At 39.9% G+C, this 56,472-nt stretch carries 45 protein-coding genes; 26 read left to right on the top strand and 19 right to left on the bottom strand.

Features of this window, described 5'->3' with window-relative positions:
- Window positions 1-1,866: response regulator (locus AC559H_RS14940; RefSeq protein WP_237746367.1), on the top strand; the 1,866-nt coding region annotated here is incomplete at its 5' end.
- On the opposite strand, the gene AC559H_RS14935 is transcribed toward AC559H_RS14940, so the two are convergent.
- Window positions 1,843-3,816, bottom strand: a complete 1,974-nt coding sequence (locus AC559H_RS14935) for a serine/threonine-protein kinase (RefSeq protein ID WP_081694805.1) — start codon at window positions 3,814-3,816, stop codon at window positions 1,843-1,845. The genes AC559H_RS14940 and AC559H_RS14935 overlap by 24 nt on opposite strands.
- A gap of 187 nt (window positions 3,817-4,003) precedes the next feature.
- On the opposite strand from AC559H_RS14935, the gene AC559H_RS14930 reads away from it, so the two are divergent.
- The 4 genes from AC559H_RS14930 (at window position 4,004) to AC559H_RS14915 (ending at window position 6,789) form a co-directional block, all read left to right on the top strand.
- On the top strand, window positions 4,004-4,996 hold the full coding sequence (locus AC559H_RS14930) for a ribose-phosphate pyrophosphokinase (protein ID WP_026785484.1): 993 nt from the start codon (window positions 4,004-4,006) through the stop codon (window positions 4,994-4,996).
- Between the two features lie 120 nt (window positions 4,997-5,116).
- Window positions 5,117-5,539, top strand: a complete 423-nt coding sequence (locus AC559H_RS14925) for a hypothetical protein (protein WP_036833223.1) — start codon at window positions 5,117-5,119, stop codon at window positions 5,537-5,539.
- 82 nt (window positions 5,540-5,621) lie between these two features.
- On the top strand, window positions 5,622-6,557 hold the full coding sequence (locus tag AC559H_RS14920; protein ID WP_026795888.1) for an NAD-dependent epimerase/dehydratase family protein: 936 nt from the start codon (window positions 5,622-5,624) through the stop codon (window positions 6,555-6,557).
- A complete protein-coding gene (locus tag AC559H_RS14915) occupies window positions 6,535-6,789 on the top strand; it encodes a tetratricopeptide repeat protein (protein WP_036833213.1) in 255 nt (84 codons plus the stop codon). The genes AC559H_RS14920 and AC559H_RS14915 overlap by 23 nt, the downstream gene beginning before the upstream one ends.
- Window positions 6,790-6,804: 15 nt before the next feature.
- On the opposite strand, the gene rsfS is transcribed toward AC559H_RS14915, so the two are convergent.
- Window positions 6,805-7,221: a ribosome silencing factor gene (gene rsfS, locus AC559H_RS14910; RefSeq protein ID WP_026795887.1), complete on the bottom strand. Its 417-nt coding sequence runs from the start codon at window positions 7,219-7,221 to the stop codon at window positions 6,805-6,807.
- Window positions 7,222-7,681: 460 nt separating this feature from the next.
- Between rsfS and rimI the strand changes: the two genes are divergently transcribed.
- The 3 genes from rimI (at window position 7,682) to AC559H_RS14895 (ending at window position 11,961) form a co-directional block, all read left to right on the top strand.
- Window positions 7,682-8,299: a ribosomal protein S18-alanine N-acetyltransferase gene (rimI, locus tag AC559H_RS14905; protein WP_026785488.1), complete on the top strand. Its 618-nt coding sequence runs from the start codon at window positions 7,682-7,684 to the stop codon at window positions 8,297-8,299.
- Between the two features lie 285 nt (window positions 8,300-8,584).
- Complete coding sequence (locus AC559H_RS14900; RefSeq protein ID WP_026795886.1) at window positions 8,585-9,058, top strand: transposase; 474 nt, start codon at window positions 8,585-8,587, stop codon at window positions 9,056-9,058.
- Between the two features lie 425 nt (window positions 9,059-9,483).
- A complete protein-coding gene (locus AC559H_RS14895) occupies window positions 9,484-11,961 on the top strand; it encodes an ATP-dependent Clp protease ATP-binding subunit (RefSeq protein WP_026795885.1) in 2,478 nt (825 codons plus the stop codon).
- A 121-nt stretch (window positions 11,962-12,082) separates the two neighbouring features.
- On the opposite strand, the gene AC559H_RS14890 is transcribed toward AC559H_RS14895, so the two are convergent.
- Window positions 12,083-12,526 carry a retroviral-like aspartic protease family protein gene (locus AC559H_RS14890; RefSeq protein WP_026795884.1) on the bottom strand — a complete coding sequence of 148 codons (444 nt, stop codon included), beginning with the start codon at window positions 12,524-12,526 and terminating at the stop codon, window positions 12,083-12,085.
- A 293-nt stretch (window positions 12,527-12,819) separates the two neighbouring features.
- Between AC559H_RS14890 and AC559H_RS14885 the strand changes: the two genes are divergently transcribed.
- The 5 genes from AC559H_RS14885 to AC559H_RS14865 all read left to right on the top strand — a co-directional run bounded on the left by AC559H_RS14885 (window position 12,820) and on the right by AC559H_RS14865 (window position 18,298).
- Window positions 12,820-14,424, top strand: a complete 1,605-nt coding sequence (locus AC559H_RS14885) for a type I restriction-modification system subunit M (RefSeq protein ID WP_237745594.1) — start codon at window positions 12,820-12,822, stop codon at window positions 14,422-14,424.
- On the top strand, window positions 14,417-15,133 hold the full coding sequence (locus AC559H_RS14880; protein WP_026795882.1) for a restriction endonuclease subunit S: 717 nt from the start codon (window positions 14,417-14,419) through the stop codon (window positions 15,131-15,133). Before AC559H_RS14885 ends, AC559H_RS14880 begins: the two co-directional genes overlap by 8 nt.
- A complete protein-coding gene (locus AC559H_RS14875) occupies window positions 15,130-16,416 on the top strand; it encodes a BstXI family restriction endonuclease (RefSeq protein ID WP_237745593.1) in 1,287 nt (428 codons plus the stop codon). Before AC559H_RS14880 ends, AC559H_RS14875 begins: the two co-directional genes overlap by 4 nt.
- A 114-nt stretch (window positions 16,417-16,530) precedes the next feature.
- A complete protein-coding gene (locus AC559H_RS14870) occupies window positions 16,531-17,085 on the top strand; it encodes a Uma2 family endonuclease (RefSeq protein WP_026795880.1) in 555 nt (184 codons plus the stop codon).
- A gap of 130 nt (window positions 17,086-17,215) precedes the next feature.
- A complete protein-coding gene (locus AC559H_RS14865; protein WP_026795879.1) occupies window positions 17,216-18,298 on the top strand; it encodes an ATP-dependent 6-phosphofructokinase in 1,083 nt (360 codons plus the stop codon).
- Window positions 18,299-18,422: 124 nt separating this feature from the next.
- Here AC559H_RS14865 and AC559H_RS14860 read toward each other — a convergent pair whose 3' ends face one another.
- Window positions 18,423-19,571 (bottom strand): calcium/sodium antiporter, encoded by a 1,149-nt coding sequence (locus tag AC559H_RS14860; protein ID WP_237746366.1) that lies wholly within the window; start codon window positions 19,569-19,571, stop codon window positions 18,423-18,425.
- A gap of 129 nt (window positions 19,572-19,700) precedes the next feature.
- Here AC559H_RS14860 and AC559H_RS14855 point away from each other — a divergent pair, with 129 nt between their 5' ends.
- On the top strand, window positions 19,701-20,252 hold the full coding sequence (locus AC559H_RS14855) for a DUF1269 domain-containing protein (protein ID WP_026785496.1): 552 nt from the start codon (window positions 19,701-19,703) through the stop codon (window positions 20,250-20,252).
- 33 nt (window positions 20,253-20,285) lie between these two features.
- Here the strand turns inward: AC559H_RS14855 and AC559H_RS14850 are convergent, their stop codons facing one another.
- Window positions 20,286-20,903, bottom strand: coding sequence for a TVP38/TMEM64 family protein (locus AC559H_RS14850; protein WP_026785497.1), 618 nt, complete (start codon window positions 20,901-20,903; stop codon window positions 20,286-20,288).
- Window positions 20,904-21,030: 127 nt separating this feature from the next.
- Entirely contained in the window at window positions 21,031-22,017 is a 987-nt protein-coding gene (gene arsS, locus AC559H_RS14845; RefSeq protein ID WP_026798535.1) for an arsenosugar biosynthesis radical SAM (seleno)protein ArsS, read from the bottom strand.
- Between the two features lie 95 nt (window positions 22,018-22,112).
- Between arsS and AC559H_RS14840 the strand changes: the two genes are divergently transcribed.
- Window positions 22,113-23,483, top strand: a complete 1,371-nt coding sequence (locus AC559H_RS14840) for an ion transporter (RefSeq protein ID WP_043939076.1) — start codon at window positions 22,113-22,115, stop codon at window positions 23,481-23,483.
- 62 nt (window positions 23,484-23,545) lie between these two features.
- Here AC559H_RS14840 and AC559H_RS14835 read toward each other — a convergent pair whose 3' ends face one another.
- The gene (locus AC559H_RS14835; RefSeq protein WP_026795873.1) at window positions 23,546-23,830 is read right to left on the bottom strand and encodes a hypothetical protein; all 285 of its coding nucleotides are present in this window, start codon (window positions 23,828-23,830) and stop codon (window positions 23,546-23,548) included.
- A gap of 78 nt (window positions 23,831-23,908) precedes the next feature.
- On the opposite strand from AC559H_RS14835, the gene dusB reads away from it, so the two are divergent.
- On the top strand, window positions 23,909-24,916 hold the full coding sequence (gene dusB / locus AC559H_RS14830) for a tRNA dihydrouridine synthase DusB (RefSeq protein ID WP_026795872.1): 1,008 nt from the start codon (window positions 23,909-23,911) through the stop codon (window positions 24,914-24,916).
- A 79-nt stretch (window positions 24,917-24,995) separates the two neighbouring features.
- Here the strand turns inward: dusB and AC559H_RS14825 are convergent, their stop codons facing one another.
- The gene (locus AC559H_RS14825) at window positions 24,996-27,260 is read right to left on the bottom strand and encodes a CHASE2 domain-containing protein (protein WP_026795871.1); all 2,265 of its coding nucleotides are present in this window, start codon (window positions 27,258-27,260) and stop codon (window positions 24,996-24,998) included.
- A gap of 33 nt (window positions 27,261-27,293) precedes the next feature.
- Complete coding sequence (locus AC559H_RS14820) at window positions 27,294-28,073, bottom strand: DUF928 domain-containing protein (protein WP_158442086.1); 780 nt, start codon at window positions 28,071-28,073, stop codon at window positions 27,294-27,296.
- 367 nt (window positions 28,074-28,440) lie between these two features.
- Here AC559H_RS14820 and AC559H_RS14815 point away from each other — a divergent pair, with 367 nt between their 5' ends.
- The gene (locus AC559H_RS14815; protein ID WP_026785504.1) at window positions 28,441-28,686 is read left to right on the top strand and encodes a type II toxin-antitoxin system RelN family antitoxin; all 246 of its coding nucleotides are present in this window, start codon (window positions 28,441-28,443) and stop codon (window positions 28,684-28,686) included.
- Window positions 28,687-28,726: 40 nt separating this feature from the next.
- Here the strand turns inward: AC559H_RS14815 and AC559H_RS14810 are convergent, their stop codons facing one another.
- The gene (locus AC559H_RS14810) at window positions 28,727-29,935 is read right to left on the bottom strand and encodes an RNA-guided endonuclease InsQ/TnpB family protein (protein ID WP_026795869.1); all 1,209 of its coding nucleotides are present in this window, start codon (window positions 29,933-29,935) and stop codon (window positions 28,727-28,729) included.
- A 181-nt stretch (window positions 29,936-30,116) separates the two neighbouring features.
- On the opposite strand from AC559H_RS14810, the gene AC559H_RS14805 reads away from it, so the two are divergent.
- Window positions 30,117-30,437, top strand: coding sequence for an addiction module antitoxin (locus AC559H_RS14805; RefSeq protein ID WP_051319709.1), 321 nt, complete (start codon window positions 30,117-30,119; stop codon window positions 30,435-30,437).
- A gap of 60 nt (window positions 30,438-30,497) precedes the next feature.
- On the opposite strand, the gene AC559H_RS14800 is transcribed toward AC559H_RS14805, so the two are convergent.
- The gene (locus tag AC559H_RS14800) at window positions 30,498-33,227 is read right to left on the bottom strand and encodes a CHAT domain-containing tetratricopeptide repeat protein (protein ID WP_237745592.1); all 2,730 of its coding nucleotides are present in this window, start codon (window positions 33,225-33,227) and stop codon (window positions 30,498-30,500) included.
- A 294-nt stretch (window positions 33,228-33,521) separates the two neighbouring features.
- On the opposite strand from AC559H_RS14800, the gene AC559H_RS14795 reads away from it, so the two are divergent.
- From AC559H_RS14795 to AC559H_RS14780, 4 genes are all read left to right on the top strand, one after another.
- On the top strand, window positions 33,522-34,946 hold the full coding sequence (locus tag AC559H_RS14795) for an MBOAT family O-acyltransferase (RefSeq protein ID WP_026795867.1): 1,425 nt from the start codon (window positions 33,522-33,524) through the stop codon (window positions 34,944-34,946).
- 6 nt (window positions 34,947-34,952) lie between these two features.
- A complete protein-coding gene (locus tag AC559H_RS14790; protein WP_071782742.1) occupies window positions 34,953-36,029 on the top strand; it encodes an SGNH/GDSL hydrolase family protein in 1,077 nt (358 codons plus the stop codon).
- 55 nt (window positions 36,030-36,084) lie between these two features.
- Window positions 36,085-36,276, top strand: a complete 192-nt coding sequence (locus tag AC559H_RS14785; protein ID WP_026795866.1) for a hypothetical protein — start codon at window positions 36,085-36,087, stop codon at window positions 36,274-36,276.
- Window positions 36,277-36,369: 93 nt separating this feature from the next.
- On the top strand, window positions 36,370-38,244 hold the full coding sequence (locus tag AC559H_RS14780) for a tetratricopeptide repeat protein (RefSeq protein ID WP_026795865.1): 1,875 nt from the start codon (window positions 36,370-36,372) through the stop codon (window positions 38,242-38,244).
- A 504-nt stretch (window positions 38,245-38,748) separates the two neighbouring features.
- Here the strand turns inward: AC559H_RS14780 and AC559H_RS14775 are convergent.
- Both AC559H_RS14775 and AC559H_RS14770 read right to left on the bottom strand, forming a co-directional pair.
- Window positions 38,749-39,843, bottom strand: a complete 1,095-nt coding sequence (locus AC559H_RS14775; protein WP_026795864.1) for a CAP domain-containing protein — start codon at window positions 39,841-39,843, stop codon at window positions 38,749-38,751.
- A gap of 149 nt (window positions 39,844-39,992) precedes the next feature.
- The gene (locus AC559H_RS14770) at window positions 39,993-40,763 is read right to left on the bottom strand and encodes a Uma2 family endonuclease (protein ID WP_026795863.1); all 771 of its coding nucleotides are present in this window, start codon (window positions 40,761-40,763) and stop codon (window positions 39,993-39,995) included.
- 552 nt (window positions 40,764-41,315) lie between these two features.
- Between AC559H_RS14770 and patR the strand changes: the two genes are divergently transcribed.
- The 3 genes from patR to AC559H_RS14755 all read left to right on the top strand — a co-directional run bounded on the left by patR (window position 41,316) and on the right by AC559H_RS14755 (window position 45,638).
- Window positions 41,316-42,371, top strand: a complete 1,056-nt coding sequence (gene patR, locus AC559H_RS14765) for a heterocyst master regulator PatR (protein WP_026795862.1) — start codon at window positions 41,316-41,318, stop codon at window positions 42,369-42,371.
- A gap of 170 nt (window positions 42,372-42,541) precedes the next feature.
- Window positions 42,542-44,569, top strand: a complete 2,028-nt coding sequence (dnaK, locus tag AC559H_RS14760) for a molecular chaperone DnaK (protein ID WP_026785512.1) — start codon at window positions 42,542-42,544, stop codon at window positions 44,567-44,569.
- Between the two features lie 79 nt (window positions 44,570-44,648).
- A complete protein-coding gene (locus AC559H_RS14755; RefSeq protein ID WP_026795861.1) occupies window positions 44,649-45,638 on the top strand; it encodes a DnaJ C-terminal domain-containing protein in 990 nt (329 codons plus the stop codon).
- 6 nt (window positions 45,639-45,644) lie between these two features.
- On the opposite strand, the gene fbp is transcribed toward AC559H_RS14755, so the two are convergent.
- The 5 genes from fbp to AC559H_RS14730 all read right to left on the bottom strand — a co-directional run bounded on the left by fbp (window position 45,645) and on the right by AC559H_RS14730 (window position 54,008).
- Entirely contained in the window at window positions 45,645-46,721 is a 1,077-nt protein-coding gene (gene fbp, locus AC559H_RS14750; RefSeq protein ID WP_026785514.1) for a class 1 fructose-bisphosphatase, read from the bottom strand.
- Between the two features lie 33 nt (window positions 46,722-46,754).
- Window positions 46,755-47,885, bottom strand: coding sequence for a fatty acid desaturase (locus tag AC559H_RS14745; RefSeq protein ID WP_237745628.1), 1,131 nt, complete (start codon window positions 47,883-47,885; stop codon window positions 46,755-46,757).
- A gap of 36 nt (window positions 47,886-47,921) precedes the next feature.
- On the bottom strand, window positions 47,922-48,284 hold the full coding sequence (locus AC559H_RS14740) for a rhodanese-like domain-containing protein (protein ID WP_026785516.1): 363 nt from the start codon (window positions 48,282-48,284) through the stop codon (window positions 47,922-47,924).
- Between the two features lie 167 nt (window positions 48,285-48,451).
- Window positions 48,452-52,762 carry a hypothetical protein gene (locus AC559H_RS14735; RefSeq protein ID WP_026795859.1) on the bottom strand — a complete coding sequence of 1,437 codons (4,311 nt, stop codon included), beginning with the start codon at window positions 52,760-52,762 and terminating at the stop codon, window positions 48,452-48,454.
- Between the two features lie 514 nt (window positions 52,763-53,276).
- A complete protein-coding gene (locus AC559H_RS14730; RefSeq protein ID WP_026798534.1) occupies window positions 53,277-54,008 on the bottom strand; it encodes a WD40/YVTN/BNR-like repeat-containing protein in 732 nt (243 codons plus the stop codon).
- A 93-nt stretch (window positions 54,009-54,101) separates the two neighbouring features.
- Between AC559H_RS14730 and AC559H_RS14725 the strand changes: the two genes are divergently transcribed.
- Entirely contained in the window at window positions 54,102-54,764 is a 663-nt protein-coding gene (locus AC559H_RS14725; RefSeq protein ID WP_026793975.1) for an IS5/IS1182 family transposase, read from the top strand.
- Between the two features lie 99 nt (window positions 54,765-54,863).
- Here the strand turns inward: AC559H_RS14725 and crtD are convergent, their stop codons facing one another.
- On the bottom strand, window positions 54,864-56,384 hold the full coding sequence (gene crtD / locus AC559H_RS14720) for a C-3',4' desaturase CrtD (protein WP_026795857.1): 1,521 nt from the start codon (window positions 56,382-56,384) through the stop codon (window positions 54,864-54,866).
- Window positions 56,385-56,472 lie beyond the last annotated feature (88 nt).

The raw sequence follows: 56,472 nt of genomic DNA, 5'->3' as shown, positions 1-56,472 counted from the left end.
CCCCCCATTACCAAGAGGGAGCCGGGGGGGTATTCCCCAGGATTAGAAATATCTGACCCCCCCTCTGTCCCCCCCTTACCAAGAGGGGGAGGAATAGAAAAAGAATTAGATACAGAAAATCAGGAAGATTCCCCTTTTCCAAGGAAGTTTGAACAAGAGATGGAACCCATAGAGACACTACCACATCCAGTTCCCATCCCGACTCCTGACAAGCAGCAAGCTCAAGCCGCATTGCAGGAAGTATTGCAACAGGTATGGGGCCAATTTAAACAAAGTTGGGAAGCACGGATGGCGCTATTCGAGCAAGCGATCGCCCAACTCACTACCGGAACTCTGGATCAGGAACTACAAGCCTCTGTTAAAGCAGAAACTCATCGCTTAATTGGCTCACTGGGTTCCTTGGGCGTACCGAAAGGTTCAGAGGTAGCGCGACAGATCGAACAGTTGCTCAAATTAGAGCCTTTGGGTAAATATCAGGCTCGGCAGCTTGAAGAATTGGTGATCCGTCTCAAGCAAGCTGTGGAAGATAAACCATCTACAACGGCGACAACTCCCAATTTCAAGATTGGGTCAGGTCGGTTGCTGGTTGTCGATGATGATGTCCTGTTGACTGAACAGATCAAACTGGAAGCGAACGCTTGGGGTTTTCATGTGGAAGTGGTAACAGACCTGACAACGGCAAAAAGATCAATTTCGTCTCATTTACCTGATATTATCGTTTTAGACCTCGCCTTTTCCCACAGCCAGGAAAACGGGCTGACCCTACTGGCGGAACTGGCACAACAAGCTCCCAGCATTCCCGTATTAGTCCTGACAGCAAAGAATGAATTAAGAGATCGGGTAGAAGTAGCGCGTTTGGGCGGAAATATCTTTTTAGAAAAACCGATTAGCCCGGAAGCAATTGTCAAAGCGGCGACTCAGGAACTCAACCGCACCCAGAAACCAGAAGCCAAAATTCTAATTGTAGATGACGATCTCTACATACTGGCAGTTTTATATAATCTGCTGACACCTTGGGGCTTTCAGGTCGAAACCTTGGCAGACCCCAACCAATTTTGGCAAACCTTAGCCACCATTGTACCTGACCTGCTGATTTTAGATATAGAGATGCCTGGTTTTAGTGGGATTGAACTCTGTCAGGTGGTTCGCAGCGATCCGCGCTGGAGTGATTTACCTGTGCTGTTTCTCTCCGGTCATCAAGATCCTGGAATTGTACATCAGGTGTTTGCTGTCGGTGCAGATGATTACGTCCAGAAACCGATTGTTGGGCCAGAACTGATGGCTCGTATCCTAAACCGCCTAGAACGAATCCGAACTCTACACCGATTTGCCGACATTGATGAACTAACAGGGACTGCGACTCGGCGCAAATCCATCTTAGAACTAGAGAAATTAATACATCTGGCAGAGTGCCAAAATCAGCCTTTATGTTTTATGATTCTGGACTTAGACCACTTTAAGCACATCAACGATCAACACGGCCACGAAACAGGAGATAGAGTTCTTGAGCTTTTTGGAAGATACTTAAAGCAATTTTTTCGACCTAAAGATATCGTAGCTCGTTGGGGTGGCGAGGAATTTGTTTTAGGTCTATATGGTATAACCCAAGAGCAGGGGGCAAAGCGACTGACTAACTTTCTGGAAACCTGGTGTCAGCAGGAGTTTACTGGTGCGAATTACGAGACATTTCGGGTTACTTTTAGCGCGGGAGTTGTTGAGTATTCTCGGAATTGTACTAAATTGCAGGAACTTTATGTAGCAGCCGATGCCGCCCTATACCAAGCTAAGGCAATGGGACGAAATCGAGTATTGATATCGGGTCAGGTAGGTTTAGATTCAGTTTCACTGAACGGGACTCGGTGCTAGGGTTCCTTCCTTGGCAGGTTCCGTGGTGGGACTTGGTTCTAAGGTTGGTTCCGGGGTAGGTTCGGGTGCGCGAATCGGAGTAGGTTCGGGTGTGGGTTGTGGAGTGGGTTGGGGTGTGGGTTGTGGAGTAGGTTCGGGTGTGGGTTGTGGAGTAGGTTGGGGTGTGGGTTGGGGTGTGGGTTGGGGTGTGGGTTGGGGTGCTGGTGCAAAAGTTGGTTGAGGTATCGGTTCAGGTTCAGCAGAGGGAATGGGTTCAGGTATCGGTTCAGGTTCAGCAGAGGGAATGGGTTCAGGTACGGGTTCCGGGGGAATAATCGGGGTACGGGTATTAATTAAAGTCAGTTTTAACTCATAGTTGCTTTCGGGTAGTCCAGGAATATTCAGAATCACCGTATAATCCCCGCTTAAAGGGAGAGTTCCCTGCCATGAAGATACCGATGTGGGTTGATTAATTGTTTGTCCATCTGGGCCAACCAACGTTAATAACACTCCATCTCCACTGACAGACGCATAAAACTGTTGTCCCGCTTCCGCAGAAACCACATAATTAATAGCTTGATTCGCCTTGAGATTACCCTCAACCACCTTGGCATCCCCAACGGCTAAATTTAGGCGTTCTGTGGAGGATGTTGGCACTCCTGGAGTCGGTATCGGAAGCGGGGATGGTAAAGTCGGAGGCGGTGTCAAATTTGGTAATGGTATTCCAGGTAAGGGAATAGACGGACTCGCGCTGGGCGGATTCACCTGGGAAGACTTATCATCAGGGGAACGATCATTGGCTTTAAGCAATCCTTTTACCAAAGCCCAGGAACCCCAAGCCGCTAAACAAGCGACCAAAACACCCACCACGATTATCGTTGCGGGTTTTTCCCAGATAGGTTGAGATCCCAAAACATCAGGGTCAGGAAGTTGGGGATTGTTGGGAACCACAGGACTATGATTATTCTGGGCTGGCTGTTGTACCTGTGGAGTTACTAACGGCCGTCCTACCGCCAGGGTGGGAAGTTGAGAAAAATCCGGGTTAGAAGTTTGGGGAGTCGGTACAGGAGTCGGACGCGGCTGATTTTGCTGTGTCGGGGGAAAATTTAACGGCTGATTTAGGGTTTGTAGGGCTTGTTCAACTTCTGGGGCCGATTGATAGCGATCGCTCGGTTGCCGACTTAACATTTTATCAATAATTTGAGCGAAATTAGAACTAACCTGAGTATAGGGTCGCCAATTCCAAGATAAAGTCGTTTGATCTAATAAATATTGAGGTTCTTGCCCAGTTAATAAAACAATTGCCGTCACCGCTAAAGCATATAAATCACTACTGGGAAACGCCTGTCCCGTTTGAATTTGTTCAAAAGGTGCATAACCTAATTTTCCCACCCGAGTCGCCGGAGGTAAGGTTAAATCAGGGGTATTAATTCGGGTAGCTAATTCAATCACCACCCCAAAATCAATTAATATCGGGAGTTGATCTTGATAACGTAAAATAATATTATCAGGAGAAATATCTCGATGAATAATTCCTAAATTATGAATATGAGCTAAAATCGGCAACATTTGCCTTAAAAACAGCACAATTTCTGCCTCTGTAAAGGTTTTGGGAAAACCCGAAGTGGTATTTTTTCGCTCCATTAATAGGGCGTGATAAGTTTTGCCCTCCACATAATCTTGAACTAAAAATAACCGTTGGTTTTCTTCAAAAACCGCTCCAAATTGTGGGATTTGAGCATGACGAATTTGGTAGAGAATTTGCGCTTCCCTGCGGAATAGTTCTTGGGACTTTTGTAGGGCGTAGGTTCCGGTTTGGACAGGAATAAATTCCTTCAGGGCGCAGCGCTCGTTAAACCTTCCTTGATCTTCAGCTAAATAGGTACGACCAAAACCCCCCTGACCTAAAATGCTAATCAAGCGGTAACGGTTTTGCAGAATTGTTCCAACGGGAATAGCAGTTTGAGTCATGCGTAAATGGAGATGAGTATTGGGGAAAACCACTAATAAAAAAAATTAATGCCTTATATTATAGGGCTTAGGCACAGTCCTAACGGTTAAAACTGATTACTGACTACCGATTATGGATTACCGATTACTGATAAATTCATGATAAAATTGTCACAAATGAACTGTGAATGAACTGTGAGGGTTCGCTGTGATCCGTTCTGCTATATTACCCCTTCCTTACTCTGAGCCATTGGTTGCTGATCATGGTCGGTTACGACTATTTTCGGGGTCGGCAAATATTCCTCTTTCCCTAGAGGTAAGCCGTTATCTGGGAATTGACTTAGGGCCAATGGTTCGTAAGCGATTCGCTGATGGAGAAATTTACATCCAGATTCAAGAGTCCATTCGAGGCTGTGATGTTTATTTAATTCAACCCTGCTGCTATCCGGTCAATGACAACCTAATGGAGTTATTGATCATGATTGACGCCTGTAAACGGGCTTCTGCTCGTCAAATTACAGCCGTTATCCCTTATTACGGATATGCTAGAGCCGATCGCAAAACCGCAGGTCGTGAGTCAATCACCGCAAAATTAGTGGCCAACTTGATTACTGAAGCGGGTGCTAGTCGGATTCTGGCCATGGATTTACACTCAGCCCAGATTCAAGGGTATTTCGACATTCCGGTTGATCATGTCTATGGTTCTCCGGTAATTTTGGATTACCTGATCAGCAAACAGTTACCCGATCTCGTGGTTGTTTCCCCTGATGTCGGTGGAGTCGCCCGGGCTAGAGCTTTTGCTAAAAAACTCAATGACGCCCCCCTAGCGATTATTGATAAACGCCGTCAAGCCCATAATGTCGCCGAAGTTCTGAATGTAATTGGTGATGTTAAGGGTAAAACCGCCGTTTTAGTCGATGACATGATTGACACGGCTGGAACGATTTGTGAAGGCGCTCGTTTACTCCGTCGAGAAGGAGCGCGTCAAGTCTACGCCTGCGCCACCCATGCGGTCTTCTCTCCCCCTGCCATCGAACGTCTATCGAGTGGGTTACTTGAGGAAGTCATTGTGACTAATACAATTCCGATCGTACCTGAGAAACAGTTTGAACAGTTAAAAGTTTTATCTGTTGCTAATTTGGTCGGTGAAACGATTTGGCGGATACATGAAGATAGCTCTGTGAGCAGTATGTTCCGTTAATTAAGTATCCGCATGATCAGTAATCAGTGATCAGTAATCAGTGATCAGTTATGCTCGGTGAAATCCATGATCAAATTCCCTAATCCTTTCCATCCTTTTTTGTTAACAGGTTGTTTCGGTATGGGGATTATTTTTTTATCCCTGTCCTCCGTTCAAGCTCAAGATCCAATTGATATTCCAGTACCCGTAATTCAGGGAACTCCCGCCCAAACCTATACCCCTGGGGCTTGGCAACCCGTAGCCAGAATTAATCCTAATCAACCGATAACTGTTACCATTACGAATCAAACCGGATATAATTTAGAAACGGGATTAACTACCGGAAAAACGAATACTCAAATTGCTCCAGGGGGCCAATTTACAATTAATAATGTTCCGGTTAATTCTGATATTGTCATTAATTCTATCGCTAGATCCGCCGTTCTGGATTATAGAATTGATGTGCAAAATAATCAGGTTAATGTCACCGTAAAAACGGCGGCTGGTGTTGCCGGAGATAATGCAATTAATATTCAAAATACCGGGGCTATTTATATTTATTAATTGTTGGTTTTAGACCGGAATTTTTTTCGTAGTGAGGCGTTCACGCCTCTATGGAATTATTGAAATTTTTTAGGAGATAAAAATGCGAATTTTAATCATGGGTGGAACCCGATTTATCGGGGTTTATTTAACTAAAATATTAGTTAAACAAGGGCATGAAGTCGTTCTATTTAATCGTGGTAAAAAACCTGCACCCGTTGAAGGAATTAAACAAATTCATGGCGATCGCACCGATGCTAACCAAATTCAAGAAAAACTTGCTAACGAACAATTTGATGCCATTTTTGATAATAATGGACGAGAACTAAATGATACAAAACCCCTCGCAGATTTATTTAAAGATCGGGTACAACATTTTATTTATATGAGTTCGGCGGGAGTGTATTTAAAATCCGATCAAATGCCCCATATTGAAGGGGATGCAACTGACCCGAAAAGTCGTCATTTAGGTAAATACGAAACCGAGAGTTATTTGCAAGCCCAAAATTTACCCTGGACATCAATTCGCCCTACCTATATTTATGGGCCATTAAATTATAATCCCTTAGAATCGTGGTTTTTTGATCGGATTGTGGCGGGTCGTCCAATTCCGATTCCGGGGAATGGATTTCACCTTACCCAGTTAGGTCATGTCAAGGATTTAGCCACCGCAATGGCCGCGGTTTTAGGGAATCAAAACGCTATTGGTCAGGTATATAATATCTCAGGAGAACGTTATGTTACCTTCGATGGTTTAGCTAAGGCCTGTGCTATGGCTGCGGGGAAATCATTGGATACAATTCAACTGATTCATTACGATCCTAAACAGTTTGATTTTGGCAAACGTAAAGCATTTCCGATGCGAGTTCAACACTTTTTTGCTGATGTGCATAAAGCTATCCAAGATTTAAACTGGAAACCCGAATTTGATTTAATTTCCGGTTTAAAAGATGCCTTTGAAAATGATTATTTAGCCCGAGGTTTAGATCAAACAGAAGTTGATTTTTCAACGGATGATGAAATTATCGCTAATCGTTAAAACAAGACAGGGTAAAAGAAGCTATCGAGGGAACTCTTTGTACCGTCGCGGTAATGCTTTAGGGAACTTAAAGCATTACCAAGAGGCTATTTCTTCATATCAAAAAGCCTTACAATATCGTCCAGATTATCCAGCAGCAAAGGAAGCGAAAGAAAAGGTAGAAAAAGAAATTCAAGCATTGAATAGTCAAATAAATCCTACGAGTCAGACGGATGATGCTTCTTCTCAATAGGATTTTAGAGTTTAATTAATCCGATTGCCAATTGACTCGCTCGGCGTGACCCCAGAATGCCTCTAATTTATAGAAATCCCGTCCTTCAGGTAACAAAATATGGACAATCACATCACCATAATCCATTAAAACCCAGTTGCCCTCGCTTTGGCCTTCGACTCTCAGGGGAAGTCGTTCTAATTCTATTTCTACTTGGTCTGAAATCGCTTGAGAAATTCCCCGGAGTTGAGCTTGGGAAAAACCGGTTACAATTACAAAATAATCCGCTAAATAAGAGACTTCTGACACACACAGAACCAGAATATTATCTGCTTTCCGGTCATCTGCGGCTCGGGCTGCGACTAGGGCAGTTTCCCGACTGGTATGCTCATCAACATTAGCGCCAGATATCATTTGCTTAGAAGCATATTGGGTTTGGGTATGATCAACCATTCAGTTTTTTTTCCTCATAAATCAAGGGTAACAATCAAATCAAGATATAGCAATCCTAAATAGGTTCTAATATTGGCTCCTTGCTGTGCCTGGGTTTCAGGCCCATTTATTCCTATAACTCAAATAGGATTGCTATATAGTGATTATTGTAATCATTATTTTCGATTTTGGAAGATTCAGTTTTAGGAAAAAACCCAATAGGAGTCGGTTGACACTCTCAGGTCTAAAGACACGCTCGTTTTCAATCTCTCAAATATCTTTATACGGTGACTAATTGGGCAGTAGTTTACTATGGGCAAAGGGTTTTAAATCTTAATTTAAAAAAAATATTTGAGTTAATGGAATATTCAGATCTTGTTATCCGTTTTAATCCAAGTATGAAATTACTATTCGATCATAATCTCTAGTTATTCAATGCGTTACAATAGAATAGAAGGTTAGTTAGAAGATGTTCGTTTAAATGGGAAAACAATATTTAGAACTAAAACCGTTAACAGAAAATCAACTTTCTGCTGTGGTGGAACTCGATCAACGGTGTTTAGGGGGACTTTGGACAAAAGACGGTTATCAACGGGAAATAGATAGTCCGAATAGTGATTTAATTATCTGGAAACCGGAACAAGAAATAGGGAATAGTGAACATAAAAAAGAAGAGTTTCAATTACCTAAAATAGAATTAAATCATGGAGGAAATTCAGGGAATGAATTAATCGGAATTGGTTGTTTGTGGGCAATATTAGAGGAAGCTCATATTACTATTTTAGCGATTGATCCAGAATATCAAGGCAAAGGTTTAGGTCAGGCGTTATTATTTCAATTATTAGTATCGGCTTGGAAACGTAAACTAGAACGAGCCACCCTAGAGGTGAAAGTTTCTAATCAACCTGCGATTAATTTATATAAGAAATTTGGCTTTAAAGAAGCAGGACGTCGTAAAGGATATTATCAAGATACCGGAGAAGATGCCCTAATTTTGTGGCGAGGGGATCTCCATCATCCTCATTTTCCCCAAATTCTGTATCACTGGTATCAAGAAATTTGTTTAAAGTTAACCACGGAGCTTACAAACCCGATCTAAGCTACTACGGTTCTGAAATCATCGGAAATTTGGATAGAAACCCCGTCCTTTTAGGACGGCTTTATATTTAGAGGTTTTCGCTATATACTAGATAAATAGTGAAACGCCTGAGAAGATGTACGCCACTCAAAAGAACCAACTTAGACGACTTAGCCAGCAGGAATTTAACGCCCTGACTGTTTTGTGTCGTTTGAGCAAGAATCTTTTTAATGTGGCTTTGTATGAATGTAGGCAGTATTTCTTTACTCAAAGAAAGCGACTGACCTATGAATCTAACTACCATATTTGCAAGTCGAAACATCTGTTGATTCCGAAAAAGCGATAGCTATTGACTTGGGGGTTAATAATCTGGCGGCTTGTTTTGACACTGATGGGCATCAATTTTTGATTGATGGCAAAAGACTTAAAAGCATTAATCACTGGTATAACAAGCGTAACGCCAAACTTCAATCTGCCAAAGACAAGCAAGGAATAAAAGGGATCACAAATAAACAGGCACGACTTAATCAAAAGGTGAGCAAGAGGAATCTTACTCCTCTAAAGCTAGTTTTTATGATCAAGATCAGATCCCTGTTTACAATGCCGATAATCCCAGTCAACAGAAGTTTTCTGGTAGAAGGATTAACAGAGGATTGTATAAAACAAAGGATAGACATTTGGTTTCTGCCGATATTAATGGTAGTGCCAATATTTTGGTTAAAAGTAAGCACAGACTTGATTTTGAGCGAGTGTCTAGCGGGTTTTTGGCTAACCCTTTAAGGATTTACGTCTCTTAAGAATCCCCGCCGTTTTACGGCGCGGGAGTGTCAATGTGCTAGAATCCATCAATAAATCAATTAAAATCGAAAGTAATCCTTAGCCTCAACACAGTTGAGGCTATTAGAGAGACAACCTCTATACAGAATCAAAATTAAATTTAGGGTAGGCTGTACCTATTGAAATCTTGATCCCTGTGGGTAGTTCACAGAACTCTCTAGGGCAAGTTGTAGGTCAACGCCAATGGGGAAAACAATTCCGATTGGAAGCAAAACCTGACAACGCCGACCTAGAAACGGATTCAGCGAGAAATTAAAGTCCAAAAATGAACCCTTTCGTTTTTGAGTCAACTTTTTAATTTTTCCGAAGTTAGAAGTCTCACGCTAAAATTAGCGTAACGGGTAAGCAACAGGTGATGGGAATTAGCCATGTTTGAACGCTTCACAGAAAAAGCCATTAAAGTCATCATGTTAGCCCAGGAGGAAGCACGTCGCCTGGGGCATAACTTCGTGGGAACTGAACAGATCCTCCTGGGTCTGATCGGCGAAGGGACAGGCGTTGCAGCCAAAGTCCTGAAATCAATGGGAGTCAATCTCAAAGATGCCAGGATCGAGGTGGAAAAAATCATTGGTCGAGGTTCGGGGTTTGTCGCCGTCGAAATTCCTTTTACCCCTCGCGCCAAAAGAGTCCTAGAACTGTCCTTGGAAGAAGCCCGGCAACTGGGACATAACTATATTGGCACGGAACACCTACTTCTCGGTCTGATCCGGGAAGGGGAAGGCGTCGCCGCCAGAGTCTTAGAAAATCTTGGGGTTGACCTCTCGAAAGTTCGGACTCAAGTAATTCGGATGTTGGGTGAAACGGCTGAAGTTGCCGCCGGAGGTAGTAGCAGTCGCACCAAGACCCCAACTTTAGATGAGTTTGGATCAAATTTAACCCAAATGGCCGCCGAAGGTAAACTCGATCCGGTGGTCGGTCGTCAAAAAGAAATCGAACGGGTGATCCAAATTCTCGGTCGGCGTACCAAAAATAACCCAGTGTTAATTGGGGAACCGGGTGTTGGTAAAACTGCGATCGCCGAAGGCTTGGCCCAACGCATTGCTACGAACGATATTCCCGATATTTTAGAAGATAAACGGGTTGTCACCTTAGATATTGGGTTACTGGTCGCCGGAACCAAATATCGCGGGGAATTTGAAGAACGGTTGAAAAAAATCATGGATGAAATCCGCACTGCGGGTAACGTCATCCTGGTTATAGATGAAGTCCACACCCTGATCGGGGCGGGGGCGGCCGAAGGTGCGATCGATGCGGCTAATATCCTCAAACCCGCCTTAGCCCGGGGCGAGTTGCAGTGCATCGGGGCGACGACCTTAGATGAATACCGCAAACACATTGAACGGGATGCGGCCCTCGAACGTCGGTTCCAACCCGTGATGGTGGGTGAACCTTCGGTTTCCGAAACCATTGAAATTCTGTTTGGGTTGCGCGAACGTTATGAGCAACACCATAAACTGAAAATTTCCAATGAGGCCCTCGAAGCGGCGGCTAAACTGTCGGATCGTTATATTAGCGATCGCTATTTACCCGATAAAGCTATTGACTTAATGGATGAAGCGGGTTCCCGGGTGCGTTTAATCAATTCCCAACTGCCTCCGGCGGCCAAAGAATTGGACAAAGAACTGCGCCAAGTTCTTAAAGAAAAAGACGAAGCGGTGCGTTCCCAAGACTTTGATCGGGCGGGAGAATTGCGCGATCGGGAAATGGAAATTAAGGCTCAAATTCGGACTATTAGTCAAACCAAGAAAGCCGAAACAACCCGCAGCGAAGACGATAGCCCCGTTGTCACCGAAGAAGACATCGCCCAAATTGTGGCTAGTTGGACAGGAGTTCCGGTGAACAAACTCACCGAGTCTGAGTCCGAGAAACTGCTGAATATGGAAGGAACCCTGCACCAACGTTTAATTGGTCAGGATGAAGCCGTTAAAGCCGTTTCCCGTGCCATTCGTCGCGCCCGGGTCGGTCTGAAGAACCCCAACCGACCGATCGCTAGTTTTATCTTCTCTGGGCCGACTGGGGTGGGTAAAACCGAATTAACCAAGGCCTTAGCAGCCTATTTCTTCGGGTCAGAAGAAGCGATGGTGCGCTTGGATATGTCGGAATACATGGAGCGTCACACGGTTTCCAAGTTAATTGGGTCGCCTCCAGGTTATGTCGGATACAACGAAGGCGGACAACTCACCGAAGCGGTGCGTCGGCGTCCCTATACGGTGGTGCTATTTGATGAAATCGAAAAAGCCCACCCTGATGTCTTCAATATGTTGCTGCAAATCTTAGAAGATGGTCGTTTGACCGATGCTAAAGGTCGGACGGTGGACTTCAAGAATACCTTGATCATTATGACGTCTAATATTGGATCGAAGGTGATCGAAAAAGGTGGCGGTGGTTTAGGGTTCGAGTTCTCGGAAAACCAAAACGATGCCCAATATAACCGTATCCGCAACTTGGTTAATGAAGAACTCAAACAATATTTCCGTCCTGAGTTCCTCAACCGTTTGGATGAAATTATTGTCTTCCGTCAGTTGAATAAGGAAGAAGTCAAGGAAATTGCCGTGATCCTGTTAAAAGAAGTCTTCGGACGCTTGCTCGAAAAAGGCATTACCTTGGAAGTGACGGACAAGTTCAAAGAGCGGTTAGTGGAAGAAGGCTACAACCCCAGCTACGGGGCGCGTCCTCTGCGTCGGGCTATTATGCGGTTACTCGAAGATAGTTTAGCAGAAGAAATTCTGTCTGGACGGATCAAAGAAGGAGATACTGCTGTTGTCGATGTGGATGAAAACGCTCAAGTGGTGGTTACCCAAAGTACCACCAGTCGGGAATTGTTACCCCAAGGCGCCGAGTCTTAATTCGGTTTAATTATATCCTTTCTTTAACCCCTCACCTAACAATTGAGGGGCTTTTTTTGTTGTTGGGCTTTAGCCCCATCTTCGATGTTAGGACGTTCTTAATTGCTTCCTCCTTCTTCTGCTACAAAATCGTTAAATAAGTTTCTGTTGGACTGATGGGTAACGCCTTTAAGGTTTGATTTTGTAAGTCGATTTCTAACCCCAAAGATTCTAAAGGTATGACTCCTAAAAGAGCATCTTTACCTCCTGGTAATTCTAAGCACTCGAAGGTTCCTTCCCTCTCAAACATTGATATTTTGGCATCTTGGAAAATTCGGGCTTTACCAATACCCATGGCGGTGGCTACGTCCACTTCTTTTAGGAGTTTTAGTCCCAATTTGGCGATCGCATCTTGTGGTAAACATAGGGTAGTTGCACCCGTGTCTACTAATACATTTTTGAGGGTAATTGAGCGAATTTGATCTAGTAAAATTGTCCCATCTTCTGCTCTAATTTGGTCGGCGCGGTTAGTAATTGTTAGAGTGGCGAAAACTTTTCCCATTTCATTGTTGCTTTGAATTTGCATATTTGTCTCCTACTTAAGAGTTGGAGTTATTGCGTCTTTTAATTGTAACTTCTTTTAAAGGCGATCGCGTAGGATCAAGAAACCGGGTTAGGGGTCAACGGCTGTTGACCCAATTATGCGCGTAATTAGGTAGGCTCTATAAAACCTCCCTATGTAAACGATTGTAAATCCTTCTAACGCTCTCTCATGGCTGATCTAAGGCTTTTTTAAATATTGTTAAATGGAAAAGTTTGATCCCGCCTACCTACTTACCTGCTATAACTTTATCAAGAAAGGTTTAGAGTGCAAAAAAGGTGGTTTCAGTGGTTCGTACCAGAAAAAGCATTAATCGGCAGCATAGTAAGGGGGGAATTTTAGGATTTGAGGAGAAACTATGGGTGGCGGCTGACAAATTGCGTGGCCAAATGGATTCTGCTGAGTATAAGCATATTGTACTGGGGCTAATCTTTCTAAAATACATTTCAGATGGTTTTGAAGAACATTATCATCAGTTAGAATTGTGGACAGCGACTCCATCTAATAATTTGTATGTTAGTGAGCAACGAGGACGCTATCAAGTTTTAGAAGATAAACAGCAGTATTTAACTAAACATTTATTCTGGGTTCCCAAAGAAGCTCGCTGGTCGTATATAAAAGCTAACTCTAAAAATTCTGAGATTGGTAAAATTATTGATTCAGCAATGCTCTTAATTGAGCAAGAAAATCCATCGTTAAAAAATATTTTACCCCAAGATTATTCTCGTTCTTCCCTTGATCAACGACGTTTGGGTGAGCTAGTTGAATTAGTTGATACCATTAGTTTAGGTGATGAAGAAAGTCGTTCCAGAGATATTTTAGGAAGAGTTTATGAGTATTTTTTAGGTCGATTTGCTTGTGCTGAAGCTAAAGGCGGTGAATTTTATACACCACAATCAGTGGTAAAACTTTTAGTTGAAATGATTCAGCCTTATAAGGGGTGTGTTTATGACCCATGCTGTGGTTCAGGTGGAATGTTTGTCCAATCTGAAAAATTTGTAGAAGCTCATGGAGGTCAATCTCAGGATCTTTCAATATATGGTCAAGAATCTAATCCGACGACTTGGCGTTTGTGCAAAATGAATTTAGCCTTGCGAAGAATCCAAGCAAATATAGGTTTGCATCACGCAGATACTTTTCATAATGATTTACATCCCAATCTTAAAGCTGATTACATTTTAGCTAATCCCCCATTTAATATGAGCGATTGGGGGGGTGAACATCTGAGAGAAGATCCCCGTTGGCAATACGGTACTCCTCCGATTAATAATGCTAACTTTGCCTGGGTACAACAGATCGTTTCTCATCTTGATCCCAATGGAGTAGCAGGTTTCGTGTTGTCTAATGGAGCCTTAAATCACAGTCAAGGAGATGCTACAATCCGAGAGGCTTTAATAGAAGCTGATTTAATAGATTGTATTGTTGCTTTACCAAATCAGCTTTTTTATACAACACAAATTGCTGCTAGTTTATGGTTTATTGCAAGCAATAAAAAAGACTCAAAATTTCGTAATCGTAGAGGTCAAACACTGTTTATTTATGCCCATTCTTTTGGTAAAATGGTTGATAGAACCCACTGCATTCTTACAGATGGTGAAATATCAAGAATTGCTAAAACTTATCAGGATTGGCGTAGTCAAGAAAATTTTCTTGATTATAGGGACATCCCAGGTTTTTGTAAATCTGCAACCTTAGAAGATATTCGTTCACATAAAATGTCATTAATTCCTGGAAGATATGTCGGCTTTGACGAGGAATTAACCAAACATTGGGATATTGAGCGACTTCAATCAGAGCTTGCTGATGTAGAAGCTCGTCTGAATGAAATCACAAAAGCGTCTAATTCTGCTTTTAAAGTTCTTAAGGAATTGTTACATGGCTGAACCTCTTCTAAAATGCCCTAGTCATTGGCTGCATACTACTCTGGAACCAAACCTAGAAAGTGAATTAATAACCCATGTTGATAGCGGAGGCACACCTAGCACTAAGAATGAAGAAAATTGGGATGGTGAAACTCCTTGGTTAACTCCAAAAGAAATAACCAATTTTATAGATACAATCTATGTTTCTGACACCGAAAGAAAAATTACACCGAAAGGACTAACGAGTAGTGCAGCAAAACTGTTACCAACGGGGACAGTAATGTTAACAAAACGCGCTCCGGTTGGTGCTGTTGCTATCAATGCAGTTCCCATGTCAACTAATCAAGGGTTTCTGAATTTTCAGTGTGGTTCTAAACTGCGACCTCTTTACTTAGCTTATTGGTTTAAAGCCAATAAAGTCTACTTGAATATGATCGCTAATGGCTCAACTTATCCAGAATTATATAAATCTGATTTGTTTGAGTTACATATTGCAGTTCCTACTTTAGAAGAGCAAGACGCTATTCTGAGTGTTATTAGTGCTATACAATATGTTTCACTGCTTGGGCTTCCCCTTGAGCAGTCTATGACTACGCCTGAGAAGATGATCAGAATGCAGGAACAAAACCGTAGATTGCGTATTATTCGAGATGCTATCTTGCCAAAACTTCTATCGGGTGAGTTAGATGTTTCAACAGTTTCCGCTAGATTTACAGAGGTTTTAATATGATTTTATCGAGTCTGCCAAAACTTTGTGGTACTGATGGCTGTCGCTTATTTTCAGGACATTCAGGAGAACACAATTCTTATCCAACCTCAGCTTGGAGTTTCATGCAGAAGAAGGATAAAAATAAATTAGATAAAGCTGGGTTTGCGACTCCTCGCGGTGGAGCTAAAGGAGCATATCAAAATCACGTTGTTCGTAGTAATCGAGTGATAATACCCTATGAACGATTGTCAATTGTTCCTTTTCAGGAATACAAAGACGGATATGTGATTCGCCTCTATCCAGAACAATATTTTGCATCTCCTGGTGTTACAAAACAAAGCTTTATAACAGGAAAAGATTCCTGGATTGTTGTTGGACAGAATGCTTTTGTTTTATACAGAACACATCGAGGATTTGAAAGTTTGCCTCCTTTAGAAACTTGGAACGTTTGTGCTCTCGAAAAAGATGGTTTACCCTCGAAAAAACGAGGTAGAGGTATTCTGGATTTGGGTCATTATGTTTTACGGATTCCAAAGTCGGACGGTAAGGAGAAGCGAATAGAAGGATCTCCCCAAGGAATGTTTGCTCCAGAGTATGCCGATCAGGAAACGAATTATCTCTGTAAATGTGTATTAGCTTGGTTAATCACCCAAACTGTAGGCAGTCCTTATGTGACTACCCAAGCAAAACATCTACAAGCAATACTACATCAAGAAAATTTACTTGATGTGTCTAATTATGAGTACAAAGGCGTAATCAGGCATGGTTTATCAGCTTGCCCCTTGTGCCTTCGCTTCATACGATATCAAGAGCTTCATGCCTCAGCAACATACGAGGATGATCTGAGTTTTGGAAATGCTGCTGGACAGGTTGAGGGAGCTATCCGCTCAACAATTGTAAATCTATTTCATATTGAGCCACTTGTATACGATCAGATCACACATATTCCTTCTAATGTTGCTTGGGGACACCATTCTTGTAATACTCGTTTAGGACAGAGGCGATGTCGCTCACTCGCCGAACTCATTGAATTAGATTTGAAAGTTGGCATCATCACACCCGAAGGCATTGAAACCTTTGGCTGGATTAGTAAAGATGATGAGATTATTCGCTCTACCTTGGGATCAGTTTGGATACGAATTAGTGAAAATAAGGCAGAAGATGCTCCTCCTCAGCAAGCCGATTTGCTGGTTGGTAATCCTCCTTTCGTAGTTGATCCTGTAAGTGGTGCGGGGGAAATGCTCACTCTAATAGAGGATGAAAATATAGAAGATGAAGAAGATGAATATGACGAGGAGTTGTAAATTACAAAAACACCGAGAGGCTTACTCTGAAACCCTGCAAATAAAGATTAGTTTAACAAGCGATCGCACTTTAATCCGCTATCTTATAAATACCCACTCCTATTGTTGATGAAGATGACTATATCGATCGCAAAATGGAAATTAGACGACTATCACCGCATTGTCGAAATGGGTCTACTCGACGAGCGCCCCGTTGAACTACTACATGGAGAAATTGTTCAAATGTCCCCAGAAGGAGAACCCCACGCCTATTTCAGCACTGAAGCAGGTGATTATCTTAGCCGTTTACTGGGAAATCGGGCCCTAGTTCGTCACGCTAAACCCATTACCCTCCCTAACGACTCCGAACCCGAACCTGATATCGCCATTGTGGAACGTTTGGGGCGGGAATATCTCAGTCATCATCCCTATCCTGAGAATATTTTCTGGGTGATAGAATACTCCAACTCCAGCTTAGAAAAAGACTCAACTGTTAAATATCAGATCTACGCTGAAGCGGGAATCTCCGAATATTGGTTAGTTAACCTACAACGTCGGGAACTAATTATTTATCGTGATCCCAGGGATAGCGAATATGGCTCCAAAATCACCTTAACAGAAGGTGAAGTTACACCCCTAGCATTTCCAGATATCCAGATTCCCATTGAAGCCATGATTTCAGCAGATTGATCCGCGTATATCCGGTTATTCTGCCTGCCGATTCCTGATTAAAATATTAAAGATGAGCAAAGATTTGTCAATCATTTGCCAATCGGATGTAATCTAAAATTTGCATCTGTAAATCCAGAATTCGCCAAACATGGTAGAACACAAACGCATTGGTATTTTAACCAGTGGGGGAGACTGTGCAGGTTTAAACGCAGCAATTCGGGCTGTGGTTTATCGGGCGGCAGGAATCTTGGGGTGGGAGGTCTTCGGTATTCGAGAAGCCACCCAAGGGTTAATGACTCGTCCTGTTAACAGTGTTCCTCTGACTATTGATAAAGTTGATAATATTCTCACCGCCGGGGGGACAATTTTGGGAACCACCAATAAGGGTGATCCCTTTGCCTTTCCGATGCCGGATGGAAGTTTGTTGGATCGCTCCCAAGAGATTATCGAAGGCTATAATCTCTTAGGACTGAATGCTTTAATTGGTATCGGTGGAGATGGCAGTTTAGCGATTTTGCGACGCATTGCCCAACAGGGAAATATCAACTTAATTGGGATTCCTAAAACCATTGATAATGATGTGGGTAGCACGGATTTATCTATTGGGTTTAGTACCGCCGTTGATATCGCTACTGAGGCTTTAGATCGCCTACATTTTACCGCCGCTAGTCATAGCCGCGTGATGATTTTAGAAGTCATGGGCCGAGATGCGGGACATATTGCCCTCCATGCGGGAATTGCTGGCGGTGCAGATATTATTTTAATTCCTGAACTTCCCTACAGTTTGGATAGCATTTGTCAGCATATTGCAGAACGACAAAAACAAGGGAAAAACTATTGTTTAGTTGTTGTTGCAGAGGCGGTTAAAACGGAAACGGGAGAACCTGTGACGATGATTAATCGTATGGGACAAGCTCGTTTAGGGGGTATTGGACAATATCTGGCTGATGAAATTTGCGATCGCAGTGGCGCAGAAACGCGAGTTACTGTTCTCGGTCATATTCAACGGGGGGGAACTCCTTCACCAATTGATCGGATTATTGCTTCTGCTTTTGGAGTGGCGGCGGTGGATTTGATTCTTGAGGAGAATTATGATCGGGTTGTCGTTTGGCGAGATCGGAATGTATCGAGTATTCCGATTTTGGATGCGATCGCTCAATATCGGGCTGTTAATGCTGATGATATTTTAGTAGAAACAGCCCAAAGTATGGGGATTTGTTTAGGGAATTAATTCTGTTGTAAAGACGTGCTCTAGCGCGTCTTTATCTTCTTAAGTTAAGATCCAATAATCAGGCTGTTTTATTTGTTTACAGATAATAATCTCTCCCCTAGCAGAAAAGGGGAGTTAGGTATGCTTAAGAGTTTAAACGTTTGCGTTTGGTTTGATAGCTGCGGACTGTGGTGACAATTAAAGTAATAATTGTAATTGGAATTACAAAACCGATCATCACCAAATTAAACATGGGAAGTTGAGAATGTTTTGAAGAATCGAGAATTAAATAGGTAGCGTAGGCAAAATAATAGGCTAAGAAAAGTATACCTTCCCAACGGTCAATAGATTTGCCCGTATAAAAAATCGGGAAACAGGAAATTGCCACTGCAATCATAACTGGAATATCAAAATTTAAAGCCGCAGTAGAAACATTGATTCCGGCTGGGGAAACAGCAGAGGAGAGTCCTAAAACTGCCAGGATATTAAAAATATTGCTACCGATGACATTACCCACAGCAATATCCCGTTCTCCTTTAATCGTAGCCACAACAGAACTGGCTAATTCTGGCAGGGAAGTTCCTGCGGCTACAATAGTTAATCCGATGACTAATTCACTGACTCCAATGGCTCTAGCGATGGAAATTGAACTTTCAACTAGCCAATTAGATCCTTGAACAAGCAAGACTAATCCGACAATAATTAAGCCAATATTAATGATCCAGTTTTTTGGAGTATTTTCAATCTTACTCCGGGATTCATTTTCGTTTGATTCATCATTTTTTTGTTTCTTGGCTTCATAAATTAAAAACAGAGTATAAACAATTGCCCCAATAAATAAAATCGTTCCATCAACCCGACTAATTGTACCATCACTGCCAAACATTAAGGTCAAAACAGACACCCCAATCATAATCGGAACATCTAACCGAATTAACTGATTAGCTACCATTAAAGGAGCAATTAAAGCCGAAATTCCTAATATGATTAACACATTAAAAATATTACTCCCGACAACATTTCCCAAAGCGATATCCGCTTGACCTGCAAAAGCTGATTGAATACTAACTGACATTTCTGGAGAACTGGTTCCGTAAGCAACAATTGTTAGTCCCACAAGTAAGGAAGGAATTCCCAAAATTGAAGCAATGGTTGAAGCTCCACGGACTAATAGTTCCGCGCCCAAAACCAGTAAGACTAAACCCGCTATCAGTAACAAAATCACGCTCAAGCTCATAGAATAAAAATCCTTAACCGTTAAAGTTTGGTCTTTTTGTTTACAATGAAATATCACAACTCCTTTTGTTAATTTATCATGGTTTTAATCGACTTTGTTATTGGGGTTGTGGTAAGGTGGAGGGAATTAGGATTGCGATCCGTATAGACCTAATTTGTGTAAACCATAAATTTTGAGGAATAAAACATGACTTATTCGGAAGATTTAACAACTTTAGTTGTTGTTGCTTACCCTGAGCAAGAAAAAGCCAAAGAAGTTCTAAAAGAACTCAAGGAATTGCAAATAAAAGGGATTATTTCTATTGTCAATGCTGCGGTCATGGTCAAGAATGAAAAAGGGAAAGTTGCCATTAGTGAAACCGGAGATACCGACGCTAAAGGTGGCGCAATTATTGGCGGAATTACGGCGGGATTAATTGCCCTATTCAACCCGATTGGAGCATTAGGAATAATTGCCTTAACCGCAGGTGGGGCGGGAGTTGGAGCCTTAATTACTCATTTTATTGATTTGGGATTTCCTCAAGAAGATCTGAAAGAACTTTCTGAATCTTTAACCCCTGGAAGTTCGGCTATTATTGCCTTAGTTGAGCATACTTGGGTCGATAAATTAACAGAAACTTTAGATGAGTATGCCGGAAAATTGTATAAACGTTCAATTAAATCGGATATTGCTTCTCAACTGGAAACAACAGCAAAAACAGTCAATACTGAAGTGGAATCTACACCCCCAGAAGCCTAATTAATCTAAGTAAAAATAGGTGGAAGTTTCCACCTATTTAATTTTTTGATTTAGAGCATTTTGGGCAATTTTAGTGATATAAATTGTAACAATTATCGTGGCAATTAAACCAATTCCATATAATAACCATTCTACCGAGGTACGCGATCGCTCTCCCGTCCCTAACTGAGCTAAACTTCCGATTAAAGATCCCACATAAACATATAAAATTGTACCGGGTAACATCCCAATCCAAGAGGCTAAAAAATAATCTTTTAAAGAAACATTCGTTAGTCCAAAAGCATAATTAAGTAAATTAAATGGAAATATTGGAGAAAGACGAGTTAAACCCACAATTTTCCATCCCTCTTGACCCACCGCTTGATCAATAGCTTTAAATTGCTCGTGATTTTCTAGTTTCTTAGCAACCCAATCCCTGGCAAAATATCGTCCAATTAAAAAAGCAAAGGTAGCTCCAATTACTGAACCAATAGAAACATAAATTGAACCCCAAAATACCCCAAAAACAACTCCCGCACCCAAGGTTAATAGAGAACCAGGGACAAATAATATTGTAGCTAAATTGTATATAATAATAAATGCTGCTGGCCCCCAAAAGCCCAAATTTGCCACCCAATCTAAGAGATTTTTTAATAAGTCTTGAACGCCCATTTTATTCTCCCAAGTATTAAAATTATAGCCCTGAGCAGGTTAGTTTTGAGAACTTCTTTATCTTCTTTGTGTTTTTGTGTCTTTGTGGTTAAATTTGGCTTGATCCTTGTCAAGATCACCTATAATTTTAAACTAAAGATCCTCCACAACTAGAACCACATCCGGCGGTACATCCATAACAATAGGAAGCTGTTTTTACCGTTTCAATTAAATCTAAATTATTAGCATTTAATAAATCACTTACCGTTAAGATATTTCCTGAAGCATTGCGGGCGGGAATATTTTCCATTTGGTTAAAATCACAATCATAAATATAGCCTTGATAATCAATAGATAATTGATGACGACACATTAAATTAGATACAGTTTCGGGATTATAATTAGATTCTAAAAATTCTAAATAGGAAGATTCTAATTTTTTCTGCTGTAAATAAGACTTTGTGCGCCCGATGGGTAAATTTGTAATCGTTAATAGTTGATTAAAATGAATATCCAAATCTTTTTTTAAATAATCTTTATACGCTTGTTCAAGTTGAGATTGTTCGGGCGGTAAGGTGAACTTTTCGGAGGTTGGTAGGGCGGGATTATAAACTAAGTCTAAGATTAATTCCGGTGTTTTACCATAGCCCAAACGGTTTAACCATTGAATAGCTTGAATTGAATCCTGATATACTCCTTTCCCTCGCATTTTATCTACATTATTTTCTAAATAACAAGGCAAAGATGCAACAATTCTTAATTGATTATCTGCACAATATTCGGGGATATCTTCATAACCTGGGACAAAATAAAGGGTTAAATTAGACCTAACAATTACTTGTTTTTTGCTTTTTCTTGCTGCTTCTACTAAAGGTTTAAATCCATAATTCATTTCTGGTGCCCCTCCGGTTAAATCTACCGTTTGAATTTGGGGAAACCGATTAATTAATTCAATTAATTGTAAACTAATCTCAGGGTTCAGTTCTTCGGTACGTTTTGGCCCAGCTTCGACATGACAATGGTTACAAGCTAGATTACAGCGTTTTCCTAAATTAATTTGTAATATTGTAATCGGTTGTTTTGTGAGGGGAAAACCGAGTTTTTGTGAAAACGAGGTCAGCGTTGTTTGAATCATGAGTTAAATTTGGATTAACTGTAATATTTAGCTTGTGCTAATTTTAGCATAAAAATAGCGATATAATTTTATTAAAGATTAAATTTATTATTTCAATGTTATCTTTCCTGTCTCGTATCCCGTCTTTACACCCGGAATCAAAATCCTTGACTGTTTGGGAAGCCTTACTGGTTTTTGTCACCCTATATAATTGTTTTGTTATTCCCTTTCGTATGGCGTTTCATGCCATAATTTTTGATTTTTGGTTTCTAATAGATTGTCTAGCAGATTTTATTTTAATTGCAGATATTTTTTTGAGATTTCATGTTGGCTATATTGATGAGGGAGAAGTCATTAAAGATAAACAAAAAATCAGCTATTATTATCGAAATACGGATTTTAAATCTAATATATTAGCGAGTTTACCGATAGATATTTTGATATATTTATTTTTACCAAATACCTCTCTAATTTTAATAAGTTTAGCTAGAATACCTAGATTTTTAAGGTTTCCTCAATGTTTCTTGATATTTAGAAAATGGGATAATAATGTTTATTTTAATTCTGCCGTTATTCGGATGATTGAATTATTAATTATTGTATTTCTAATTGACCATTGGATAGCCTGTTTGTGGTTTTTTATTGGGAATATAACTGGACAATCAGGAAAATCTTGGCTACAAATTAATGATCTGTATTTAGAAAATACAACAACACAATATTTACATTCCTTATATTGGTCAATCACAACTTTAACAACCGTAGGTTATGGTGATATTACGCCTAAAAATAATATCGAACTTATCTTTACATTTACAGTGATGTTTTTGGGTGTATCACTGTATGCTTTCATCATTGGGAATGTAGCAGCAATAATTTCTAATTTAGATGCAAGTAAAAACCGATTTCGAGATAAATTAGGTCAAGTTCAATCCTATATGTGGGAAAGAAAAATCCCCCGCTCTTTACAAAAAAATGTCTTAGACTATTACCAATATATGTGGGAATATAATCGAGATATATCCCTAGATTTTGAATTATTAGATGAACTTCCTCACTCTATTAAAACACAAATCTATTGCTATCTCTATCAAGAACTATTAGAAAAAGTTCCTATTTTCCAGGACGCTGAACCCTGTTTTATTGAAGATTTAGTAATTAAATTAAAACCGAGAATTTTACCCCCTAATGACTATGTAATTCGAGAAGAACAAATTGGCCATGAAATGTACTTTGTCAAACGAGGACAATTACAAGCCTTTTCTGAAAAAACCGGAAAAGTTTATACCGTCATGGTGGCGGGTTCATTTTTTGGTGAAATTGCCTTACTTTATGATAGTCGTCGCACAGCTTCGGTGAAAACCTTAACTTATTGTGAGTTATTTGTTTTATATAAAGAAGACTTTAATAAAGTTTTAGAAAATTATCCACAATTTTCAGAAAAAGTTAAAGAAATTGCCGAAAAACGATATCAAGTTAGAGATTAATTATCCTAAATTAATCCAGTGATTAGCCCGAAATTAGAGAAAAAATGCTAATCACTGATGATTTATCTATTAATCGGCTGTTCCAATTGTGCTGGACGACCAGTAATATTAAATCTCTGCATCAAATACAAAACTCCCGCCGCCATAAACACCCCAAAAACCAACCCAATAACCGTTAAAACAATAAACGAACGTTGAATAATTTCTAAGGTTCTAGGGTCATGTTTTTTGGCTTCAACATCTTCAATTTCTTCAGAAACTTCACTCGGTTCGGGTTGGGGAAAGTGCAATTTATTCGCGTTGCCATTTTGATGAAACGGGTCAGGATTATTTGAGGGAAAATTCATAATAAAATCCAAAATGATTTAAACCGTTAACTCATTCTATTATAGAGATACTCGGACTTACTTTGTTCCCTTTTAACCATGATTGTTCTTTCCCCAGAATTGAAACAACGTTTATCCACACCCCTAAAAATTGGTACTGTAGAAGTCAACAGTCGTGTCCTCCAATCCCCCCTATCCGGTGTCACAGATTTGGTCTTTCGGCGTTTAGTACGTCGCTACGCCCCCGACTCCATGATGTACACCGAAATGGTTCACGCCAGCGAAGTCTGTCATGTTCGGGGACTTCCAAAAATCATGGAAGTTGACCCCAAGGAACGCCCAATTAGTATTCAATTATTCGATTGTCGCCCCGATTTTTTAGCCGAAGCCGCCCAAAAAGCCGTTCAAGAAGGAGCCGATACTATTGATATTAATATGGGTTGTCCTGTTAATAAAATTACGAAAAATGGGGGCGGTTCTTCGTTATTGCGACAACCGGAAATGGCAGAAACTATTATTCGGTCAGTGGTGGCGGCCGTGGATGTGCCCGTCACCGTAAAAACCCGGATTGGTTGGAGTGATGAAGAAATCACAATTTTAGATTTTGCCCGTAGAATGCAGGATGCGGGGGCAAAAATGATCACCATTCACGCCCGCACCCGCGCCCAAGGTTATCACGGTCAGGCAAAATGGGACTGGATTCGACAGGTTAAGGAACAGTTAAGGATTCCAGTGATTGCCAATGGCGATATTTTTTCCGTAGAAACGGCGATTCAATGTTTACAAGAAACGGGCGCTGATGGGGTAATGTGTTCACGAGGAACTCTGGGTTATCCGTTTTTAGTTGGAGAAATTGACTATTTTTTGAAAACCGGAGAATTTAAAACCCTTCCCTCCGTAATTGAACGGTTGCAATGTGCAAAAGAACACCTCCAAGCGTTGTGGGAATATAAGGGTGAACGGGGAATTTATCAATCTCGAAAACATTTAACCTGGTATGCTAAAGGGTTTCCTGGGGCGCATGAATTACGGGATCATTTGGCCAGAATTGAAACCGTTGCTCAAGGATGGGAATTATTAGATGATGCAATAAATCAGTTATCCTAGAACAGTTTTTTTGCCTAGAAAACTTTAGAATAGTGTTGATACGTTTCAATCTTTGACTTGGGTTTGAAACAGCCCTGCATTAACTAGGGGGGCTATGGGGGTCAACTTTTAACACATTAATCGTTTGATAAAGTTGATTCAGATATTGTTCTACCTCTGGAGGTTTAGCCGTAAACCCCACATAAAAAGCTCCCGGTTTCGCCGATTTTTCTAGGACTTTTGCATAAATATCATCACTCCATTGTTCTGATTTTAATTTAATATTAAGTTTTAAATTTGCTAAAGCCCCAGGAATAATATGATTATTCGCCTCCGTAACAATTAAACCTCCTTTTTCCGATAATTCCACTAAACTTGCCATTAAAATACTGTCGCTGATATGTTTTCCTTCTAAAATAAAATATTGTAATAAAATAGGAGTTGGAATTGGATAAAAATGCTGTTCTTGTTTATAAATAAATAGATTATAGTTACCTAAAATTCCCCCGACTTCATAAATAGTAATAGACTTTTTGACTCCCTTGGGCTGAACTAATTTTTGATTTTCAATCTTAATTAAATTCCGACCCGCTTGATTTAATGTCATTTCAGAGATTAAAATTTGTCCTCCAGTTGTATAGGATTCAATCCGATAGGTTAAATTAACTTGACTTCCTACAACTCCATATTTTGTGCGTTTTTCCGACCCAATATTTCCCACCACAACTTCCCCCGTATTAATCCCAATTCCCATGTCTAAAGGAGATAAATTCCACTTTTCTAATTGTTCATTCACCTTTTCCATAGCTAATTGCATGGCTACCGCACAAGCAATCGCCCGTTGAGCATCATCTTCTCGTAAAGTAGGAGCTCCAAATAAAACTAAAATTCCATCCCCCATAAACTCATCAATAGTTCCTTGATAGGTAGTAATCACATCGGCCATACAGGACAAATAAAAGTTTAAAATTTTAACCACTTCTTCAGGTTGTAAACGTTCTGAAAGAGCCGTAAATCCGCGTAAATCCGAGGTTAAAATGGTAATTTTTCGGCGTTCTCCTCCGAGTTTTAAACCTTCGGGTTTTTCTAATAAATTAGAAACAATTTCAGCACTCAAATAACGTCCAAAAATATTCCTAATATCCGAAGCAGAACGGGCAATATAAGCGGTAATGGCGATGGCTGAACCCGCTAAAGCTAAAAAGGGAGGAACCACCGGAATCCACCATCCTTGAATAAATAAAATATAGGTACTTCCGAGTAAAATTGCCGTTGCTAAAATTGAAATAAAAACCTGTCGAATAATTAATAATTGTACTTTAGATGTTGCCCGAAATTTCCAGGTTAAAATTCCTCCTGCTGCTGACCAAATAAATATCCAAATCCATTCTAAAGTATCGGGTAACGTCTTAATTAACGGACGACTATCTAAAGCTGAACTAATAATTTGACTGGCAATATGGGCATGAACTTCCACCCCCGCCATGCGTTGATTCGCTGATAATGTATAGGGAGTGGACATTAAATCTTTGAAACTTTCCCCAACGGAACCGATTAAAATAATTCGATTTTTTCCCCAATCTTTAGGAAGTTTATCAGTTAAAATATCCTGAAAAGAAACAATCTCAAAACTGCGATTATATCCCCGATAATTTAAAAATATTTGATATCCTCCAGCATCAGCCCGTACATAGCCGCCATCATTTTTAGCCAAGGGTTTAAAAATAGTATCTTTAAATTTCCACCAATTATTAGTTCCTGGGACTATTTCTGGAGATATTCCTTGAGCATCTAAATAAAACATTGCCAAAAACAATCCTAAACTGTAGGAAGGTTGTCCCTGAGTATTATTAATAAGTAATAACGCCCGCCGAATAATATTATCTTCATCTAAAATTAAATCATTAGCTGCTACTCGATTTTTTTCTTTCAAAATTGGAGGGGCGGCAACGGATTCTAAGGATTCATCCCCGACAACTTTTTCAATTCCTAGTAAATTAGGAGTTTCTGCTAAAAGTTTAATTAACTGTTTATGACCGGGTTCAAAGGGTAAATCTCGATAAATGTCTAAACCAATAACCGTTGGTTTCATGGCGACCAATTTCTCGATTAATTGAGCATAAATTTGGTCGGGTACATAACCTTGGCCAATATATTTCATATCGGCTTCATTTAACCCTACAATCGCAATCCTTTCATCCCTAGGTTCCGGGGGACGTAGGCGCATATATTGGTCATAAACTGCCCATTCCCAGGATTGTAAAATCCCAGAAAAACGCAGTAGAATTACCAAACCTGCCATGACTGGGGTTGTAATCCAAACACCGCGCCATTCCCACACTAATTGTCTGATTTTTGCCCTCATTAAGCTTATTATTAGAATATATGCTTTACCTTTCTACTGTGTAGATTTAGATTGATGATCAGAATTACTCACCGTTGTTTCTGGTGCAAAGGGAGCTTCGGCAATCTGTTGATTAATTTTAATAGAAGTGAGAAACTCTTTCCATAATTCCGGTTCAGTATTTCGCAACTGAGCCATGATCATTAAGGTATCTTGCCAGAGGTTTTCCCTAGCATAAAGTTCGGCTTTTTTTAATGGACTTTGAGCTTTTTCTATTTCATTTTTGAATGTAGGATTGAGTTCATTTCGCTGAATAGAAACCTTTAAGGTATCAATAAATTCTTGTTCCTCTGTTCCACAGGCAATCGAAAAAATCCATTGATATTGACTTCCGGTTTCTAAGGTTACTGTTTCGGGGAGTTGAATCTTTAAAATACTCGGTTTTAAAGGAAGTTGCACCACTGTTTTGTAAACATCTTTGCCCTCTTTATTAATCAGAACAAATTCACCCGTTTTTACCTTGGATTCAGGAACATAAACAAAAAATGTGGGACGGGCAGAAACCGTTAAGGTCTTCTGACTGGGGACTAAGGCGGTCATTTTTGTATTCCCAAGGCCGCACTCGCTGGCAGAAATGGTTTCACCCCCCCGGGTTCCTCCCCCAGCCGTACTCACTGGCCCATCTCCTTTCGGTGCGGGGGGAAAGTTTAAACTGATTTGCATGGGAACATTAACCGGATTATTCCCCTGTGAAGCCATAATCGCTAGACTTGCGCTAGTCGGTAACAGAATACCTAAAATCAAACTCAAAGAACCAACAGACTTGATAACCATGGGATTATGCCTCTTTAAAATATCCATTGTAATAATCACTAAGATGCACTATCTCGATCAAAAAATCTATATTCCGTATGGTGAGTTTCCACACCAAATTAGCAAATGACAGGCACTTACTCCTCCAAGACTGTTGAATCACTTCAGAAGTTGCCAAGAGGGAATCAATATTGCTACTATCACACAGACCTGCGGAATCTGGGATTGGCCTTAATCAACAATTAATCAAAGATATGATAAGCTATTCTAAGCAGTATTATTTTAAAAAAGACACCTAAAAGATTACCGAGGAGGTTGTATAAAGATTAGATTCCTGAACTCAAATAAATATTGAACTAGCTTTATTTAAACAACTTCATCACCTACCATGAAAGCAATTGAAACCACAGCCACAATTAATGAAAATGGGGAACTTACACTTGATAAATTGCTAGAAGTAACCAAACCACAGCGTGTTCGGATTATTCTATTACTGTCCGATGAAGACGAACCAGACCCTGATGAAACCCCAACCGAAATTGTTATAGAAGGGATTCAGCAAGGGTTGCAGGAAGCATTAACAGGGCAGACGATTTCTGTTTCAGAAATGTGGGAGGGTATTGATGCAGAGTGAACCCTTACCCATCCAAATCGCCCTAACTCATCGCTGTGAACTACCCACACTTCTCTATGAGTAAGTGTGGGCTTCCAACTTCAACGGGAATAGCATCTGAAGAAACAAAAGTTTCAACAGACGACTGACATTCCCTCAGATTGGCAGTATCGCTGGTTCCCAACGATAAAATCCGCAAGGCTTCATTCTTGATATTTACCGCAGCATTGATATCACGGTCATGGGTAGTTTGACAATGTTCACAAGTCCAACTTCTAATATCAAGCGGTAAACTACCGACTTTGTTTAGACAGACGTTACAAGTTTTAGAAGAAGGGAAAAATCTATCAACTTCTTGATAGGTTTTACCTTCTTTTTCGGCTTTGTACTTGAGCATTGTGCCAAACATTCCCCAACCACAATCGCTAATTGATTTAGCTAACTTATGGTTTTTAACCATATTCTTAACTGCTAGATCTTCTACAGCAATAACTTGGTTTTCGTTAACTATCTTGCGGGATAGTTTGTGTAGAAAATCTTCTCGACAACGAGATATTTTAGCGTGGACTTTAGCTACTTTTAATCTAGCTTTTTGTCTGCTATTACTTCCCTTTTGTTTATGGGATAATTTTTGTTGTTTCCGTTTTAAATTGCGTTGATGTTTAACAAAGTGTTTGGGGTTGCTATATTTATCTCCATCGCTGGTAATGGCGAAGTGGGTTAACCCTAAATCAATCCCAATTGCTTTTCCATTGGTTGATAGATTGGGCATTTCCTTACCATCATCAACTAACACAGAAGCATAATACTTTCCATCGGGATTCTTTGAGACAGTAACGGTTTTGATTACGCCTTGAAATTCCCTGTGACGGACACAATAAACCAACCCCACTTTCCCTGGTAATTTCAGATAATCCCCTTCAAACTTGACATTTTGGGGATAACTGATTGATTGCTTACCGTGTTTAGATTTGAATCGAGGCAATCTTGTCCGTTTGTCAAAGAAGTTTTTGTAAGATACAGATAAGTTAAGAGCAACAACTTGTAAACACTGAGAATAGGCATCTGTCAACCAAGGATATTCCTTTTTTAATTCAGGTAACAATCCTTGAATAGCTTTCCTTGATAATCCTTTCCCTGTCGTTTTGTAGGTTTCTTGACATAAGTTTAAGGCATAATTCCAATACCAACGACAACAACCAAAACTTTTAGCCAAGGCTGTTTCCTGCTCGATATTTGGATATATACGATACTTGTATGCTTGAAACATTGTTGTTTTTAACTATTTGATATAATCTAACATATAATTGTTGATTTTGTCGGGATTTACCGAACAAAATTAACTTGGGGGAGTCCATGTATCCCACGCTGATTTCTAGTTATTTTTTGTTTTGTGAAATTCAGCGTGGGACTTATCGCTCCCCCAAACCCCTTCGTCAGTTAAAAGGGATTTGCGAGAACTTGCTAAATCCTATCGTTCAATTCGTACCGATATTCAACCCTTAATCGAGCAACTTCAATCAGGTCAAACCCCTGGTGATAGAATAGTAGGCGTTAAATATCAAGTATTCAAAGTTCGTCTCAAAAATAGCAATATTCAAAAAGGAAAAAGTAGTGGTTATCGCGTCATTTATTATCTAAAAACCGAACAAAATATAATTCTAGCCACCATTTATTCTAAATCAAATTTATCAGATGTTAGTAATAAAATCATTGAAAATGTAATTGAGCAATACGAGCAACAAAGTCAAATAGAAAATAATTCTGACTAATCTTGTCCCGATCTAATTTCTGTTGGCTATTCCATAATAATGACCATATCATAGATAGATTTAATATTGAATTCCTCGCCATTCTCCTTGTAAAGTAAACCCTGACCAATAGTAGGGAGGTATCCATTCCAAATCGTTTTGCATCTGAATTTGAGCTTGTCGTAAAGCCGCCCCAGGAGCTAATCCTTCCCCTAATATTCCTTGATAAAATTTAACCATTAATTCGGCCGTTGATTGGTCATCAACTTTCCATAAACTCACTACCACTCGACTTGCTCCCGCATACATAAATCCTCTGGTTAAACCTACTAATCCCTCTCCTTTGATATCCTGACCCAATCCGGTTTCACAAGCACTTAATACGACTAATTCTACAGGTAAATTTAAGTTAAAAATATCATAAAGTCGTAAAAATCCATTCTGAGATTCTCCATTTTGATTAACTAAAGAAAAAACTAAACCTGATAATTGAGGATTTTCACTATTGAGTAAACCATGGGTGGCAAAATGCACAAAACGGTATTGACTTAATTGGGGATTTGTTGCGTTTTCTCGACTAGCATTAAAGCCCACTTCTTGTAAACGATATTCTTCAGGAACTAAGGCTAAAATTTGGGTTGCTTCTTCTTGGGTAAAGGGCAAACGATCAAATAAAATTCCCGATTCTCTGGCGGAACGTTCTAAATCTGGCGGAAGGGCTTTAATCCCTTGAAAAACAACAGATTTTAAGCGCTCATCTGTGGGAGCAAATACGGGATCAGCTAATACAGCTAAGAGTTTATCTGAGGGTTTCCGATTTTGATTTTCTGCCCGGATAATTCCTAAAACTGAAGCCGAGGGTAGGGTTAATAATTCATGATTAATAATTAAAGGAATAACCTCGCTCTCCCCAGGTGTTTCGGGTTCGGGAAGGGCGGCGAAAGGAACATATTGTAATGCTCCATCGGCGACAATCAATAATCGTTTATTTTTTAAGGATGGGATTAAGGGAAAAGCAATTTGAGTCAGGGCTTTTCCAGTTTCTTCGTAGAGCGATCGCCTCAATCTTTTACTGGGGAAAATTAGATTATCTCTAAAGGTTTTAACGGCTGTTTTAATAATTTCTTCTGAGGGTAATTCATAACTTTTGATCGAGGTAGGAGTTACCGCCCATAAATAACTACGTTCTTTGCCAAGAGAATATTCTAATAAAACTGTCTGGTCATCTAATAACTTTTGAATCCCAGTTAAAGTTAAGGGTTGGGGTTGAGCTAAGGCGGCATAATGGGGATTATTTACCTGAATATTATCTAATACTTGGCTATATTCTTGGAGTAAGTTTTCAATTTCTTGGTTAAGTTCCTGTTTCTGTTTATCGGTATGGGACTGACTTAAAAGTTTAACTCGCTGTGCTTCTAAGGTCGATAATTTTTGTTTTAAGGTTTGTTTTTGAGTTAACAGTTTTGGGTCAACTCCAGAGGTAACTTCTCCTTGAGCTTCAGCTAAAATATCTAATAGGGATCTAGCTTTTGCTCGTTCACTAATTTGTAAGGCTTTTCCATCCCATCCTTGATTGGGTTGTTGTTGATTCAGTTGCATTAATAAATCAATATAGAATTGGTAATAATCCTGTTTAGATGCTAAAAAAGAAGATCTTAAATCTTGATTATTAATCTGGGTTCGTAAATCTTCAATAATAGTTAAAGCCGTTTCCATTTGAGCGATCGCATCGGCAAAATTACCCTGTTTTCGTTCAACTGTTGCCACTCGATACCGAGATAGGGCTTCTTTTGGGCGATCGCCAATTTCCTGACGAATTTTTAAAGATTGATGATATAATTCTAAAGACTGATCTAACTTATTTTGTTGAAAATAAATAAACCCGATATTATTTAAGGTGCTGGCTTCTCCGGTGCGATCGCCTATTTTTTGCCATAAATTTAAGGCTTGATTATAGGTTTCTAAAGCTGAATCTAATTGGTTCAAATTGGCATAAATAAATCCAATATTATTTAAAGTTGCTCCTTTGCCTCGCTGTACATTAATCGCCGTACTATCTCCAAATTTATTAATCACTTCTTCCCATAAACCTAACGCTTGTTGATTATGTTTTAGGGCAATTTCAAACTGATTTAATTCCGATTCTACCTGGGCAATATTATTTAAAATTGCCGCCACATTAGTCGGATTTCCTAAAGACTTAACCCCCGCCAAGGCTTGATTATAATAATTAAGAGCTTGTTGAAATTCTCCTAAATTAAAATAAATCAAAGCCATCTCATTTAAAGTGGCAATCTCTCCGGTTTTAAAATTAGTTTTTTGCCATAAAGGAAAGGTTTGATTGAGAGTATCTAAGGCTTTTTGATACTCCCCTAATTGACTATAAATCTTAGCAATAGAAATTAAGGTTGTGCCTTGGGTTTGCAGATCTTCCAGAGTTTCAGTTAAAACCAGTAATTGATTATAACAATTAATCGCCTGGGAATATTCTCCTAAATTACTATAAACAGAACATAAAAAATTTTGAGTGATCAATTCTTGCTGAGGATTATTAGCTTCCCGCCACAGACGTAACCCTGCTTCCCACTTTTGAATCGCCCCCCGAAACCCCGCAACTGTCCCTTCTCGATAGCGTGTCATCCCTTGATTAAAAATATCTTCCGCCTTAGAATTAGAATTGATCATTTCTGCGGATTGTCCTTCCCCTGCCATCGCTGGGACAACAATTCCTGAAACCCAAAAAGACCCCAGAATTAGGAGGCAAAACCAAATCCCAAAAAATTGATTTCTGCGTCTATTGCTGTGTATCATTATTTAATTCCTACTTAAACTCAACTCTTTAGGATCGGGTGATTAAAGGTTTATGATCAATTATACAGATTATTTTAACCTGATCCGTGATCAAGAGTTTCTGAGCATTGAAAATTTCTCATTTTCTCCTTAACCTATGTTCACTATTCCTATTTTTTCTACATCATTTTTTCTTTTCAAAGCTCCTAGTTATTGGAGACAAATTTTATAATAAGAGAAATAATCATTATTTCCTGTTTAAACCATTGCCCATTCCCCATACTCAACAGTTTATCTAATCTCTTAATTTTTTCTATGTTATTTCCAACCTATTCCTTCCTAATATTTTTTATTCTTATATTTAGCTTAGGAATTTCCTTAAAAAAATCAATTGATTTATATAAAATATTTTTATTGCTGGCAAATTTAATTTTTTACTCCTTTTGGGGGCTAAATTTTTTAAGTTTATTATTAATCAGCATTGGAATTAATTATGGTATCCTTTTGGGATTAAAATCTGATCCTAAAAACGCTAAATCATGGTTAATTTTAGGAATTATTTTTAACATTTTATATTTAGGAACGTTTAAATATTATAATTTTTTTGTAGATAGTTTCTTGGTATTATTCTCTTTTTTACCCTTTACTTCCACCTTCCAACCCTTAGAAATTCTAGTTCCCATCGGTGTTTCTTTCTATACCTTTAGAATTATTTCTCACCTAATTGATTGCTATCGCCAGAAACTTCCCTTTCCCCGATGGCTAGATTATACCATTTATATTAGTTATTTTCCTCAAATTGCCTCTGGCCCTATTGCTAGAGCCAAAGAGTTTTATCAACAACTTAATTCTTCTCAAAAATATGATTATAAAATCGAAGAAGTGATTGTATTAATTTTATCAGGACTGTTCAAAAAATATACCTTATCTAGTTTTCTATTTAACTTTACTCAACTTCCATTTTCCGATCCTAGTTCCTATTCTTCCGGGGATTTAATATTAGCTGCGGTATCCTACTCCTGTTTAATTTATGTCGATTTTAGTGGTTATTCCGATTTATCCAATGCAATTTCTAGTGTATTTGGATTCCGCCCAATTCAAAATTTTAACTGTCCCTATCGTTCTTTAAGTTTACAGGAATTTTGGCATCGATGGCATATTAGTTTATCGGAATGGTTGAGGGATTATCTTTATATTCCTTTGGGGGGAAACCAACGAGGTCAAAACCAAAAATATCTAAATTTATTTCTAACTTTACTTATCGGTGGATTTTGGCACGGTGCGGGGTTAAACTTTATTGTTTGGGGGGGAATTCATGGTTTAGGATTGGGATTAAATCATTACTTTAAAGAAAAAATTACTGCTCAAATCAATATTAAAAAAGACTCGATTTTATCTAGGATAATACCGATTTTAAATTGGGGTTTAACCTTTGGGTTTATTACCTTGAGTTGGATCTTTTTCCAATCTTCTAATATAGAAACTGCACTCAATTTCATCCGAGGGATTTGGAATTCAGAAATTCAAACCTTTCAATTTAATTTTTGGCAGCTTTATCTGGTGATTTTTATTATTTTAGTTGGGATTAATTTTTATAGTCAACCCATTACCTCCGCTTTGGTTAGGTTATTTGCTTTAAAAAATATTTTCTTTAGGATTGTTTTAATCTCTGGATTTGTGTATTCTATTCTTATGCTAGGCCCGAATAGTGTTCCTCCCTTTATTTATTTTAATTTTTAAACCCCAATGAAAGATCGAGAATTTTTACTGCTAGTCTGTTTAGTAAGTTTAACATTAATTTTTTCTAACTTTTCCTTATTTCTCAAAAGCATTGCATCAAGTTCCTTTCTTCAACCCACGATCAAACAAGCCGCACAACAGTTGAAACTAGAGGGATTTCGTCAAACAGAACAAGCATTCTGGAACCAAATCAAAGATGTTAATTTAGATCAACTTTCACCTCCCACTGAAATCGCAACCCTAAACAGTGTGGCTATTTTTCCTGAGTCTAAACCCATTCCTGATCCTAGTCCTCAACCCACAAAAATCCCCATTTCCTCTCCCCCCATTAAACCCAAACCTCAACCAGAAAAACCCTACACTCGCTTTTTATTTGTCGGTGATTCTATTATGTTTGATTTAGGAATTAAACTTCAGTCTAGTCTCCGCAAAACCTATCAAATTAGCAATACCAAATTAGATTATAAACCCTCCAGTGGCCTGAATCGAATTGATTATTATAATTGGTATAATCGCACATCAACCTTGATCAAAAGTTATCAACCTGATGTAATTGTAGTTTTATTTGGGGGAAATGAAGGTCAAGATATCACAGATATAAACGGACGTTATCAACGAATTTTTACAAAAGAATGGGAACAAGCTTATCAAGAACGAGTAGAACGTTATGCAAAATTACTCTCAAATTCTTCAGTTAGAAAAGTATATTGGGTAGGTCAACCTATGTCGAGAAAACCCCGTTATAATCGATTTTTTAGTTCCTTTAATAAAACCTATCAAGAGGTCAGCAAATCTTATCCCAAAATCGAATACATCTCAACCTGGGAAGTCTTTGCATCCGGGGGAAAATATGCCGCCGTTGTTGCAGATAAATCTGGGAAACACAAATCAGTTAAAATTAATGATGGGGTTCATTTTACCTCCCATGGAGCTAATATTATTAGTGAGGTTGTTTTAGAAGAAATGAAAAAAGATAAAATCATTACACTTAAATCTAAACCGCCTAAAACTCCGCCATCACCAGCCAAATTACCTGCTGCTTCGGTTTCCGAATCTCCTAGAAAAAAATCTTCTCAGAATTAATAAAAAATTCCTCAAAGATGCTTTTTGGCAGATTAAAAATGGCAAAATTGTCGGAATGCTAAAAGATGTCACCTATCACGCCATGACAACGGATTTTTGGAATCAAGTTGATGCGATTAACCAGGCTTCTGAATGGCAACAATGCGGAACTAATATGTGTGGAAAAGGAGAACCATTACAAATCGCTGAAATGAGCCATGGTTGCGTTCCTGTGCGGGTACAAAATGTTAATATTGGAGGCAGATAATCATAAGTTAAAAGGTAAAATAAATGTTTCCCTTTTGACGGGTTTCTGATTCAATGATATAATATATAAATGTAACCAAGTGTACCGGATAATATGACCCCATCTAATCCAGAAGATAGTCTGATTATGACTGAATCAACTCATCCCTATGCTGACCTGATTACGGAATTATATCAACAGGCGATTAAATTTCAAGAAAGTGAGAATTTTACCGAAGCGATCGCTTGTTACCAAAAACTAATTAATCTTGAACCTAAATTTCTCTTAGGATATCAAAAAATTGGCAATCTTTCCCTGAAAACCCAAGAATTTGAACAAGCAATTACAGCCTATCAAAATGTAATTGAATTAAGTCCTAATGATTTCTGGGCCTATAATAATTTAGGAGAAGCCTTAATTAAATTACAGCGCTGGGAAGCGGCAATTCCAATTTATGAAAAAGCGATTCAACTCGACCCCAATTGTTTTTGGGCCTATAATGGTTTAGGGGAATGTTTAACCCAAACTAAACAACTAGAAAAAGCGGTTCCTATTTATCAAAAAGCGATTGAATTAGACCCGAACTTTTGGGGAGTTTATCAAAAATTAGCAGAAGCATTAACCACTTTAGAACAATGGGAAACTGTTATTCCTATTTATCGCCGTGCGATTGAATTAAAACCCGACTTTTTTTGGTCGTATGCTAGTTTAGGCAAAGTATTAATTCATTTAGAAAGATGGGAAGAAGCTATTCCCATTTGTCAGCAAGCAATTTCTATTGATCCGAGTTTTTTCTGGTGTTATATTAATTTAGCCGATTCTCTATTTAATTTAGAAAGATGGCAAGAAGCCATTAAAGTTTATACCACAGCCAATCAAATTAAATCGGATTTCTTTTGGTCTTATAAAAATTTAGGGGATGGGTTTATTCAATTGCAGCAATGGCAAGACGCTATTTCCGTCTATCAAAAAGCTTTAGAACTAAATTCCTCCGAACCTTCCTGCTATTATAACTTGGGTTTAGCCTATCTGAATTTACAACAAAAATCCGATGCTATTCCTTGTTTTGAAACTGCTTTAAAACTGAATCCAGATTATAGTTTAGCTCAACAAAAATTAGATAAAATTCTCGGACTTGATTCTACCCCCTCCCCCCATCAACTCGAACCCATTGACTGGTTAAAATATTATCCAAAATCGGGACAATCTCCCTCCTATTGTTTACCTAAACCCAATATTTTAGGCAAAAATCCCCAAACTGGAAAATGGCAATTTCCCGTTCCTCCTGAAGATTTGAGGTTAGTTTTTGCAGAGAATGAAGAATATTATCTGAACTCAGGAAAAACGCAAGTTCAGGTGATGCTAAGTGTATTGCGAGAGTGTGGATATTTCCTCAAAACTGGAAGCCGAATTTTAGATTTTGGTTGTGCTTCGGGACGCATTCTTCGAGAGTTAGCCGATTTATCAGAAATTTGTGAAATTTGGGGAACCGATATTAGTGCGGATTGTATTGCTTGGTGTCAAGAAAATATGAGTCCTCCCTTTCATTTTTTTGTTGGAACAACCCTACCCCATTTACCCTTTGAAGACCGCTATTTTGATTTAATTTATGCGGGTTCAGTCTTCACCCATATTGACGATTTAGCCGATGCTTGGTTATTAGAACTGCGTCGGATTTTAAAACCCGGAGGACTAGCTTTTATTACAATTCAAGAAAGTTATATTTTTGATAAAATCAAAGAATCTCCTGAATTATGGCTTTCTAATAATAATGTCTGGCCTCCAGAACAAAAACAAGCCTGTATTCAGAACTATTTTGAATATATTAATCAAGATTTTGCCATGTTTACCCTAGGACGGGATACCCGGTCTTTGGTTTTCTATGACGTGAATTCTTTCCGGGAAAAATGGAAACCCTTTTTCCAAGTTTTGGCGGTTAAACAAGAAGCCTATTATTGGCAAACAGGAATATTATTAAAGCGCCTGTAATTGATGGTAAAGGCAATTCATAAGAAAAAGATGGGAGAGTGGAAACTCAGTGTCTTCAGACCTGAGAGGAAACGCGACACAGGGGAATTTATTCCCATTGAAATATCAAAAAATGTGCTAGAATCAAAAACACATGAGTAAGAACAATAAATATCTGCGTGTTGAAGTATCCTAGTATCGGAGAAATCCCGGCTCCCCTGAAACAACGGTTAGATTTAATTTTAACGGCAGTATGACAAGCAAGGAGCAAGTAAAGGCAGGATATGGAGCGTACCGCAATTTGGCTTAGTGATATCTTCTGAAAGTGTTTTGATTCAAAAGTAAAAGTATCGGGAAGATCGGGTTTTTCGTCCGATCAACTCAGTAGACGATATGCGGCAATCGTAGCGAGAATTAGATTAAACTAATCCTGTCCGCAGAATCGAGCGTGTCTTCAGACCTGAGAGTGTCAAAAATTACCCCTTCGTAATTCGTAATTCGTAATTCGTAATTCGTAATTCGTAATTACCCATTACCCATTACCGTCCCAAATACCTGTGTCCAATAGTGGTTCCAATTTTCAAACCCCGTATCATTTTCTAAATAGAAATAGCCAATGCCAATTTCAGCGTAATTGGGGTTAAGTAAGTTTTCCCGGTGCCCTGGACTATCAATCCATCCCTGAACTACTTCCCCAGGGGTTTGATACCCGGCACCAATATTTTCGCCGATAAAAGAAAAACTGTATCCCTGGTTTTGGGCGCGGGTTGCGGGGGTGGAACCATCTAAGCCGATGTGGTTAAAAAAGTCTTGCTGCGCCATATCTTGACTTTGTTCCTGGGCGGCTGCATTTAACTTAGTGTTCAGAGTTAGGGGACGTAAACCATTTTGACTGCGGAAATCATTAGTTAAGTTTAAGACCTGTTGCACAAAGTCAGAGGGAGGAGGAGAGACATTATCTTTTTTCAAAGTAAATCCCTGACCGATGAAATCACTCGCCTGTAAGTCCGATGGTACAATCCCATCCAAAAGGGCGAGTTCTTCGTTAGTAGCACTGACAACCAGGCGAGTTTGATTACTTCCTACCGCTTGGACTTGCACTTCGCCGACGTTATTAGGCAGTTGAATTAAATCAATATTCCGTTCAAAATCCCTAATCCAGTCCCGTCCTTGACCTTGTTGTTGTAGCAAAAACACATCCTGACCAATGCCTCCGGTGAGGGTATCAGCCCCTAAGTCCCCTGATAGGGTATCATTTCCCCCTTCACCGTTTAAGACATCATCGGCTTTCCCCCCAAATAAACTATCAAACCCCTCGACCCCAAAAAGAGTATCGGCGTCTAGGTTGCCAAACAGGACATCATTCCCCGCTTCTCCCTCAAGGATATCCCCATCCTTACCCCCAAATAGGGTATCGACACCCTCCCCACCCCATAACTGGTCAAAACCTGTGTTCCCTAAAATCAACTCATTATCACCGAGACCGAATACAGTATCATTCCCATCGAGTCCTAACACCCCGCCGGGATAGTTGGATAACTGTCCTGGGAATAGGGAAATTAATTCAGATGAGTTATTCCCGACTAAAGCGCCAATAGAAGAATCTGGAATTAAAGCCATGGTTATACTATTTATAAAACTTTATAGAACAGTAAGATTTTTAACTTTGATTATATCAAATTATTTTTTATAGGTATAGCAATCCTAAATCAATAGTGGTAGTAGGGGTAATTCATGAATTACCCCTACGGTTTTTTTCACAAAAATGATCAATCTTCCGGTGTAACTCCTAATGCTCGTAATTGTGCGGCTAAACGTTCTGCCCGTTGAGCTTCCATTTCTGCCCGTTGAGCTTCCATTTCTGCCCGTTCATTTCCTGTTAATAACAAATTCCCGGCACTATCCCACCAGCGTAACCAAGGCAATTCTACATTTTGATATTCACCTTGCCAAATTCCTAATTCAACACCTAGACAAGTAATGGGATAGTGTCCTCGTTCATTTTTGGGCAAAGGTTGAAAGTGATTTTCAACCAAATGATATACTTCAATACTGGATTTTTGTACTTCATAAATCCCATAAAATGCTGGATGAATGACTTGCTCATAAACCCAGAATTTACCCGGTTTTTTACCTTCTGATTCCGCCGTCCATAAAGAGGTTTTATCCCGTTCTTCCGAACCATCTCCAGAGACAAATTCTAAAACAATTAAAGGGGCCACATATTCCTGCCAAAGCACATAGGAGCGTCGCATTTGACCATTTAAACTGGGGGGAACATTAGCAACATAAAACCAATCTGGTGCTTCTGCTCCCCGTTGGGGTGGGTCAGTTATGCGCCAATAAATCCCACTATCTTGACCAATACAATAGTATCCATCGGGATGAATTTTTTGCAGAACCGGGTTAATAGAATCGGTGAGTAAAATACTTTGAGGATGTTCTTGAAAATTTTTCACAAATGTACCGTCTGAGTCGGGGAGTTGTGTATGGTCAGGTAAGTTTGTTGTGGGTTGTTCAGTGGGAAAGGTTGTTGTCATAGCAGTATTTAAAATTGGGTTAATTTTGATTCTTTTGGGTTTATTTTTAAATAAATAATCATAACTTCTTGGGGCGATTGCTATTATCATTGGTATGCGATCGCCTACTTTTGGCATCCTAATATATGGCGTGCTTGCGTAAGTCCTGTCAGATCTATAATAAGGATGGAGTGATCAAGGAGCGGTGTGAGGCAAAAATAATGCCATATTCTGAAACAGAGGTAGGAGTGGTAACGCTCCTATGGACTCTAACTGTAGAAACTCCTGGGTTTATCCAATCCGGATGGGGATTCAGTACATTGACACTCTCAGGTCTGAAGACACTGAGTTTTTAAGCTCCCAGACTTATGTTATAAGCAAGTTAACCCATATCAATCTTGATCGCAACCGTTGCCTCCTTCTCAAGAAAGGGTGCAAATGTTGAAATGTCCTGATACTGTTGATTCTTGACTTAAGTTTAGTATAAAGCCCTGGATCAATTTTTAAAGAAAAAGGGTTTTTACTCGCCGTGTCCTTGCTCCCATAAGGGATGTGTCTCCGCTAAGAGGTGTTATGAGTCCTTCTCCAAATCGTTCCTCTCGATCCAAACGTTCTTCAAGCTCAACTCCAGCTAGTGAGCCAGCCGTGCATAAGTCTCAAGATGTTTCCATTGATACACCGAACGAAAGTGAAAGTGTAACTATAGAAACGCCAGAAACCCCAGAAACGCCGGAAACCCCAGAAGATACGCCCCAGACCAGCCCTAGCACGTCTGAACCGGATCAAATAGATCAAACCGCAGAATTAGAGCCAGATGCCCTCGACTCGTTCGAGCGACTCTGGCATCGTCCGATTCCGCCCCCCAGCGAAGCCCGTCAATATCGAGCCATTGGATTAGTTCATGGCCGATATATTGCTTCTGCGGATCAGTTTACCCAGGGAACCTTACTAACCAGTGAAGGGAAACTGCTTGATGCGGTGTTATTGGGTCGAGTCATGAGTTTAGTGAAAAAACATATTGACTTAGATCAAGATCATATTTGGGTGGTTTATCCCCGTACCCGCCAAGAAGAAGATAATCTGCACGTTCAAATTATGGGGGTTTGGGAACCTCAAACCCTGAGAACCGAGGATTCTACCGACGTTACTTCTGAAACTCAATTAGCAGTATCAGAGGATAAAACCGGTGATTTAGTGAATGTTCAGCAGGGCTATTTTTCTATTCGAGGTGAGGTTGTTTATCAATCTCAAGAAGTTGAAAAGTATGTGATTGTTAAAATTCGCCAAGCTCCCCGCAAAGATAATGATAAACCTAAGTTTTTTAAACTGAAACTGATAGGAATTGCTGGGATGAGAGCCATCGGTCATTTCTGGGATTTGCACGTTCAGTTAAAAGAAGATTATTTAGTCATCCAAGAAAGCCATGATATTGGCATGATTCCGACTAAAAAACGCCGACCTCCTTTCTCGAAAGGTGGCCCCAGAAGACCATCCGGTCAAGGTCAGTTTAACACTGGATCTCATTCTCCCTATAAGCCTAAATTCTCATCGGATGAGGCGCCACCCCCGGCGCGTCGAGAACCGATTGCTAAACCGTTAAAACGGAAATCTTCTGAGGAAGAAAGCTAAAATCAGTTATCAGTTATCAGTTTTCATCAGGACAGGCTTCAGACCTGAAAGTATCAATTCTATTACCCCTTTGGGTTTCACCGCCGAGGTCAGACGTTACAATGCGTTACAACACGATAGAATAGGAGTGATCTAGCCAGAAACCATATAGACAAGGAGATAAGCAACGCATGGGCAAAGTAGTCGGCATTGACTTGGGAACAACGAACTCCGTGGTTGCGGTCATGGAGGGCGGAAAACCCGTTGTGATTGCTAACTCTGAAGGGATGCGAACCACTCCCTCCGTCGTTGGGTTTACCAAGGAAGGAGAACGCATCGTGGGACAGATGGCTAGACGACAAGCGGTTTTGAATCCCCAAAATACCTTTTATGGGGTCAAACGACTGATGGGTTGTCGCTATTCTGATCTCACTGCTGCCTCAAAACGGGTTCCCTACACGATGCGACGGGATGAAACCGATAATATTCGGATCAAATGTCCCCGGGTAAATAAGGATTTTGCCCCGGAGGAACTTTCAGCAATGATCTTAAAAAAATTAGTCGAAGAAGCGACTCGGTATTTGGGGGAAGAAATTACCGGGGCTGTAATTACGGTTCCTGCCTATTTTAATGATTCTCAAAGACAAGCTACCAGAGATGCCGGACGCATTGCCGGATTAGACGTTAAACGCATATTAAATGAACCGACGGCGGCTTCTTTAGCTTATGGTTTGGAACGGCAAGATTATGGGACTATTTTAGTTTTTGATTTAGGCGGTGGAACCTTTGATGTCTCAATTTTAGAGGTCGGGGAAGGGGTATTTGAAGTTAAATCTACCTGTGGGGATACCCAACTGGGCGGAACGGATTTTGATCAGAAAATTGTTGATTGGTTAGCGGAACAATTCCTATCAGAAGAAGCGGTGGATTTAAGACGCGATCGCCAATCTTTACAACGGTTAACAGAAGCCGCCGAAAAAGCAAAAATAGAGCTTTCTGGGGTGGGAGTTACTGATATTAATTTACCCTTTATTGCAGCCACAGAAGACGGCCCTAAACACTTGGAAATCCGCCTAACTAGAGGGGAATTTGAGGGGTTATGTGGAGATTTAATTCAACGGTTACGCCGTCCAGTAAAACAGGCTTTAGCCGATGCTGGATTAACTTCTAATGATATTGATGATGTGATCTTAGTTGGTGGTTCTACCCGAATGCCAATGGTGCAACAATTAGTGAGAAGTTTAATTGATTTAGAACCGAATCAAGGGGTTAATCCTGATGAAGTTGTGGCCGTTGGTGCGGCTATTCAAGCGGGAATTTTAGCTGGAGATGTGCGGGATATTTTATTATTAGATGTGACTCCCTTATCGTTAGGATTAGAAACTATTGGGGGGGTGATGAAAAAATTAATTCCCCGTAATACCACAATTCCCGTAAGGCGTTCTGATATTTTTTCAACATCTGAAAATAACCAAACTTTGGTAGAAGTTCATATCGTACAAGGAGAACGAGAATTAGCCGTTGATAATAAGTCTTTAGGACGGTTTAAATTAACTGGAATTCCCCCGGCGCCGCGGGGGGTTCCGCAAGTTCAAGTGGCGCTTGATATTGATGCAAATGGGATTCTACAAGTTACCGCTTTAGATAAAACCACTGGACGGGAACAAAGTGTGATTATTCAGGGAGCTTCTACCCTGTCTCAAGATGAAGTTAATCGCATGATTAAGGATGCGGAAAAATATGCAGAAGTTGACCGTTTACAACGAGAAAAAGTCGAAAAACGCAACCGCGCCCAAGCGTTAACTTATCAAGCTGAACGACAATTAAGGGAAGTAGCCCTAGATTACGGAATGCAATTTGCCCAACGTCAACGGTCAAGAATTGAAACCTTAATTCGCTCTTTAAGAGATAGTTTAGAACGGGATGATGATCGAGGAATTGATCAAATTAGTGTGGATTTACAGGACGCTTTATATGAGTTAAATCGGGAAGTTTCAGCTTTTGTGACGGAGGACGATGAAGATGATTTATTCGGTTCAATTCGCCGAACTTTTTCCGGTGAAAAACGTCGTGTTGACCCCTACGAACCTCAAACTCGCAGTTATCCCCGTTATGACCAACGTAGTAATAATGGTAGTAGTTTAGGCGGTGGTAGCGGTGTATCCCGTTCCCGTCGCTATTCTCAAACGGATAATTGGGATGATGATGATTGGTTGTAACAAACCCAGAAACCGGGTTTATTTGAGAAACCTGATTTCTGCAAACTTAAAAATCAACCCTTTAACCCAAATTTAACTTATGCAAAATTTTCGGAATTATTATCAAATTTTAGGGGTTTCCCGTGAAGCATCTGTCGATGAAATTAAGAAGGTTTATCGTAGACTAGCGAGACAATATCACCCCGACTTAAATCCTGGGGATAAGGAAGCGGAAGAAACCTTTAAAGATATTGGCGAAGCCTATAATATTCTATCCGATCCTGAAAAACGAGCGCAATATGATGATTATAGTCAATTTTGGAAACAAAAAGGGTTTCAAGATTGGCAAAAAAATGCTTTTTCAGGAATCAAAAATTGGGGAAGTCGTCGGACAATTTCTCAAACTGAAGATGTAGATTATGAAGATTTTTCGGATTTTGATACCTTTGTTGACCAATTATTAGGACGGCGGCGAGAAGTCCGAACTGTTGACCCGAAGGCGGCTCAAATGACGGCGGCTGACCCCTATAATTCTCCTCGAACAAAAGCAGTTTATAAACCGACTCCTAGGGAAACAAAACGGGATATTGAGGCGCGATTAACCTTACCTTTAGAAAAAGCCTATACCGGGGGGAAAGAACGAATTCGTTTAGAGGATGGACGGTCTTTAGAAGTGGATTTACCCCCCGGAATGGTTAAGGGTCAACAAATTAGATTAAAAAATCAAGGCGTGAATGGCGGGGATTTATTTTTAAAAATTAATATTACTCCCCATCCCTTTTTCAGAGTAGAAAAATCAGAAATTTATTGTCAAATTCCAGTCACTCCCACGGAAGCTATATTAGGAGGAGAAATTGATATTCCGACTTTAGATGGTTTGGTTAAAATGCGTTTACCTTTGGGAGTTGTCTCCGGTCAACGGTTACGATTAGCAAATAAAGGTTATCCGAATCCTCAAGGAGAAAGGGGAGACCAATTAATTGAAATTCAAGTGGTTCTCCCTAAAACTATTACTCCCCAAGAACGAGAATTGTATGAACAATTACGTCAAATTGAAACCTTTAAACCCCGTCAAAATTTAAGGTTTTAATAGAATTTACTCAAGACCTCCTTCTTGTTCCCTGCGTTTGCGATCTTCAATGAATGATTTAACTAACATTACATCCTCTTTACTACCAATAATTAAAGGGGTGCGTTGATGCAGTTTTTCGGGAATTACATCTAATATTTCTTGGGTTCCAGTTGAAGCCATTCCCCCCGCTTGTTCAATTAAAAATGCCATGGGTGCAGACTCATATAATAACCGTAATTTTCCCTCTGGTTTCTTCACAGTCCCCGGATATAAAAACACGCCCCCTTGATATAAAATTCGGTGAACATCTCCCACTAAAGCCCCACTATAACGGGCGGTATATCCTTCATGGCGATGAACATAACGAGCATAATCTCGAATGGATTCATCCCACTGCCAAAAATTCCCTTCATTCACACTATAAATCGGCCCATGATTGGGAATCTTAATATTCTCATTAGCTAGAATAAATTCTCCCAAACTAGGGTCAAGAATAAACGCATGAACCCCGGTTCCAATGGAATAAACTAGCATCGTACTGGGCCCATAAAGAATATATCCGGCGGCAATTTGTTTGCGTCCACTTTGCAATAAATCAACCGCTTTCCCATCTTCATCATTACCTTCCTGTTGACGAATCGCAAATATTGATCCGACATTTAAGTTAGTATCTAAATTGGATGAACCATCAAGGGGATCATAGAGTAAAGTATAGCGTCCAATTGGGCAGTTTTCGGGAATATAAAAGGGTTTTTCCATTTCTTCCGATGCCAAACGACAGACTAAACCGCTTTGTTTGAACACCGAAATAAACACGGAATTGGAATAAACATCCATCTGTTGTACGGACTCTCCCTGCACGTTTACGGCCCCGGTAAACCCTAACGCATCATCCACTAAACCCGACTGAGATAGGCGACGGGCGATGAGTTTTCCCGCCAATCCGATGCGATTCATTAAGGCGCTAATATCCTGAGCATCGTGGGAAAAACTATGGAGTTGTTGGAGAACATGACGGGATAAAGTTGTGCAATCTCGATCTAAGTAATATCCTTGATCAATAGCATCGGAAAAATTAGATTGAACAGATTGATCTACCATAATCAAGGGTCTCCATATTAAGGGAATTTAAACTTAGTTAATCACTGGTGCCATTTGGTTTTTAGAATTCAAAGCAGCAGCTTGACGAAATGAGCGGACTGAGATTGGACGATTGGCGTCAGAATCCCAGAGGATAAACTTAAAACAATCAGGAATATCTGAAATTCTCAGGGTTTTTACCCCGGCGAGTAAATGTATATTCTGATTATGACAAACTTCGAGGTTATAATTGGGGATTCTTTCACAAAGATGATGGATATTATGATAGCCAATATCGGCGGCAAACCATTTTAAAATCCGGGGTAATTCCAGGTAACTACTGCCCTCAATTGCACCTCGTAAATAATCCCAACCTTCGGTTTTGTGGGCGTAGGAACCCTCAAAATTATGTTGTACAAAAAACACACAAATAAACAAAGCCGCCGAACAGGTTAGGGTGATGGAATAAACTGTCCAGAAGAACACCCAGCCCAGATAATGACTGAGAATAATCCAGCCCCCAACCACACAAATATTGTTAAAAAGTAGATCCCAAAATTCACCCGTAGTATACCAATTTCTGGATTTATAGGATGAGAAACGCTGCCTGAAACTAATATTAGGATATTGTTTTAAGGAAGTTAAAACATGAACAAAAAAACCATAAGTTCCTAGAATTAATGCTAATCTGGGTTTAATTGCTAGGTAGAAAAAACCTCCTGGGAAAATCATTAATGGATGTCTAAGAACTTCATACCACCCTTGATCCGATGGACTCAGTTTAGCAAATTCCTGTGTAGAAATCAAAGCCGAGGGGCCACGATAACGTTCCCAATCCCCATTGGTTTTGTGGTGATAGGCGTGTCCTCTTGACCAGGGATATTGGGGGATGGCGTTGATGACACCAAACATAAAACCCACGACTCGATTCACCTTTTTTGAACTAAATAGGGAGTAATGTCCGCAATCGTGCATTAGGGAAAAACAACGGACTGAAAACAGGATCATTAACACCATAATCGGTGGTAGCAACCATAGGGAAATAGCCGCGGCTTTAACTGCTAAAATCCATAAGAACAGATAGGGAATAACGGTATTTAAGATTTGATAAGTTCCCCATAAATTATTACTTTTCATGTAGGGAGAAAGAACAAAATCTGACTTTTTGATTTGGGTTTCTATCATTATTTTTGAAATAATATGGATGTTTTTCTGGAGATTTTAATATCGAGGAATTTGAGAATCAACCAAAACTGAATAAGCATCAATTCCCCCATTAATATTTTTTACCTGGGTGAAACCTTTCTGAATCAACCATTGACACATTTGGGCTGATCTCATGCCATGATGACACAGAATTAGGGTTTCTTGGTGCGGGTCAAGTTGAACTAAAATTTGATCTGACCATGCACTATATTGACTTAAAGGATAGTTAATAAATCCTTCTATTTTTGCCATTTCAATTTCTTGAGGTTCCCGCACATCAATTAACTGAAGATCAGTTTCGGGAACTGTTTTAAGTAAATTTTCTAATTGTTTAACACTAATTTCTGGAATCGCTTGTGTAAAAAATTGTTCTGACATAAAAATGTACCTAATATTTGAATCAAATTCGTAGTGAGCCCTTCATGGCTCTATCATATCCGTATTAATCACCCAAATCACAAATCAACCTGCCTCTAAAACTAATTACTCTAAAACTGATAACTGTTACAGACGCGCCATGGCACGTCTCTACACTGATGACTGATTCAAAGGGAGATAATACTAGAAACTCCCCGAATATGCAACTCTACCCTGGGCTGTTCATCTCGATAGAAAACCGTGCCTCGATAATCTCCCGTGATACTATTAAAAGAAAGTTGATGACCGTCGGCGACTTCTAACATTAATTCTCCAATTCTGACTTTTCCTTGTATTCCATCGACATCAATTTGTAGGGCTTTAGAACTATAAATATCCGTCAAAAGTACCCATAAACTATTATTCCGTTTGGCTCGTTTGACTTGAATATGACCAATTTGGAAACTAAAGCCATCGGCTTCCGGCCCTAAAAGGCGGATTTTTGTGCCGGGGGGTAGACCCTGAACTTGATCGTCTATGGGGTCAGGATTCGCCTGAGAGGGGTCTGGAGCCGAGAGTTGGAGTAATTTGTGATTTTCGATTAAATCGACCCGGGGAGGGTCGGAATTGAGGGTGGCAGGGTCGATGTTCCATTCCTTCGCCCGGCGAGTAATATCTTGTTGAATTTCCTGCGCCCGAATGGGTTCGGCGACTAGGGAATATTCTTTTTGTTTGAGTTTGGTGGCTAACCAGCGTTCTTGAGCAAACTGTTTTAAAGGAGGTTCATTACTATTAAAAAATCGTTCATAAAATTTGAGAGTTGGGACTAATTCCCCAATTTTTTCTAAAGCAATTCCTACCTCAACGACCGCTAACTTTTGTCGCCAGTTGGAGACCGATAGGGCTTTTTCAATTAAAGCTAAATAGCGACCCCGAAAATCTCGGGCTTGTTCAGGGGTTAAATTAGAATGGGAAATTTGGCGGATTAGTTCAAACCTAAATAGAATTGCCTCTAGTTTACCACATTTTTCGATCGCAGCGATCGCATCAATCCAACGTTTAATTCTAATTAAATAATTAATCCAATCTCGCAGGCGATTTTGTCGTTCTAAAGCCCGTCCTAAACAATCTAAATGTTTAATCCATTGTTGATTTCCTGACTTCCCAGATTTCTCCCATTCCACAATAATTCGTTCAAAATCTAAGGCTTTTTCCAAATAGGGTAAACCTTCAGGAAATCCAGATAATTCAGCTTGAGCCAGATAATATTCTCGTTTTTGATTTGCCCCGCTTTCCTGCCAACATCGAACAGCCCGGCGTAGGTTTTTAGCCCGATAATAACAATCTCCTCCTAATTCCAAAACCCCATTATATTTAGCTTCATCTAATCCCTCTAAAACCTCTCCAAACCGTTGCCATTCTTCAGGGTCTAGGATTTTTTCCCGCATTAATATTCTAACTTGACGACTATAATCCTGTACCGCCGATTTCCAAGCCTTGACTAAGCGGTTTTCTTTAATCATTTGACTACTCAAACTTTCCTCTAAAAATTGAGTAAATTGTCGAATATTCGGTAAGGTTTTTGAGGTTTGGGCCATGAATTCTACTAAGGGTTGTTCCAAAGATTTTTTCTGGGGAAATTGATGATACCATTCCGCTAAAGCTTGCCAACACATCCCATCCCAGAAACACTCCCAAGCCTCTAATTCCTGACCTCTTTTTAGGAATAAACGCCCCGCTTCTCGAAAGCGTTTATCGAATTTTAAAGCAAAGGCTTCACATAAATCAGCTTTTTCTAAATATCCTAATTCTCGATAAAATTGTTTCGCCCGTCGGAGGTCGGCGGCATTTTTTTGATTCCGACCATTTTCTTCAAATTTTTGAGCTTGGGAGACGCGGTTATCCCGTTGTAATTCATCTAAATTATCCCCCCAACGCACTCCTCCGATATAGGTTTGCCAATGCTCCGGTTTTTTAACTTGATTTAACCAATATTCATGATAGTTGAATGATGAGGTTTCTGCTAATATTTCAACCGTCGCATATTGCCATAAACAGCGATCGCCAATTTCTGTATCAATAATTATTAAATCCGACATTCCGCGACTGGCTGCAACATAAAGTTTATTAAAAAAGTATTCCAATTCTAAGGGATGATTCCCCGTCCCTTGCACATAATCAATTAAAGGTTTTTGATTAAATTCCTTAGCAAATTGATCCCCAAATTTATATAAAATAACTAAGGGAAATTCTAATCCTTTTGCTTGAATTGCACTTAAAATATTCTTAGGGGGATGTTCTTCCGTGGCATCGGGAAATAAAGGAGATAAAAATTCATCTAGTCTAATATAGTCTAACTCCCCTCCTGCTTCACAGGGAACAATAAAAATCGGGGATTTCTGAATATGTTGTTTCAAGGATTCTGCGGAAAAATTATTCTGTTCAAAGATAAACTTTTGCGGAGTTGGAGACTCCATATAAGATTGCCAAGACTCCTGGGGTCTTAACTCTTGAATTTTGAATAAAATATGTCGCCATAGATGAATTAAATTCGTAACTTTAACAATAGAAGGACTTGATCTATAATTAGATTCAAGCTCATAAAAAGTCATGGATAAATTAAGTTGTCGGGTCGGGTCAAGGGCAGCAATAACTTGATCAAAAAAGGTCGCCTTAACACTTTCCCAGCGAAATCCCGTGGGGTTTAAGGTCTGAAACGGATCTCCCGCAAAGGCAAAGGGTAAACACCAAACCGGGGGGTATAAATCACAATGGGAAAAGATTGATAACTGCATAATTAAGCGCAGTTCTAAACTGGTAAAATCCTGGGCTTCATCGCAAAAAATAGCCGTATAAACGGGTAAATTATCCCCACTAACTTCTAAGACTTTTCTAATTAAATCTTGATCATCCCAATAGCCCTCGCGAGTGGTTAATTGATAATACCAAGGCCAAACTTGCTTATAAATTGCTTGGAAAATATCAAAAGATAAACTGCGTTCTCGTCGGGGAATTTCTTCATAATCATCGGGGGTCATATACCCTTCATTTTGTCCGGTTAGGGTATAACCTTTAATAAATGTTCTAATAATATGCCAACAAAGTTCGGGGGAATAACGACTATATCGACGGCTACACCGTTGTCTAAAATCATGAAAATTAATATATTTATCGGGATCAAATTTATCGCTTTCTTCTGGGGGAAGTAAACTTAATAAAAATTGTTGAAAGGATTTAAAACAAATATCAATCGAAGGTTTGTTTACCTGTCCATCGGTTTCTAATAAAAATTTATGGTGACTTTTGAGCAGTTTTTTTACCCCTTCTCTGGCTTTTCCTAATAATTGTTCATTATAGGTTAAAAATAAAGGATGGGGAACCGAGTTTAATCGTTGACGATGTTGTAAATAATATTTCTGATATCTATAACAATAATCGGCAAATAAATAAAATAACATAGTTGATTTACCACTCCCCGCCCGTCCATTAATAAAAACTGGTAGGGAACTATGGCTAATTTCCGGGGTAGATAACTCATGGAGAATTTTTTCTTCCTCCATTGATAAAGCCCAATTAATCCCAAATTCCTGCTCAATTTCTAACCAGATTTCCGAATCTCCTAATAAATAATCGGGATAGGAACGTCGGGTATAACGGGCTAAATCTTCTAAACTTAATTCCTGGGCTAAAACGTTAGTTGGGTTAGGGTTTTTTGAGGATGCTTCCCCATCGGTTTCTCCAGGGTTAGAATTAAACAGACGAGTGATTTGACCGACTTCCAGAATATCCTGGGAAGTGGGATAATGATTAAAGGTAGAAAGTAAAAATAAAACGCTACGGTTAGGAGTATCGGAGGTGAGAATCCAACTATAAATAATATAACGATTTTGCTCCGGTTGTCCGGCAATTTCAATTCCTAAAAAGTCAGTTGTTGTGGTTTCAATTCCTGATTTTTTCTCCACCAAACTATCCACAATGTCATAATAAGTCCGCCATTGCAGTTGAGTGTCTGGTTGTTTAAATTGTGTTACCCAAATTTCACTTTCACAAATCACCGCATCGGTGGTATTTTTAATCCAATCTGGCCCTTTTAACCAAATTTGACGTAAATCTTCGGGTAAAGTGGGGCGACGGCGAAAGGATTTTTGTTCTTCCCGTTGGGCATTAATACTATTTTCTAATTCTTTGGAATCAATTAACGAATCCAGATGACTAATTCCGTAGTCATCTGGATTTCTCAGAAATGCCTCATACTCGTTTCCTCCCCGGGGAAGAACCGCTAATAAACATAAAATCGGGTCATTATTTACCCAGAGAATTTTTCCTAGTAAACGCAAGTTCCGCACGGGTCGCTTTAAGTAGGGATAATTCCACTCAAACAGCGCCTGTACCGCCACTGTGCCTTGAGTCTTGAGGATGACGAGTAATTCCGCCACCTGACTCTGGATGCCTTGCTGTTTCGCTTGTGCGTCGAATGTCGGGGTCGTGTAAATTAGCATGACTTCGATTTTGACACAATTTCATTGATGTCGCATAAAGTCATTTTGCGTTATCGAAAAATTGGGTTTAAAACCCCGTCCTTTAGCGATAGCGGAGGACGGCTTTATATTGGTGGGTTGTCTATTGACATCTGATCCTGGTACTATTTCCAGTAACAGGAAAAGGTAAACAACCTGTCTAAAAACCTAGTTGCTTAACGGCAGAACGCTGAACCTTGACAATTGAATCTATGCGGTTCTGCTGCACAGTTCTAGTTTCCCCCAGCAGTGGGTAAAAGATTCATGGGAGCTAGGCAACCAGTTTTTGAAACAAATTTGTTTCAAGTCAAAAAAGAACTCGCAGCAGTTCGACAGGCTCACTGCGAATAGGGTAGGGCATACCCGAATTTACGCTTGGGGAGAATCCCACCTCTGGTTGAAGCACTGCAAGGCACTTTGATTAAGTGGTTTCGTTGAACCAAGAATCCCCACGCCTTTAGGCACCGGGAGTGTCAATTAACGGGAAAATATCAAATCAAGGTTGAGGTTCCCCATAAATAAATCCATTTCCCCCAGTTCCAATAAATACCCGTCCAAAACTGTTCATATCCCCGGTAATTACCATCGGGTCAGCAAAGGAGTGCATCGGATAGTCGGCAATTCTCACCCAAGTTTGACCCGCATCAATGGAACGAAAAATACCGCGTTCGCCGTTGATACGTCCATGAATAAACACGGTCGGATAGTTAGCCCCTGGTGCTGCTTTACCAAAGGTTAAAACCTGTGCTTCCTCAACCTTAGCTATGGGACTAAAATTTTGTCCAAAGTCCCTGGAGCGGTAGAGTCCTTTTTCTTTGAGACTCACCCAGACTTCCCCTGCTATTCCGGGGGCGGTTTTGACGTTGGCGCCATTCCAGATCCCACTAGGTAAGGTTTGATTGGCAATTTCCCAGGTTTCTCCCCCATTTTTGCTGCGGAGAAAATACCCCGGACGGTGATGATACATATAGAATGTATCTGCTTGTACGGAGTCCGCCGCTAAGGATTGTTGTCGGTTCCATAAATGGGTATGGGCGCCACCTCCGATTTTTTCTTGTGCAAAAAAATCAATTTTATTCCAGGTTTCCCCCCGATCTTTTGTGTAGTAAGGTAACTTATCTTGGGTGGGTTGCCAAACAATATTATCAGGATTTGTTGCAGAAACAGCTATATTAGAACTCTTGCAAAATAATTTTATGGTATTATGGTAAGTTTTGCTCAATTTCATAAAATCCTAGAGACTAACCATTCTTCACAAACTTTTGCTAAAAACTCCATAAAATGGTAAAAATTGAAAGTGAATTTAGACAATAACTCTGCGATGAACACTCAATTTTATCTAAATTTGAAACCTCATGAATTTAAACGAAGATTTGGTGTCAAGATTCAAACCTTCCAAAAAATGGTTAATGCCATAGAGCAGTTCAGGTTAGAACATCCTAAAGATAGGAGAGGACATCACACCCACCTGACTCTCCAAGAGCAAGTTTTAGTAGCCTTGGAGTATTGGCGAGAATACAGAACATATTTTCATATTGGGACAAATTGGGGAGTATCAGAATCAACTATTTGCCGAATTGTTGCTGACATTATTCAATTAGTAATTAATCAAGAAACTAAACAGATTATTTGTACAGATTTTGGAGAAGGACATTGCCACGATTTTAGCTTATTCAAAAAAAGCGAAATTCATTTTCACCCCCAAACTGATAGCTTACAAGATAGTGGCTATCAAGGAATTAAAGATTATCACTTTAATAGCTATGTACCCAAAAAGAAACCCAAAAATGGCAACCTTTCGGTCTTAGAAAAAGACTATAATCAAGATTTGGCTCATCAACGAATTGTGATTGAACACGTTAATCGGAGCCTCAAAATTTTCAGGATCTTATCGAGTCGTTATCGAAATCGTCGTCGCCGTTATGGTCTTCGTTGTAATTTGTTGTCAGCCATTTATAATTATGAGTTGACACTCTTAGTCTGAAAGTGAAAGTTTGGCATTATAGCATAGATTTTTTTTGCAAGAGGTCTATTCAAAGAGATTAGAGATCGATTCAAGTTCCTAAGAATCAGAAAATTATTATTAAGAATTAATCGCATCAATTTGACGAACAACGGTTAAAGCCGAATAGGAAACTCCGGCTGTTCCCTCTCCAGGATGGGTAGAATCTCCTACTAACCAAAGATTTTTGATCGGGGTACGATTCCCCAAACCAAAGGGCCCAAAGGTGGAAACCCGTTGACCGACTCCGCCAACAACTCCTTGATCCCGTGCGGTATAGCGTTCAAAGGTGCGAGGTGTGGCGGCTTCTTGATGCAGAATGGTTTCTGGAGTTAGGTGAAAGTAAGACCCTAAACGGGCGATCGCCTTGTCCATATATTGTTGTTTTAAACCTTGATAGTCCTGAGAATCCCACCATTGTTGGGTTTCAGTAAAACTTGAAGCGATAATCGTGGCTTGTCCGGCGGGGGCGCGTCCATCTCCGGGGTGACTTACGGAAACGAAAAGAGAATTATTTTCACCAATAGCCCCTTGATCATAGAGGAATTGTAGATGGGGCGGGCATTCTGGGGGTATGGCGATCGCTTGTACTCCTAAATAGATCACAAATGCTCCCGACGCCGGAGGAAGTTGCTTAATTCGTCGTTGATAGAGAGGTAATAAAATTGAAAATTGCCGATGATTTTTGTGGTTTTTATCTAACAATTTAATTAAGTTTTGTGGGGTAATATTAGCTACAATATGATCGGCGGTTTCATGAATAATTTCCCCAGTTTTTTGATTCCTAATTTTCACGGCGATCGCTTGATCCGGTTCTGTTTCAATGGCTTCAACGGTATGCCGCATGAATAGTTTACCCCCATCTCGTTCTAGGGCTTGGACTAGGCGATCGCTCAATACCTGCATACTGCCTTGAAGATGAGATAAACCTTGGGGTTCCTGAGAGACACCTAAAGCCGTTGCTGCGTACAATAAAGCCGTTTCTTCGGTGTCTACCTGAGAATATAACTTCAGTTGCAGATCTAAAAAGGTTTTCAGACGCCGATCACCGTCTAAATTATACAACCGTAGGGCATCAGCCACCGTCATCAGGGTAAAAGGCAGGGTAATCAAGGTATCAGGGCGAACCGCTTGGAGCAATTGCCACAGATCCCATAAATTCCCAGGAGGGAGCACGGGATCACGGGATTGAAACCGCCAACTAGCATGAAATAGGGTAGTCATTAACTGCCAAAAGGGTTCACTCCCGGGAAATTGTCGCTGTCTTTCCTGTTGCCATTTTTGGGGATCTCGCCACACCTGAATCGGTTCAGTTTCTTCGGGTAAAAAAACGGCACAAGCGGGATCACAGGGAGTCGCGGCGGGTAATTCAATTCCTAACTCCTTGAAAATACGGTGATGAATCCCACCCGGTTCGAGTCCGGCTACCTGAGTCGCTCCGACATCAAAGGTAAACCCCCGACGTTGAAAGGTAGAAGCACACCCTCCTGGGACAATTCCTTGGTCGAAGATTAAAACCGAATATCCTCGATGGGCCAACAATGCCCCGGCGGTTAATCCCCCAATTCCAGCCCCAATCACGATCACTCGTTCTGTGTTCACCTTAGTAGATCCCTAGTTACTTAATATATAGCAATCTTAAATGATTTGCGATCAGAATATAGAACCCCACCCTAGCCCTCCCCTTAGT

The organism is Planktothrix prolifica NIVA-CYA 540, assembly GCF_963864145.1.
In the GTDB taxonomy this organism is placed as follows: Bacteria; Cyanobacteriota; Cyanobacteriia; order Cyanobacteriales; family Microcoleaceae; genus Planktothrix; species Planktothrix agardhii.
Note: the sequence above shows the minus strand (reverse complement) of the source record. Positions and strands in the feature narration are given on the sequence as shown.

Bases quoted from the DNA above. Each gene is read 5' to 3' on its own strand.
- AC559H_RS14935 (WP_081694805.1), bottom strand. From the start codon at position 3,816: ATGACTCAAACTGCTATTCCCGTTGGAACAATTCTGCAAAACCGTTAC.
- AC559H_RS14925 (WP_036833223.1), top strand. From the start codon at position 5,117: ATGGGGATTATTTTTTTATCCCTGTCCTCCGTTCAAGCTCAAGATCCA.
- AC559H_RS14920 (WP_026795888.1), top strand. From the start codon at position 5,622: ATGCGAATTTTAATCATGGGTGGAACCCGATTTATCGGGGTTTATTTA.
- AC559H_RS14915 (WP_036833213.1), top strand. From the start codon at position 6,535: ATGAAATTATCGCTAATCGTTAAAACAAGACAGGGTAAAAGAAGCTAT.
- rsfS (WP_026795887.1), bottom strand. From the start codon at position 7,221: ATGGTTGATCATACCCAAACCCAATATGCTTCTAAGCAAATGATATCT.
- rimI (WP_026785488.1), top strand. From the start codon at position 7,682: ATGGGAAAACAATATTTAGAACTAAAACCGTTAACAGAAAATCAACTT.
- AC559H_RS14895 (WP_026795885.1), top strand. From the start codon at position 9,484: ATGTTTGAACGCTTCACAGAAAAAGCCATTAAAGTCATCATGTTAGCC.
- AC559H_RS14890 (WP_026795884.1), bottom strand. From the start codon at position 12,526: ATGCAAATTCAAAGCAACAATGAAATGGGAAAAGTTTTCGCCACTCTA.
- AC559H_RS14880 (WP_026795882.1), top strand. From the start codon at position 14,417: ATGGCTGAACCTCTTCTAAAATGCCCTAGTCATTGGCTGCATACTACT.
- AC559H_RS14875 (WP_237745593.1), top strand. From the start codon at position 15,130: ATGATTTTATCGAGTCTGCCAAAACTTTGTGGTACTGATGGCTGTCGC.
- AC559H_RS14870 (WP_026795880.1), top strand. From the start codon at position 16,531: ATGACTATATCGATCGCAAAATGGAAATTAGACGACTATCACCGCATT.
- AC559H_RS14865 (WP_026795879.1), top strand. From the start codon at position 17,216: ATGGTAGAACACAAACGCATTGGTATTTTAACCAGTGGGGGAGACTGT.
- AC559H_RS14855 (WP_026785496.1), top strand. From the start codon at position 19,701: ATGACTTATTCGGAAGATTTAACAACTTTAGTTGTTGTTGCTTACCCT.
- AC559H_RS14850 (WP_026785497.1), bottom strand. From the start codon at position 20,903: ATGGGCGTTCAAGACTTATTAAAAAATCTCTTAGATTGGGTGGCAAAT.
- arsS (WP_026798535.1), bottom strand. From the start codon at position 22,017: ATGATTCAAACAACGCTGACCTCGTTTTCACAAAAACTCGGTTTTCCC.
- AC559H_RS14840 (WP_043939076.1), top strand. From the start codon at position 22,113: ATGTTATCTTTCCTGTCTCGTATCCCGTCTTTACACCCGGAATCAAAA.
- AC559H_RS14835 (WP_026795873.1), bottom strand. From the start codon at position 23,830: ATGAATTTTCCCTCAAATAATCCTGACCCGTTTCATCAAAATGGCAAC.
- dusB (WP_026795872.1), top strand. From the start codon at position 23,909: ATGATTGTTCTTTCCCCAGAATTGAAACAACGTTTATCCACACCCCTA.
- AC559H_RS14825 (WP_026795871.1), bottom strand. From the start codon at position 27,260: ATGAGGGCAAAAATCAGACAATTAGTGTGGGAATGGCGCGGTGTTTGG.
- AC559H_RS14820 (WP_158442086.1), bottom strand. From the start codon at position 28,073: ATGGTTATCAAGTCTGTTGGTTCTTTGAGTTTGATTTTAGGTATTCTG.
- AC559H_RS14815 (WP_026785504.1), top strand. From the start codon at position 28,441: ATGAAAGCAATTGAAACCACAGCCACAATTAATGAAAATGGGGAACTT.
- AC559H_RS14810 (WP_026795869.1), bottom strand. From the start codon at position 29,935: ATGTTTCAAGCATACAAGTATCGTATATATCCAAATATCGAGCAGGAA.
- AC559H_RS14800 (WP_237745592.1), bottom strand. From the start codon at position 33,227: ATGATACACAGCAATAGACGCAGAAATCAATTTTTTGGGATTTGGTTT.
- AC559H_RS14795 (WP_026795867.1), top strand. From the start codon at position 33,522: ATGTTATTTCCAACCTATTCCTTCCTAATATTTTTTATTCTTATATTT.
- AC559H_RS14790 (WP_071782742.1), top strand. From the start codon at position 34,953: ATGAAAGATCGAGAATTTTTACTGCTAGTCTGTTTAGTAAGTTTAACA.
- AC559H_RS14785 (WP_026795866.1), top strand. From the start codon at position 36,085: ATGCTAAAAGATGTCACCTATCACGCCATGACAACGGATTTTTGGAAT.
- AC559H_RS14780 (WP_026795865.1), top strand. From the start codon at position 36,370: ATGACCCCATCTAATCCAGAAGATAGTCTGATTATGACTGAATCAACT.
- AC559H_RS14775 (WP_026795864.1), bottom strand. From the start codon at position 39,843: ATGGCTTTAATTCCAGATTCTTCTATTGGCGCTTTAGTCGGGAATAAC.
- AC559H_RS14770 (WP_026795863.1), bottom strand. From the start codon at position 40,763: ATGACAACAACCTTTCCCACTGAACAACCCACAACAAACTTACCTGAC.
- patR (WP_026795862.1), top strand. From the start codon at position 41,316: ATGAGTCCTTCTCCAAATCGTTCCTCTCGATCCAAACGTTCTTCAAGC.
- dnaK (WP_026785512.1), top strand. From the start codon at position 42,542: ATGGGCAAAGTAGTCGGCATTGACTTGGGAACAACGAACTCCGTGGTT.
- AC559H_RS14755 (WP_026795861.1), top strand. From the start codon at position 44,649: ATGCAAAATTTTCGGAATTATTATCAAATTTTAGGGGTTTCCCGTGAA.
- fbp (WP_026785514.1), bottom strand. From the start codon at position 46,721: ATGGTAGATCAATCTGTTCAATCTAATTTTTCCGATGCTATTGATCAA.
- AC559H_RS14745 (WP_237745628.1), bottom strand. From the start codon at position 47,885: ATGATAGAAACCCAAATCAAAAAGTCAGATTTTGTTCTTTCTCCCTAC.
- AC559H_RS14740 (WP_026785516.1), bottom strand. From the start codon at position 48,284: ATGTCAGAACAATTTTTTACACAAGCGATTCCAGAAATTAGTGTTAAA.
- AC559H_RS14735 (WP_026795859.1), bottom strand. From the start codon at position 52,762: ATGCTAATTTACACGACCCCGACATTCGACGCACAAGCGAAACAGCAA.
- AC559H_RS14730 (WP_026798534.1), bottom strand. From the start codon at position 54,008: ATGAAATTGAGCAAAACTTACCATAATACCATAAAATTATTTTGCAAG.
- AC559H_RS14725 (WP_026793975.1), top strand. From the start codon at position 54,102: ATGAACACTCAATTTTATCTAAATTTGAAACCTCATGAATTTAAACGA.